At 65.3% G+C, this 57671-nt stretch carries 36 protein-coding genes (1 of these 36 cut by a window edge); 16 read left to right on the forward strand and 20 right to left on the reverse strand.

Translation table 11 applies throughout. The features are described from left to right. The 3 genes from IPJ87_17960 to IPJ87_17970 form a co-directional block, all read left to right on the forward strand. Positions 1-1946: the 3' portion of a hypothetical protein gene (locus tag IPJ87_17960; GenBank protein ID MBK7943731.1), read on the forward strand. 214 nt of this gene lie to the left of the window's left edge; the window shows 1946 of its 2160 coding nt (coding positions 215-2160); its start codon lies off the left edge, out of view; it ends in the stop codon at positions 1944-1946. A gap of 66 nt (positions 1947-2012) precedes the next feature. Then, a complete protein-coding gene (locus IPJ87_17965) occupies positions 2013-2453 on the forward strand; it encodes a KTSC domain-containing protein (protein MBK7943732.1) in 441 nt (146 codons plus the stop codon). Positions 2454-2506: 53 nt separating this feature from the next. Then, complete coding sequence (locus IPJ87_17970; GenBank protein ID MBK7943733.1) at positions 2507-2707, forward strand: hypothetical protein; 201 nt, start codon at positions 2507-2509, stop codon at positions 2705-2707. Between the two features lie 3 nt (positions 2708-2710). Here the strand turns inward: IPJ87_17970 and IPJ87_17975 are convergent, their stop codons facing one another. From IPJ87_17975 to IPJ87_18025, 11 genes are all read right to left on the reverse strand, one after another. After that, positions 2711-4609, reverse strand: coding sequence for an OmpA family protein (locus tag IPJ87_17975; GenBank protein MBK7943734.1), 1899 nt, complete (start codon positions 4607-4609; stop codon positions 2711-2713). A 2-nt stretch (positions 4610-4611) separates the two neighbouring features. After that, entirely contained in the window at positions 4612-5535 is a 924-nt protein-coding gene (locus IPJ87_17980; protein ID MBK7943735.1) for a type IX secretion system membrane protein PorP/SprF, read from the reverse strand. Positions 5536-5570: 35 nt separating this feature from the next. Next, entirely contained in the window at positions 5571-17903 is a 12333-nt protein-coding gene (locus IPJ87_17985) for a choice-of-anchor L domain-containing protein (protein MBK7943736.1), read from the reverse strand. Positions 17904-17908: 5 nt separating this feature from the next. Further along, positions 17909-18271, reverse strand: a complete 363-nt coding sequence (locus IPJ87_17990) for a hypothetical protein (GenBank protein ID MBK7943737.1) — start codon at positions 18269-18271, stop codon at positions 17909-17911. 139 nt (positions 18272-18410) lie between these two features. Continuing rightward, positions 18411-19160, reverse strand: coding sequence for a 23S rRNA (guanosine(2251)-2'-O)-methyltransferase RlmB (gene rlmB, locus IPJ87_17995; protein ID MBK7943738.1), 750 nt, complete (start codon positions 19158-19160; stop codon positions 18411-18413). Continuing rightward, positions 19160-20443, reverse strand: coding sequence for a GWxTD domain-containing protein (locus tag IPJ87_18000; GenBank protein MBK7943739.1), 1284 nt, complete (start codon positions 20441-20443; stop codon positions 19160-19162). The genes rlmB and IPJ87_18000 overlap by 1 nt, the downstream gene beginning before the upstream one ends. Beyond that, positions 20440-21840 carry a DNA recombination protein RmuC gene (rmuC, locus tag IPJ87_18005; protein MBK7943740.1) on the reverse strand — a complete coding sequence of 467 codons (1401 nt, stop codon included), beginning with the start codon at positions 21838-21840 and terminating at the stop codon, positions 20440-20442. Before rmuC ends, IPJ87_18000 begins: the two co-directional genes overlap by 4 nt. Positions 21841-21868: 28 nt before the next feature. Beyond that, on the reverse strand, positions 21869-22393 hold the full coding sequence (locus IPJ87_18010) for a L,D-transpeptidase (GenBank protein ID MBK7943741.1): 525 nt from the start codon (positions 22391-22393) through the stop codon (positions 21869-21871). A 109-nt stretch (positions 22394-22502) separates the two neighbouring features. After that, positions 22503-24242, reverse strand: coding sequence for a hypothetical protein (locus IPJ87_18015; GenBank protein ID MBK7943742.1), 1740 nt, complete (start codon positions 24240-24242; stop codon positions 22503-22505). After that, positions 24239-24925: a uracil-DNA glycosylase gene (ung, locus tag IPJ87_18020; GenBank protein ID MBK7943743.1), complete on the reverse strand. Its 687-nt coding sequence runs from the start codon at positions 24923-24925 to the stop codon at positions 24239-24241. The genes IPJ87_18015 and ung overlap by 4 nt, the downstream gene beginning before the upstream one ends. A 320-nt stretch (positions 24926-25245) precedes the next feature. Then, positions 25246-25653, reverse strand: a complete 408-nt coding sequence (locus IPJ87_18025) for an OsmC family protein (GenBank protein MBK7943744.1) — start codon at positions 25651-25653, stop codon at positions 25246-25248. 49 nt (positions 25654-25702) lie between these two features. Here IPJ87_18025 and IPJ87_18030 point away from each other — a divergent pair, with 49 nt between their 5' ends. The 4 genes from IPJ87_18030 (at position 25703) to gap (ending at position 31394) form a co-directional block, all read left to right on the forward strand. Further along, on the forward strand, positions 25703-26449 hold the full coding sequence (locus IPJ87_18030) for a hypothetical protein (GenBank protein ID MBK7943745.1): 747 nt from the start codon (positions 25703-25705) through the stop codon (positions 26447-26449). Beyond that, positions 26446-27318 carry a lipoyl synthase gene (lipA, locus tag IPJ87_18035; GenBank protein MBK7943746.1) on the forward strand — a complete coding sequence of 291 codons (873 nt, stop codon included), beginning with the start codon at positions 26446-26448 and terminating at the stop codon, positions 27316-27318. The genes IPJ87_18030 and lipA overlap by 4 nt, the downstream gene beginning before the upstream one ends. A gap of 118 nt (positions 27319-27436) precedes the next feature. After that, the gene (locus IPJ87_18040; GenBank protein ID MBK7943747.1) at positions 27437-30301 is read left to right on the forward strand and encodes a T9SS type A sorting domain-containing protein; all 2865 of its coding nucleotides are present in this window, start codon (positions 27437-27439) and stop codon (positions 30299-30301) included. A gap of 85 nt (positions 30302-30386) precedes the next feature. Next, a complete protein-coding gene (gene gap / locus IPJ87_18045) occupies positions 30387-31394 on the forward strand; it encodes a type I glyceraldehyde-3-phosphate dehydrogenase (protein ID MBK7943748.1) in 1008 nt (335 codons plus the stop codon). Positions 31395-31457: 63 nt separating this feature from the next. On the opposite strand, the gene IPJ87_18050 is transcribed toward gap, so the two are convergent. From IPJ87_18050 to lpxK, 7 genes are all read right to left on the reverse strand, one after another. After that, positions 31458-32258, reverse strand: a complete 801-nt coding sequence (locus tag IPJ87_18050) for a UDP-2,3-diacylglucosamine diphosphatase (GenBank protein MBK7943749.1) — start codon at positions 32256-32258, stop codon at positions 31458-31460. 85 nt (positions 32259-32343) lie between these two features. Then, a complete protein-coding gene (locus tag IPJ87_18055; protein ID MBK7943750.1) occupies positions 32344-35325 on the reverse strand; it encodes a M1 family metallopeptidase in 2982 nt (993 codons plus the stop codon). A 23-nt stretch (positions 35326-35348) separates the two neighbouring features. Beyond that, complete coding sequence (locus tag IPJ87_18060) at positions 35349-36497, reverse strand: TlpA family protein disulfide reductase (GenBank protein ID MBK7943751.1); 1149 nt, start codon at positions 36495-36497, stop codon at positions 35349-35351. A gap of 13 nt (positions 36498-36510) precedes the next feature. Beyond that, on the reverse strand, positions 36511-38001 hold the full coding sequence (gatB, locus tag IPJ87_18065; protein ID MBK7943752.1) for an Asp-tRNA(Asn)/Glu-tRNA(Gln) amidotransferase subunit GatB: 1491 nt from the start codon (positions 37999-38001) through the stop codon (positions 36511-36513). Positions 38002-38041: 40 nt separating this feature from the next. Continuing rightward, a complete protein-coding gene (locus tag IPJ87_18070; protein MBK7943753.1) occupies positions 38042-39451 on the reverse strand; it encodes a choice-of-anchor B family protein in 1410 nt (469 codons plus the stop codon). Further along, on the reverse strand, positions 39445-40257 hold the full coding sequence (locus tag IPJ87_18075; GenBank protein MBK7943754.1) for a purine-nucleoside phosphorylase: 813 nt from the start codon (positions 40255-40257) through the stop codon (positions 39445-39447). The genes IPJ87_18070 and IPJ87_18075 overlap by 7 nt, the downstream gene beginning before the upstream one ends. After that, a complete protein-coding gene (gene lpxK / locus IPJ87_18080; GenBank protein MBK7943755.1) occupies positions 40229-41311 on the reverse strand; it encodes a tetraacyldisaccharide 4'-kinase in 1083 nt (360 codons plus the stop codon). Before lpxK ends, IPJ87_18075 begins: the two co-directional genes overlap by 29 nt. Before the next feature lie 89 nt (positions 41312-41400). On the opposite strand from lpxK, the gene IPJ87_18085 reads away from it, so the two are divergent. From IPJ87_18085 to IPJ87_18115, 7 genes are read left to right on the forward strand one after another with little or no spacing between them, the layout of a single operon-like run. After that, positions 41401-45993 carry a hypothetical protein gene (locus IPJ87_18085; GenBank protein ID MBK7943756.1) on the forward strand — a complete coding sequence of 1531 codons (4593 nt, stop codon included), beginning with the start codon at positions 41401-41403 and terminating at the stop codon, positions 45991-45993. Then, positions 45993-47522, forward strand: a complete 1530-nt coding sequence (locus tag IPJ87_18090; protein MBK7943757.1) for a T9SS type A sorting domain-containing protein — start codon at positions 45993-45995, stop codon at positions 47520-47522. Before IPJ87_18085 ends, IPJ87_18090 begins: the two co-directional genes overlap by 1 nt. Then, positions 47519-49018, forward strand: coding sequence for a hypothetical protein (locus IPJ87_18095; protein ID MBK7943758.1), 1500 nt, complete (start codon positions 47519-47521; stop codon positions 49016-49018). The genes IPJ87_18090 and IPJ87_18095 overlap by 4 nt, the downstream gene beginning before the upstream one ends. A gap of 3 nt (positions 49019-49021) precedes the next feature. Next, complete coding sequence (locus IPJ87_18100; protein ID MBK7943759.1) at positions 49022-50548, forward strand: T9SS type A sorting domain-containing protein; 1527 nt, start codon at positions 49022-49024, stop codon at positions 50546-50548. Between the two features lie 30 nt (positions 50549-50578). After that, positions 50579-50830: a hypothetical protein gene (locus IPJ87_18105; GenBank protein MBK7943760.1), complete on the forward strand. Its 252-nt coding sequence runs from the start codon at positions 50579-50581 to the stop codon at positions 50828-50830. Positions 50831-50884: 54 nt separating this feature from the next. Then, complete coding sequence (locus IPJ87_18110) at positions 50885-51979, forward strand: Nif3-like dinuclear metal center hexameric protein (GenBank protein MBK7943761.1); 1095 nt, start codon at positions 50885-50887, stop codon at positions 51977-51979. A 2-nt stretch (positions 51980-51981) separates the two neighbouring features. Beyond that, a complete protein-coding gene (locus IPJ87_18115; protein MBK7943762.1) occupies positions 51982-52821 on the forward strand; it encodes a hypothetical protein in 840 nt (279 codons plus the stop codon). A gap of 58 nt (positions 52822-52879) precedes the next feature. On the opposite strand, the gene IPJ87_18120 is transcribed toward IPJ87_18115, so the two are convergent. Together IPJ87_18120 and IPJ87_18125 are read right to left on the reverse strand one after the other, a co-directional pair. Continuing rightward, entirely contained in the window at positions 52880-54379 is a 1500-nt protein-coding gene (locus tag IPJ87_18120) for a hypothetical protein (GenBank protein MBK7943763.1), read from the reverse strand. Positions 54380-54382: 3 nt separating this feature from the next. Continuing rightward, positions 54383-55336, reverse strand: coding sequence for a hypothetical protein (locus IPJ87_18125; protein ID MBK7943764.1), 954 nt, complete (start codon positions 55334-55336; stop codon positions 54383-54385). Positions 55337-55425: 89 nt separating this feature from the next. On the opposite strand from IPJ87_18125, the gene IPJ87_18130 reads away from it, so the two are divergent. Both IPJ87_18130 and IPJ87_18135 read left to right on the forward strand, forming a co-directional pair. Continuing rightward, the gene (locus IPJ87_18130) at positions 55426-56895 is read left to right on the forward strand and encodes a proline--tRNA ligase (protein MBK7943765.1); all 1470 of its coding nucleotides are present in this window, start codon (positions 55426-55428) and stop codon (positions 56893-56895) included. Beyond that, positions 56895-57620 carry a hypothetical protein gene (locus IPJ87_18135; GenBank protein ID MBK7943766.1) on the forward strand — a complete coding sequence of 242 codons (726 nt, stop codon included), beginning with the start codon at positions 56895-56897 and terminating at the stop codon, positions 57618-57620. Before IPJ87_18130 ends, IPJ87_18135 begins: the two co-directional genes overlap by 1 nt. The last annotated feature ends 51 nt before the right edge of the window (positions 57621-57671 follow it).

The raw sequence follows: 57671 nt of genomic DNA on the forward strand, positions 1-57671 counted from the left end.
TGCATTCACCGCTGGATGAAGTGATCCACGCGAGCCGCGGGCTGGTGGACAGCGGATGGGCCAAGGTGATCGGAACGGAACGGGAGAGCCTGCGCTCAGCGGACGGCGTTCACTGGGTGCGGCTCCACCTCATCGCGCGTCCGGAACTGAAGGCTGCGCCGCTCCTGCTGCGGGTGGTCAGCGGGGTCCCGTTCGAGGTGTTCATGAACGGCGTGCGCACCGGCGGGATCGACGACGCGCCCCATTGGGTCGACAACGCGTTATTGCCCCGCTCCGATTCGCTGCCAGTGGTCGAGGTCCCCGTGCATTTCGCTGCCGATGGCCAGGTGGAGGTGATCGCACTGCGGCTGGTGGGAAAGCCAGGAGCTGGCCTTCTGCAGTTGGGTCTGCGCGCCACGTTGCATGCGGCCGATCGGGCATATGCCGTGCAACGGACCACCTTCCACTACGGCATCTACATCGGCATCAACGCGATCATTCTCGTCCTGTCCGTGCTGATCTGGTCGGATGACAAACGGGATAGCGGCTGGGGTCTGCTGGCGCTGTTGTCGCTCGTATCGGTGCTGGCCACGGTGGCCGAGGTCGGCGGGGAGCAGCGTCTGCTGGGCTTGCAGGACGGCACGGCGGCCGCGTTCGATGCGCTGGCGACGGTGCTCATGCCCTGGCCGTTGTTCCTGCTCATCATGGTGCTCCGCCATTTGCGCGGCGACCTCACCGCACGGCGAGCGCGCCGGTTCACCTGGACGGTGGTGGCGATGACCTTGACCTTGCTGGCCTTCGTGGCCAGCACCCGGGCCGGCCTGGCCAGCACTCAGGACGGCCTCACTTTCACCGATACCAGTATTCCGCTGGTGGTCGGTGCGCTGTTGGGCGGCCTGGTCCTGTCGATCGGCATGGGTTGGTTCACGATCGAGGTGGTGCGATCGGGCATCCGGCTGCTACGGTCCGGCGGAACCGAGCGCTGGGTGGGCGCCGGAGCGGTGGCCTCCCTGCTGCTCACGCTCCTGCTGCTGGTGGTCAGCGAGTTCACCGGCATGGCGGTGAGCGGTTGGCTGTCCACGCTGGCCGGCTATTGTGCGTATGTGGCCGTTCCCGTGAGCGTGGCGGTGTACCTCGGCATCCGCTCGGCGCATCACAACCGCCTGGTGGCCCGCCAGCGCGACGAACTGGACGCGGAGGTGAAGGAGCGCACGGCCGAACTGCGCACGGAGAAGGAGCGCTCGGACGAGCTGCTGCTCAACATCCTGCCCGCCGAGGTGGCCGAGGAGCTGAAGGCCAAGGGCGCCGCCGATGCGAAGCACTTCGATCGGGCCACCGTGCTCTTCACCGACTTCCGCGGTTTCACGCAGTTGAGCGAGCAGGTGGGTCCGGCCGAACTGGTGCAGGAGCTCAACGCCTGCTTCATGGCCTTCGACGCCATCATGGGCAAGTACCGCATCGAGAAGATCAAGACCATCGGCGATGCGTACATGGCCGCCGGCGGACTGCCCGACCCCACGCACGGTGGGCCTGCGGACGTGGTGCATGCGGCGTTGGAGATGCAGGACTTCATGCAGCGGCATAAGGCCGAACGCATCGCCGCCGGCAAGCCCTATTTCGAGATGCGCGTGGGCATCCACAGTGGCCCGGTGGTCGCGGGGATCGTGGGCGTGAAGAAGTTCCAGTACGACATCTGGGGGGACACGGTGAACACCGCGAGCCGCATGGAATCCTCCGGCGAGGTGGGGAAGGTGAACATCAGTGAGGCCACGTACGGACTGGTGAGAGACGCAAGGAAGGTGAATGGCGAATGGTCGATACCGAATGGTGGACCTGCCCATTCGCCAACTCCCATTCACCATTCACCGGCATTCACGTTCACCCCCCGCGGCAAGGTCCAGGCGAAGGGCAAGGGGGAGATGGCGATGTGGTTCGTGGAGCGGAGCGAAGGAAGGATCCATCATTAGGTGCGGCCGCGACGCGGCGGTCAACTCACTGGAAATCCCGATCTTCGCGGCCCGAATTCCGGAGCCATGAAGGAGATCGCCGAAAGCCGCGCCCTGCTGGGGGCCACCGCGGACCTGTCGCTGAAGGAGCTGAACGGTCTGTACAAGGGGCTGATGAAGCAGCACCACCCCGACCGCTTCACCGACGAGGCGGAGCGCTCGGCGGCCGAGGCGATGAGCCAGCGCATCATCGCGGCCTACAAGCTGCTGGAGGGCCTGCATCCGGAGACGCGGGCCGCGCGGGCCGAGGAGTTCGAGCGCACCCTCGCCAGCGGCATCGCGGGCTGGCAGTACAAGGGCCGGGTGCTGAGCCTCACCTTCGGGGATGGCAGCGAGCACGTGTTCGTGGGCGTGCCTGCGAACACGTACAACAAGTTCGTGGGGACCGATGCCACGCCGCGTTTCGTCCGGCGCCACCTGATCGGGGCGTTCCCGCAGCGGCGGGTGAGCAGCGCCGTGGCGGTCTAGTGCGTTTCGACCACCGGGGTGGTCCCTGTCCGTTCGCGGGCTATCTTGGTGGCATGGAGAAGCCCGGTCATCGTTCGATGCGCCGTCGTCGCCAGGACCGGATGACGATGGAGCGGGTGATGCTGGTGCGTGAGCGAAGGTCGCGGGCGCGTCGGGTCGCGTGCCAGTGGCGTGATGGCGCCGGCGAGCTCCACATCGCCGAGCTATCGGCGGCGCAGAGCTGGACCTTCCTCCACGGCCCGGCAGGGCGCTGAGCCCTATCGGCCCATGGAGGCCTGATCGGCCTTCACCACCTTGAACTCGGTGCGGCGGTTGGCCTGGTGCTCCTCTTCGTTGCACTTCACGCCGTCCCGGCAGTCATTCACCAGCCGCTCCTCTCCATAGCCCATGGCCTGGATGCGGGCGGGGTCGGCACCACGGCGGATCAGGTAGTTCACGGCGCTGTTGGCGCGTGCATCGCTCAGCACCAGGTTGTACGGGATGCTTCCACGGGCATCGGTGTGCGCGCTGAGCTCGAAGCTCAGGTGCGGATTGTCGTTGATCAGCTGGACCACACGGTCGAGCTCCTTGGCGGCATCCAGCCGGATGTCCCACTTGTCGTAGTCGTAGTAGATGTTGTTCAGCACGAAGCTCTGGCCCACCTGCGCGCCTTGTAGCTGGATGCCATGGTGCAGCGTATCGGAACGCAGCAGGCCCTTGGTGCTCAGGTCGATCGTGCGCGTGAGGTGGTCGACATGCTCGGCCTTGATGCGGTAGTCGGTGTTCGCCTTCAAGGGGAAGGAGAAGGCCCCATTGGGACCGGTGATGGCCGTGACGTCCTCGTTCAACGTGAGGTCCGTGAGGGTGACATGCACGTTCGGCAGGAAGAGCCCGGAATCGCCGACGACCTCACCTTCCACGAAGAAGGTGGGTTCATAGGCCCAGAACACGTACACCTGATCGCTGCCTTCGCGGTTGCTGCTGAGGTAGCCGCCCTGCTCGGTGCTGTCCAGCACCAGCCCGAAGTCATCGAACGGCGTGTTCAGGGGGGCGTTGAGGTTGCGCGGTGTGCTCCACCCATCATTCTCTGGATGGGTCTCGAACACATCAAGTCCGCCCATGTTGCGGTGCGCGGTGGAGGAGAAGTAGAGCGAACGACCGTTCACCACGGGGAAGAGCTCGTTGCCCGGCGTGTTCACCGTGGGCCCCAGGTTCACCGGCGCGGTCCAGCCGGCACCCCGGTCCTCGCTCATCCAGATGTCGGCACCGCCCAGTCCGCCGGGCTTGTCGCTCACGAAGTACATGGTGCGGCCATCGGCGCTCAAGGCGGGATGCCCGGTGCTCCAGGCGGGGCTGTTGTAGGGGAAGTCGATCAGGTCGCTCCACTGCCCTGCGCTGTCGAGCGTGGCGCGGAAGAGCATCAGGTGACTGGTGTTGCCGTCATCCTTCATCAGCTTGCGCTTCAGGTAGTCGCTGCGTGTGAAGTAGAGCGTGCGCCCGTCGGGGGAGACCACGGCCGGGCCTTCGTGGTAGGGACCGTTCACCGCGCCGGGCAGGGGCATGGCCTCGGTCCAGGTCACCACCGTGCGTTTGTTCACCGTGTACAGGTCCATGTAGGAGAGGCCGTCCCAGGGGTCGGTCTTGGAGGCCGGTGCGGGACGTTCGCCCACCACCAGGAGGCCTTTGCCGTGCGGCCTCGGGCTGAAGGCCGTGGTCAGGCCTTGAAGCGTGAGCCGGTTCACGATGTACCGTCCGCTGTCGGCATAGAAGAGGGCCACGTCGCGCGTGGAGGCAAAGAGGTCCTGGGCATGTCGGTCCTCGGGCGTCTCCTCCAGCACGCGCAGGAAGAGCGCGCCTGCGGCGTCCGGCGCTCCGGAGGAGAGCAGCATCTGTCCGTAGCGCAGCGCGGTGTCGCCGCTGAGGCGGTGCGTGGCGTCCGCCAGGGCGTAGAACTCGCGGGCCCGGTGCGGGTCGTTCCGGTGGTACAGGGCCTCGGCCAGCCGCAGCTGGGTGCGGCGATCGGGCGAGCTGCGCAAGGCGCGGTCGTAGTGGTCGGAGGCCTTGCGGTACTGCATCAGGTCGAAGGCCTTGTCACCCTTGTGCAGGTGCAGGCTCGCGCAGGAGGTCAGCAGGGCCGCGCCGGCCAGGAGGAGGGTGTGGCGCACGGTGGGGCTCATGGTCAGAAGTAACGGGGTGACTTGATGCGGATGGGGTCCTTGCCGAGGTCGATGCCGAGCATCACCTCATGCGATCCACCGCTGAACCGGCGCAGGCGCGAGGTGGTCATGTCGTAGGCATAGCCCACGCGGAACACGGGCGTGATCTGGTATTCGACCATGGCGATCGCGCCGTCGCCGGTGCGGTAGCCGGCCCCCACCCACAGCCGATCGCGGAACAGCACGTTGCAGTTGATGTCGGCCTGGGGTGGCGCCGCGGGCTCCACCTTCAGGAGGATGGAAGGCTTGATGTCGATGCTCTCGCTCACCGGGAACACGCGGCCGGCATGCAGGTAGAAGTGACGCGTGAAGTAGTCGTCCACCACGGTGGCGTTCGCCTGGCTCACTTGATCGTCAGCGCTGTAGAGGTTGGGCACGGAGAGGCCGACGTACGTGCGCGGATCGTGCCAGTAGAGGCCGAAGCCGAACTTGCCCACCAGCGCGTTCTTCAGGTTCTGCGCGTAAACCGCGTCGTCCTCGTCCCAATAGGTGAGCTCGCTGAGGCGTGCGGAGTACACCGACAGTCCTGCCCGAAGCCCGAAGGCCAGGCGGCTCGCTCCGCCGGTGCGGATGCTGTAGGCATAGTGGCCGGAGATGTCGAGGTCGCGGCTGATGCCGATCTGGTCATGCACCACGGAGAGCCCGAGGCCCATGCGGTTGTTCCAGAGCGGACCGTCCACGGCGGCCATGCTGGTGCGCGGCGCGCCGGGCATGTTCGTCCATTGCTCGCGATGGAGCAGGCTGCCGCTCACAAAGGGATGGCTGCCGGCATAGGCCGGGTTGAGGAAGAGCCCGTTGAACATGTACTGGCTCACCATCACCTCCTGCTGGGCGCGGAGCGGGGCTCCGGCGAGCAGGATGAGCAGCAGGGGCAGGATGCGGTGCATGGCGGTGGGTGTTGTCGTTCGTTCCATGGAGCGGTTCATCGGCGGAGGTCCACGTAGTTCTGCATCGGTGCGCCGTCCGGGGTCAGCGTCAGCACCACGAAGTAGGTGCCGTTGGGCAGGGGTTCTCCCTGCTGGTTCTCGCCGCTCCAGTCATTGGTGTAGCGCACGCGGTCGTATACCACGTTGCCCCAGCGGTTGTAGATGATGATGCGGTTGTCGGGATAGGCATCGAGACCCTGCACCACGTAGCTGTCGTTGCTGCCATCCCCGTTCGGGGTGTAGCCCGTCGGCATCACCACGTCCATGGGCTGGTCGAGGGTGAAAGACAGGGTGATGGAGCAGCCGTTCGCATCGGTGATCGTCACCGTGTACGTGCCAGCGGCCAGACCGTTCACCGATGCTCCATCCGCGCCGGTGTTCCATGCGAAGCTGTAGGGTGCGGTGCCACCGTCCGGGGTCACGGTGATGCTGCCGTCGTTGCTGCCATGGCCGCTGAGGTTGTAGCCGTTGGAGTAGGTCACCACCAGGCTGTCCACGGTCAGTGTGGCGCCATCGTTCACGGTGAACGCACTGTTCCAGGTGCATCCGGCGGCATCGCTCACCGTCACGGTGTAGGTGCCAGCGGCAAGCCCGTTGAGGTCTTCGGAAACGGCGCCCGTGTTCCACTGGAAGGTGTAGGGCATGGTCCCGTTCGTGATGGTGAGGTCAATGGCCCCTGTGGCTCCCGCCAGGCAGCTGGCATCGTTCACCATCGCTTCCGCAGAGAGCGCAGGTCCACCCTCCACCTGCACGGACAGTGCGGCGGTGCAGCCGTTGAGGTCGGTGATGGTCACCGCGTAGGTGCCTGCGCTGACATTGCTGAGGTCCTCGCTCATCGCGCCATGCGCCCAATCGAAGGTGTAGGGCGCACCGCCGCCCAGGACGGTGAGGTCCACGGCACCATTGGCCTGGCCGCATCCGGCGGCCGTGGCGGTGTAGGTGGCGTCGATGGCGGTGGCGGCGATGAGGTCCGTACAGCCCTGGGCCTGGCATCCGTTCGCATCGGTCACTGTGAGGCAGTAGGTGCCCGCACCGAGCGCGGCGATGCTGTCAGCGGTGCTGCTGAAGCTGCCGGGACCCGTCCAGAGGTACGTGTAGCCGCCTGCACCACCGCTGGCCAGCGCCGTGAGCAGGCCGTCGTTGACGCCGGCACAGCTCGTGTTGCTGCCGCTGGGGTAGCTGAAGGCGATGGGCATCGGCACCACCGGGGTCGGTGCGGTAAGGGTCACGTCCTGCACGCTGACACAGCCGTTCATGTCGGTCACCGTGAGGGTATAGAGGCCGGCCGCGAGGCCGCTCAGCGTGTCCGAGGTGCTGGTGAATCCGTTCGGGCCGGACCAGGTGAGCTGTTCGCCGCCGTTGCCGCCCAGCACGGCGACGCCCACCGTCGCATCGCTCGATCCGTCACAGCTCGTGTTGAAGCCGTTGTAGGTGGCGATGTCCAGCACGGCGGTCAGCGCACTGTCAGGTTCGGTGAGGGTGATGGTGAGCAGGGTGGCGCACTGGTTGGCATCGGTGATCACCACTTCATAGTCGCCGGCGATCACCCCGTTCAGGTCCTCCGTGGCGTAGCTGGTGCTGTCGGGCCCGCGCCAGTCGAAGCTGTACGGCCCGTTGCCTCCATTGACCGTGAGGTCGATGCTGCCGTCGCTACCGCCCAGGCAGCTGATGTTCGTTCCGCTCGGGAAGGCTTGTGCCGTGAGGTTTCCTGCGATCGGCAGGGCGGGTTCGGTCAAAGTGAAGCTCGTATCGCGCTGGCATCCGTTGCCATCGGTGACAGTGAGCGTGTAGGTGCCTGCCACGAGCGCGGTGAGGGTGTCGGCGCCGTTCGCGGTGAAACCGTTCGGACCGCTCCACAGGAGATCCAACGTGCCGGCCCCACCGGTGGCGAACACCGCGATCACGCCGGTGCTGTCACCGGCGCAGGCGATGTTGGTGCCTCCGGTCTGGCTCACATAGGTGCTGAGGTCGATCGGTGCGCTCGCCGACATGGTCGTGGTCCAGCTTCCGCTGCAGGAACCGGCGTCGAGCACCGTCACTGCGTAGGTGCCGCCCGCGAGGCTCGAGAGATCCTCGCTGGTGGACGTGAAGCCGTTGGGACCGCTCCAGGCGAAGGTGTAGGGCAGCACACCGCCGGAGACCTCCAGGTCGATGCTGCCGTCGCTGCCGCCATCGCACACGGTGCCGCTGTTGGTCAGCGAGGCCTGCAAGGGCAGAGGTGCGGTGAGCAGCGCCTGCTGCACGCTCATGCAACCGTTGTCATCCACGATGGTCAGCGTGTAGGTGCCCGCGGCCAGGCCGCTGAGGTCCTCGGTGACGGCGGCGAAACCACCGGGTCCGTTCCAGTCGAACTGGTACGGGGCCAGGCCACCGCTCACGGTGAGGTCGATGGTGCCGTCCTCGGCGCCGCAGCTCACCTGGAAGCCGTTGCCGGCATCGCTCAGCACCAGGTCGCCGTCAAAGGCCGGCGGGGCGCTCAGCGCAATGCTCTGCGTGGCGGAGCATCCGGTGGCGTCGCTGACGACCACCGTGTAGGTGCCGGCGCCAAGGCCGCTGATGGTCGCCGTGGTGGCGGAGAAGCCGTTCGGACCCGTCCAGGCATACTGCAGCGCACCGCTTCCGCCGATGGCGCTCGCGGTGATGCTTCCGGCCTCGCTGCCGAAGCACGGCAGGGTGAAGCCCCCGCCGAACACAGCGGCCTGCAGGTCCACGGTGATGGGGGCCGGTGCGGTAAGCGTCGCATCGATCGTGGTGGTGCAGCCGTTCATGTCGGTGATGGTGGCCGCGTAGGTGCCCGCAGCAAGGCCGCTCGGGTCCTCATCGTTGCTCATGTAACCGTTCGGGCCGCTCCAGACCACGGAGTAGGGCGCGGTACCGCCCTGCGGGGCGAGGTCGATCCATCCGTCGGTGGCGCCATCGCAGCTCACACCGGTGCCGCCGCCGAGCACGCTCGTGGTCAGGGCCCCACCCACAGGCGCTGGTGCGGTGAGCGTGATGCTCTGTTGCGTGGTGCAGCCCACGAGATCGGTCACGTTGATCGTGTAGGTGCCGGCCAGCAGGCCCGTGGGGTCCTGCACGTTGGCGGTGAAGCCATTGGGGCCGCTCCAGCTGACACCATAGGGGGCGAGACCGCCAACGATGGTGGCGTCCACCGATCCCGTGGTCGCGCCGTCGCAGCTGGTGTTGGCACCACCCGGCCACACGCTGGCCAGCAGCCCCACGTTCAGGGGCGCCGGTGCCACGAGCGAGTACTGCTCAAGGTGGCTGCACCCGTTGGCGTCCGTGATGATCACGAAGTAGTTGCCCGCGGGCACACCGGTGATGTCCTGATCGATGCTGGTGTAGCCGTTCGGGCCTGTCCAGCTGTACTGGTAGCCGGGGGTTCCACCCGTCACGTCGATGTCCAGGGCTCCGTTGGAAGCACCGGCGCAGCTCACCTGATACCCGCCGGGATATCCGCTCATCAGCGAGCTCACCATGAACATGCCGGGTTCCTGCACGTTCACCGGGTGCACCAGCGCGCAGCCGTTCGCATCGGTGATGGTGGCCACGTACACGCCGGCAGGCACATTGGCGATGTCCTCGCTCGTTGCGCTGAAGCCGTTGGGACCGCTCCAGTTGAAGGCCATCGGTGCGGTACCTCCGGCGGTGGAGAGGTCGATGGCACCGTCGGCGTTGCCCTGGCACAGGGCATCCTGTACCAGTTGGGTGGCCGTGATGGCCGCGGGAGCGTCGAGCAGGAAGCTTGTGCTGGCGGTGCAGCCGTTGGCGTCCATGACGTTCACCACATAGCTGCCGGCAGCAAGGCTCGAGGGGTCCTCCGTGGTGCTGACGTACGCGTTGGGGCCGGTCCATTGGACGGTGCTGCCGCCCGCGCCGCCGCTGATGTGCAGGTCGATGCTGCCATCGGAACCACCTGCGCAGGAGATGGCCGTGCCACCCACCGTGGTGCTGAGGTCCCCGGTGAGCACCAGGGCGTCCGGCTCGGTGAGCGTCGTGCTCGCGTTCACCACACACCCATTGGCATCCGTGATCGTCGCGGTGTAGGTGCCTGCGATCAGATTGAACTGGTCGGCACCCGTGGCCGTGATACCGTTGGGTCCGGTCCAGGTGACGCTGAACGGAGCGTTGCCGCCTACGAGGCTGAGGTCGATCGAGCCGGTCGCGGCACCATGGCAGGAGATGGCATCACCGCTGGCGGTCTGGCTGAGCGTGATGGAGGAGGCGATCGGGTCGGGCTCTTCGAGCACGATCGTCGCCGCCGCGGTGCAGCCGTTCGCATCCGTGACCAGGAGGTCGTAGGTGCCGGCGGCCAGGCCGGAGAGGTCCTCGCTGGTGGCGATGAAGCCGTTCGGTCCGGTCCACACGAAGGTGTGGGGTGGCGTGCCACCGAAGACCGTGGCGTCGATGACACCGTCCGACCCGCCGGCACAGCTGATCTCGGTGCCATTGTGTTCGGGCGCGATGGCCAGCACGTTCAAGGGGGTGGGCGCGGTCAGCGTCCAGTTCTCGGCCGTGGCGCATCCGTTCGCATCGGTCACCGTCATCGTGTAGGTGCCTGCGGCAAGGCCCGTCAGGTCCTCGTCCGTGCTGGTGAAGCCGTTGGGGCCGGTCCACGCGTAGGTATATGGTGGGGTGGCGCCGGAGACGTTGACCGCGATGCTGCCGTCGGTGGCTCCCACGCAGCTCACACCGGAACCGTTGATGTCGCTCAGCACGGCCGCGATGGTGAAGAGCCCGGGCTGCACGACACTGAAGGTGCGCTGGATGCTGCATCCGTTCTCATCCGTCACGGTCACCGTGTACACACCGGCGGTCAGCCCGCTCACGTCATCCGTGTTCGCCGAGTAGCCGTTCGGTCCGGTCCAGGTCATCTGGTACGGCGCCGTGCCACCGGTGACCGACAGGTCGATGGCGCCGTCCGCAGCACCCTGGCAGGCGGCCGGTACGATCGTCGCCGCGGCTTCCAGCATGGAGGGTTCGGTGAGCAGGAAGCCGGTGGTCGTGGTGCAGCCGTTGCCATCGCTCACCATGAGGGTGTACCACCCGGCGCTCAGTCCCGTCACATCCTCCAGACCGGTCTGGTTGCCCCACTGGTCGGACCAGAAGTAGTTGTAGGGCCAGGTTCCACCGGTCACCGTCACATCGATCCATCCGTCCTCACCACCATGGCAGGAGACGTTGGTGCCCGAGTGGTCGCTCAGCCCGCCGGTGATGGCGAGCGGTGCGACAGGCTGGGTGATGGTCACCGGGATCTGCTTCGGGATCGCGCAGCCATTGTTGTCCACCACGTTGGCGGTCCAGGTGCCTGCGCTCAGACCGGTGGCCAGCGCTCCTGTCTGCGCAGGGATCGTGTTCCACGTGATGCTGAAGCTCCCGCTTCCGCCGGTCACCTCGATCTCGGCGAAGCCGTCGCTTCCGCCATGGCAGCTCACCATGCCGAGGTTCTCCACGTACGGCTCGATGGTCGCGGAAGGTTGTGCGATGGTCACGACGGTGCTCGCGCTACAGCCGTTGGCATCCTGCACCGTGGCGGTGTAGCTGCCGGCGAAGAGGTTCGAGGCGGTGGCCCCCGTCTGCACAGGGGTGCTGTTCCATGTGATGCTGTACGGTGCGGTCCCGCCTGTGGCGTTCACGGTGGCGGAGCCGGTATTGGCGCCATGGCAGAGCACGTCCGTGATCACGGAAGCGGACAGTGCGAGCGGTGCGGCGGGCCCGCCGATGGACACGGACGAGGATGTCGTGCAGCCGTTGGCATCCGTTGCGGTCACGGGCCAGCTGCCTTGCGCAAGACCATTGGCCGTGGCGCCGAACTGGATCGGAGCGGTGCTCCAGGCGTAGGTGTAGGGCGCAGTGCCACCCAAGGCGCTCACTGTGGCTTGCCCGTTCGCACTGCCGAAGCAGCTCTGGTCGGTGGTGGACACCGTGCTGAGGCTCAGTGCTGCGGCGGGCGCGGTCACCACGGCCTGCGCGGTGGCGGTGCATCCGTTGCCGTCCGTGGCGGTCACCACATAGGTGCCCGGGCCCACGTTGTTCAGCTGCGCACCGGTCTGAGCGGGTACGCTGTTCCAACTATAGCTCACGGTCCCTGTGCCGCCCGCGGAGGTGGCCATGGCCCCACCATCGGTCAGCCCAAAGCAGCTCACGCCGTCGGTGCTGACGATCGAAGCGGTCAGCGATGCGGCCGGGGCGCCGATGGAGGCGCTGACAAGCGTGCTGCAACCGTTGGCGTCGACCACCGTGCACAGGTAGTTGCCCGCGGCGAGCCCGGTGGCCTGCGGCGTGTTCTGCGCCGGTGTCGTGTTCCAGGAGTACGTGTAGGGCGCTGTGCCCAGCGAAGCGGCCACTTCCGCTGAGCCGGTGGCCTGGCCGAAGCAGCCCACGTCCGTGGTCGCGATCAGCGCGGCCGTCAGCGCACCCGGAGGTGCGGCGATCGACGCGCTCACCGATGTGGTGCATCCGTTGGCATCGGTGATCGTGCAGGTCCATGTGCCGGCACCGAGGCCGCTCGCGGTGGCGCTGGTCTGCACGGGCGATGTGTCCCAGCTGTACGTGTAGGGTGCCGTTCCGCCGCTGGCGGCTGCGCTGGCGCTGCCGGTGTTGCCCGCGCACGCCACGTCGGTGGTCCCTGTCACTGCGGCCGTCAGCGGCGAGGCGGGTTGGCCCACCAGGACGTTGGCGGTCGTGCTGCACCCGTTCGCATCGGTCACCATGCACGTCCAGGTCCCTGTGGTGAGGGCCAGGGCCGTCTGCGTGTTCTGGACCGGTGTCGTGTTCCAGCTGTAGGTGTAGGGCCCGGTGCCGCCGGTGATGTTCACCGTGGCGCTACCGGTGTTGCCGCCGTGACAGGACACAGCGTTCACCTGGGAGGCGATGGCGTTCAAGGCAGCGGCCGGTTCGGCGATCGCGGCGGCCACGCTGAAGGTGCAGCCGTGGTCATCGGTCACCGTGCACGTCCACGTGCCGGCGGCGAGGCCGGTCGCCGTGGCGGTCGTCTGGGCCGGGGTCGTGTTCCAGGAATACGTGTACGGCGCCGTACCACCGATGGCGCTCACGGTGGCACTGCCCGTGCTGCCGCCTGTGCAGCCCACATCGGAGGAGCCGGCGATCGTGGCGCCCAGGGCGACGGTGGGTTCATCGATCGTGGCGTCGACCTGGGTCGTGCATCCGTTCGCATCGGTCACGGTCACGGTCCAGGTCCCGGTGGCGAGCCCACTGGCGGCCGGGGTGAGCTGCGCAGGTGTGGTGTTCCACATGAACTGATGCGGTGCAACACCGCCGGAGACCGTGGCGGTGGCGGCGCCGGTCACGCCACCGTGGCACAGCACGTCCACCGTGGTGGGCACGGTGGCCACCAGCGCGGAAGGGCTGGTGATCGTGATGGAGGCGTTCGTGGAACAGCCGTTCACATCCGTCACGGTCAGCGTGTGGGACCCCGCGGAAAGCCCGCTGATGTCCTCGTTGTTCGACGAGAAGCCGTTCGGACCGGCCCAGACACGGGCCAAGGGCGCCACACCCCCGGTGATGGTGGCGTCGATGGTGCCATCCGCCGCAGCGAAGCACGATACCCCGAAGCCGTGGCCCTGGTCGCCCGCGGTCAACTGGACCTGCAGCGGTTGAGGGGTGTTCAAGGTGATCGTCTCGGAGCTGGAGCATCCATTGTCGTCCGTCACGACGAACGTGTAGGTTCCCGCAGCAAGCCCGCTGATGTCCTCGGCCCCGCTGGTGAAGCCGTTGGGTCCGCTCCAGGAGAACGTGTACGGCGGCGTGGCGCCGCTCACGGTCATCGCGATGCTGCCGTCGCTCGCCCCGGGGCAGCTCACATGCGCGCCACCCGCGTAGGTGGGCACGGTGGCGCTGATGCTGAAGAGCCCGGGTTGGTTCACGTTCCAGCTGCTGGTGTGCGAGCATCCGTTGGCGTCGGTCACAGTGACCTGGTACACGCCGGCGGCGAGGTTGCTGATGTCGGCCGTGGAGGCGGTGAAACCACCGGGCCCGGTCCAGGCATGTCCATAGGGCGCCGTGCCGCCGGTGGTGGTGAGGTCCACGGCGCCGTTGCTGGCACCCTGGCACGCCGCGGCCGTGATGGAGGCCGTGGTGCCGATGGCCGCTGAAGGCTGACCCACGATCGCTTGCACGCTGGTGGTGCAGCCTTGTGCGTCCGTCACCGTGCAGGTCCAGGTACCGGCCGCAAGGTTCGTGGCGGTGCCACCGGACTGCGCCGGGTTCGTGTTCCAGCTGTAGCTGTAAGGTGCCGTTCCGCCGTTGGCGGAGGTCGTCGCGCTACCGGTCGCCTCGCCGAAGCAGGCGGCCGGCGTGGTGGCCGTGATGGAGGCCGAGAGGGCTGCCGCGGGTTGCGTGATCGTCACGGTGTGCTGCGTGGAGCATCCGTTCGCGTCGGTCACCGTGCAGGTCCAGGTGCCTGCGGGCAGGTTGTTGGCCGTGGCCCCGTTCTGCACGGGTGTCGTGTTCCATTGGAAGGTGTAGGGAGCAGTGCCACCGGAGGCGTTCACCGTCGCGCTGCCGTTCGAACCACCGAAGCAGTTCACCGACAGGTTGGCGCTGGTGCTCGTGCTCAGCGGTGCGGCAGGCTGGCCGATGGTGGCGGTCGTGGTGACGGTGCATCCGTGCGCATCGGTCACGGTGCAGGTCCATGTGCCGGCCGCGAGGTTGGTCGCCGACGCCGTGTTCTGCACCGGGGCCGTGCTCCACTGATAGGAGTAGGGAGCGGTTCCTCCGCTGGCGGCGGCCGTGGCGCTGCCGCTGGCACCACCGTGGCAGCCCACCGCCGTTTGCGCGGTGATGGATGCGTTCAGCTGGGCCGGTTCGGACACGGTCCAGCTGGCGGTGAACGTGCAGCCGTTGGCGTCGCTCAGCAGAAGGGTGTACACCCCGGCGGCCAGACCGCTCAGGTCCTCCGCATTGCTGGAGAACCCGTTGGGACCGCTCCAGGCGGTGCTGTACACACCGGTCCCCCCCGTGACATCGACCGCGATCTCACCCGATGCATCACCGCGGCAGGCAAGGTCGCTCACGACCGCCGTGGCGTTCAAGGCAGCGGGTTGGCCCAGCGTCCAGCTCGCCGTGGCGGTGCAGCCGTGCGCGTCGGTGACGATCACGGTGTAGGTGCCCGCGGTCAGTCCGCCGCTGAGGTCGGCACTGGTGCTGCTGAAGCCGCCCGGACCGGTCCAGGCGTACGTGTAAGGCGGAACTCCACCCGCCACCGTAAGGTCGATGCTTCCGGTGCTGCCACCGAAGCAGGTGGGGACGTTGGTGCTGGCGGTCAAGGACAGGGCCGCGTTGGGGCCGCCGATCGTCGCGTTCACCGAGGCGGTGAGGGGGCATCCGTTCTGGTCGGTGATCGTGGCCGTGTAGGTGCCGGCCACCAGGCCCGTGGCCATGAGCCCGGTCTGCGGCGGTGCGGTGTTCCAGTTCACCAGGTAGGCACCGCTGCCTCCGGTGATGGTGAGCACGGCGGTACCGGCTTCATCACCAAAGCAGTCCTCCGGCGTTGTGCTGAGCAGGTTCGCCTGGATCGGCGCGGCCGGTTGGGCGATGGTGGCTTGCACGCTGCGGGTGCATCCGTTCGCGTCGGTCACGGTGCAGGTCCATGTGCCGGCCGGCAGGTTCGTGGCGGTCGCCCCGGTCTGCACCGGGCTCGTGTTCCACGCGTACGCGTATGGGCCGGTGCCGCCGGAAGCGGACACCGCAGCGCCGCCGGTGCTCTGTCCATGGCACAGCACGGGCGTGTTGGAAGCGATCGAAGCGGTCAGCGCGGCGTTCGGTTGTCCGATCATCACGTTCACCGTCGCGGTGCACAGGTTCACATCGGTCACTGTGCAGGTCCAGGTGCCGGCCGTCAGGTTCGTGGCGGTCGCACCGTTCTGTGCGGGGCTGGTGTTCCAGCTATAGGTGTAAGGGCCGGTGCCCCCGGTCGCGCCCACCGTGGCGCTGCCGCTGGAGCTGCCATGGCACAGCACATCGGTCTGCGCCTGCACCGCGGCGCTCAGCGGCGCGGCCGGTTGGTCGATGATGACGCTGTGCTGTGCCGCGCAACCATTCCCATCGGTCACCGTTGCCGTCCAGGTGCCTGCGGGCAGGTTGCTCGCTGTGGCGCCGCTTTGTGCGGGCACGGTGTTCCAGGTGATGCCATGCGGGGCGGTACCGCCGCTCACCGCCACCGTGGCGCTGCCCGTGCTGTTGCCGAAACAGCGCACGTGCGTCACGAGGTTCGTGGAGATGCTGATCGGGGCCGTGGGACCACCGATGCTGGCCGTGGCCGATCCGATGCAGCCATAGCCATCGCTCACCGTCACCGTCCAGGTGCCGGGGGTGAGGGCCGTGGCCGTGGCCGCAGCTTGTGCCGGTGCCGTGTTCCACGAGTAGCTGTGCGGCGGGATGCCACCGACCGCGGAGGCCGTGGCGCTGCCCGCTCCATCGCCGAAGCAGCTCACCGGGGTGGTCTGGTCGATCGAGACCACCACGGGGGTCGCTTCCACGAGGGTCACGGCGGAGGAGGCCGTGCAGCCGTTCGCGTCGGTCACGCTGAGGGAGTACGCGCCGGCGGCCAGTCCGCTGATGTCGGCCGAGCTGCTGGCAAAGCCGTTCGGCCCGGCCCACGTCAGCGTGTACGGGCCGGAGCCTCCGGTGATCGTCGCATCGATGGAACCATCACTGCCGCCGTGGCAGCTGATGTTCTGTCCGAAGGCGAGCACGGCGGGTTCAAGGTCCACGACCAGGACACCGGGATCGATCACGTTGAAGCTCTGTGTCCGGGTGCACGCGGCGTCCATCACGGTCACCGTGTAGGTGCCCGCGGCCAGGCCGGTGAGGTCCTGTGTGCTGGCGGTGAACCCGTTGGGGCCGGTCCAGTCGTAGGTGTAGGGCGCCACACCACCGGTCGTGCTCAGGTTGATGGCACCGTTCGACTGGCCGTTGCAGAGCGGGGCGGTGATGACGGCGCTGGGCGCCAGGTTGCTCACGCGCACCTGGCGGCTCACACTACGCGTGCAGCTGCCGTCCGTGATGGTCACCACGTAGGTGGTGGTGCTCGCCGGCGAGGCCACGGGATCCGGGCAGGTCGTGCAGCTCAGGCCGGCGGCGGGGCTCCAGTTGTAGGTGGCGCCTCCGGTGACCTGCAGCGGCCAGGAACCGCCCGCGCAGATGGTGCCTCCCGGGGAGACCGTAGCGAACAACGTGTCGATCAGCGGGAAGGTCAGCGAGTCCAGGTTCTGCGCCGGGCAGAAGGGATTGCCCAGGATGAAAAGCAGTTCCTCGGTATTCTCGTTCAGGCCATCCATCAATGGGTTCACGGACCGGTCCACGAACGTCTGGTTCGCCGGGATCACAATGGTCTTCTGCAAGGCCGGATTCACCGGCGTGATCGCCGAGTAGTCCGTTCCGTTCGTGGCACTGCCCTGGATGAAGTACTTGATGATTAGCGGCGTCGGCTGAGCGAATGGCCGTTCGAAGCGCACCCAGCCTGGGTTGCAGCCTTCCACCAGTTCAGGCGTGCCGTTGGCCGTGAAGGCCTGCATGGTCACGTTGTTGCTTTCGATCTTCTCAATGAACACCCCGGAATCGAACTGGCGGTCCGAGGCATCGGCGATGATCAGCTTCAGATGGTAGCTCTGGCAAGGGGTCACCGCACTGCGCGCCACGAGGTCCCGCGTGAAGCCGTCGTACTGGATGGTGGGTCCTCCGGCGTTATCGAAGTAGTACGTGGAGTTGCTGCCGTTGTTGACGGTGTTGATCGTCACGGGCTGGTTGCTGCCCGGGATCAACGCGATGTTCTTCTCGTTGCCGGCGTTGGGGTCGCCCACGATGCCGGGACCGCTGATGTAGAAGCCGAACACGTCGTTGAACTGTGAGCCCACCCACTCGTTGTACTCCTCACTGGCGAACACGAAGTTGAAGGAGAGGCTGTCGCCGGTGGGGATGATGTCGAACTCGAACTTGCACGCATCCATCGTGGTGCGACCGGTGACCGCGTTGAGGATGGGATCGCCCGGGGTGCCTTGCGCGAACCAGTTGCCGCCGCCCCCGTTGTTGTTGGGCCCGATGGCATCGGTGATGCGACCGGTGGTGAGGATCACACCCTCCTCCGCGGAAAGGGCGGAGCCGGTGTAGCTGAATTCCCCGTAGCCCAGACCATGGCAGGTGATCACCGGGTTGCTGATGGTGACGCCCGGGCCGGTGATGCTGGCCGCGAGCTGCTGCAGGTCGGCCTGCGGGGCCACCACCAATTGAGCCTGTGCGGCAGATGGGAGGACGCACAAGGCCGCGATGAGGGTCATCGCGGCGAGGGAGCGGAAGCGGTAGGGGCGCATCGGGCTCATTGGTTCCGGGCGTTGGTGCAGCGGGCCTCGACCTGCTGCTGGGTCAGGGTCTCCTCATGGGCGCGGGCGCTGGTGACGGTCCGCCCGATGCTGGCGGCGGCAGCGCTGCGCGGATCGATGCCGCTCAGCGGGTCCGCTGGGGCGATCACGAGCAGCCCGGCCGGCACGCAGGCGTAAGCCAGCTTGAGGCCGGTGCCGCTCCGCAGGTCCTCGGTGAGCGCGTCCCGTTCCTGGGCGGTGAGGCCGTCCACACGCAGCGTCAGGGTCGACGCCGGGTTGGTCTGTGCGTGGAGGCCGACGGCGCTGATCAGCAGAAAGGTGCTGACGATCAGGCCTTTGAAAAAGGCGTTCCGTTCCATGGTCCGTTCGTTCTCGCGTCCCCGCGGGATGAGTGGTCCCGGGGTTCGCGGCCCTTTTTACCGGACCATGGGCCGAAAGGTTATCGACCGATCGATGCGGATGGTCGACGAGCGGGAGGAAGAGACCGGTGGAGCCGGTTCAGGACGGGGTGCCGCGACGGGCCATGAGGGCGGCGTAGAGGGCGATGCCGGACGCCACGCTGACGTTCAACGAGCCTACACGGCCGGCCATGGGAATACGCACAAGGGCATCGGCCATGCGGAGCACACGATCGCTGACCCCGGTGTCCTCGGCGCCCAGCACGAGCACGAGCGGACCGGCGAGCTCCGTCCCCTGGATGTCCGCGGCCGCCTTTTCCGTGCAGGCCACGATCCGAAGACCATGGGCCTGGACCACATGAAGGCCGTCCACCAGCATCCGGGTGCGGCATACGGGCAACCGCATCAAGGCCCCGGCCGAGCTTTTCACCGCATCGGGCCCCAGGCGCGCGGAGCCGCTGGCAGGCACAAGAAGCCCGTGGGCGCCCAGGCATTCCGCGCTCCGGGCCACGGCGCCCACGTTGCGCACATCGGTCACGCCATCAAGAGCGACAATGAGGGGCTGCTCGCCGCGCTCATAGGCCATGCTGATGACCTCGTCGAGGTCCTGCCGGCCCACGGGGCTGACGAAGGCCACCACGCCCTGATGTTCGCCGCGCACCAAGCGGTCCAACTTCTCGGCCGGCACCATCTGCACCGGGACCCCCTGCTCTTGGGCGGCCTGCCGCACGGTGCGTGGGCCTTCGCCCGTGGCATCCCGTTTCAGGAGCACCCGTTCCACCGTGGCGCCTGACCGCAGGGCCTCCAGCACCGGGTGCACACCATAGAGGATGCCGTCCTTGCCTGCCATCAGTTCTGCAGGATGCGGCCGTTGCGCCAGCTTTCCACATTGCGGTACCAGGCCCCCTTCAGCAGAGGGTCGCGCTCCAACACCAGGTCGTTCTCCGAGAAGGGCGAGCTGCGGCGCACGAAGGTGAAGGTGGTGCTCATCAGGTTGCTCTCCTCGCCGTAGATCCAGGTCTCCCCCCGCGCGCTGCGGTAGATGGTGGTCGGGGTGCCGAAGATGATGTGGACCAGGCCGCGATCGGTGCGCCAGCCTTCCACATGGGCGGTGAAGAACCGGTTGGCGCTTTCCACACGCTGGTAGTAGGCGCGGATGGCGGCCCGGGCGCGTTCGCGGTCGCCGGCGGCATCCTGCCAGAACCGCTCCACCGCTTGCCGGATATTGCCGGCCTGGCTGATGCGGTCGAACTCCTGCATGGAGGTGATGTAGCGCAGGGGCGGCACCATGCCGGCCGCATCGGCCACGTAGGGATGGCCCGGACCGAGCACGAACAGGCTGTAGCCCTCGCTTCGGGTGCTGTCCGGCCGCAGGTGATAGCAGCCGGGGCGGCCCAGGTCGAGGAGGACGTCGCCGTTCGTGTCGACGAGGGCGGAAAAGCCCGTGTCCGGATCGAGGTCCAGATCGGACGCGCCCTGTTCGGTGAAGACAGGCGATGGGAGGCGATGGTCCTGATGGTAGTGCGCGACGAGCAGGGTGCGACCGGCATATCGGGGGCAATGGACGCGAACGGCCGTGGGCCCGCCGAAGTGGTCGTCGAAGTAGGGCAGGTCGCGACCACGCTCCATGGGCAGGAAGTCCTGGCGCACGCTGCCGTTGGCGCGGTCCACATCGATCAGCACGGTGCTGCGCGTGTTGCGGTTCAGGTCGTGGGCGGTGATGCGCAGCACGAAACTGCTTCGCTCGTTGCGCCGCAGGTCCATCCGGCCGATCAGTTCCTGGTCGCCGCCCTGTCCGTCGGCGGCATCCCGCACCACGGTGCTGGCACTGTCCAGCAGGGTGCGGGCGTTCCAATCGGAGAGCGCCTCGTACGTGACCCGAACGGCGGCGCGGTATGGGGGGCCGTCGCCGTCACCCTTGTAGAGCAGGTCGCGCGTGCGCAGGCTGAAGAAGATGACCGACGCCTCGTCCGGCAGGTGGTGGACCCGGGCCTTGAACTCCAGGCTCGACGATTCCTGACCATAGAGGTAGGCGAGGTTGTCCGCCGTGCCCGTTCGGGCGGGAGGCCGGCTGCCGCAGGCCGCGAGCAGTCCTGCGGTGACCACCGCGATCGGGGTCCATCGGATGCTCATGGCTCAAGCAGGTTCAGAGCGCCCTCGGCCCTTGAAAGCAGTGCCGTGTTCTGCACCTTGTTCGTCTTCGCGCCGAGCTGCTTCAGCAGTTCCACCTGGCGCACCAGGTTCCCGGAACCCTCGCTCAGCTTGCCCATCGCCTCATCATAGCTGCCCTTGGCCAGCTTCAGTTGGTTGCCCACCTTGATGAGGTCCTCGGTGAAGCCCACGAACTTCTCGTAGAGCTTCCCGGCGCGGTCCGCGATCTCCAGGTGGTTGCGGGCGATGCGCTCATGCTTCCAGATGCCGTGGATCGTGCGCAGGGTGGCCATCAGCGTGCTGTGCGTCACCATCACCACCTGGCGGTCATAGGCCTCCTGGAAGATCTCCGGCCGCTCGCGCAAGGCCAGGAGGAAGGCTGGTTCGATGGGGACGAACATCAGCACGAAATCGACGCTGCGCACGCCGTAGAGCTTGCTGTAGTCCTTCTCGGCCAGGCCCTTGGCATGGGCGCGCAGGCTGTCCACATGCTGCTTGAGCAGCCGCTCGCGCTCGGCCCCCTCAGTGGCGGCGGCGAAGCGTTCGTAATGGAGCAGGCTCACCTTGCTGTCGATCACCAGGTGCTTGTCATCCGGCAGCATCACCACCGCATCGGGCCGCAGACGGCTGCCGTCCGCCAGGGTGGTGCTCTCCTGCATGGAATACTCCTGGCCCTTCACCAGGCCCGAGCTGCTCAGAAGTTTCTCCAGGATCATCTCCCCCCAAGCACCCTGGGCCTGGGTATCTCCTTTCAGCGCGCGCGTCAGGTCGTTCGCTTCCTGGCTGAGGCGTTGGTTCTGTTCCACCAGGCGCATCACCTCGCTCTTGAGCGCGAACCGCTGACGGCCCTCCTCGTCGTACGCCTTCTGCACCTTGTCCTCGAACTCTTTGATGCGCTCCTGGAGGGGCTTGAGCAGGGTGCCCAACCGCTCCTGCTGTTGGTCGTTCAAGGCCTTCCCGCGATCGGCCAGCAGTTTGTTGGCGATGTTCTCGAACTCCGTCGTCATGCGGGCATGCAGCTGGTCCAGCTCGGCCTTCTGCTCTTGGAGCTTGGCCTGCAGCCCGGTGCTGCGCTGCTGTTCCCGGGCGAGCTCGGCGCTGACGCGCAGCAGTTCCGCGCTGGTGGACGCGTGCTCCGCCACCTTGGCATCGAGCGAGGCCTTGTGTTCGGTGCGCAGTTGTGCGTTCTGCTCGGTCCGTTGCTTCAGGGCCTCGTCCGATCCGGCCAGCCGCTGTTCCAGCTGCCCGCGTTGCTGCTCGGCCTGCAGGGCGTGCCGCGCGGCCAGCGCCTGGAGCTGGCCGCGCCACCAGGCCCAGGCAGCGGCCGCCCCGGCCAGCGCACCGAGCAGGATCCCGGTAAGGAGGGCACCCCATGCCATGCGCACGAAGGTACAGCCCCGACCCGCCTCAGTTGTCCAGGATCACCACGAGCGCGCCGATGGGCACTTGGTCGAACAGGGCCACGATATCGACGTTCCGCATGCGCACACAGCCCATCGAGGTCGGCCGCCCGAGCGACGATTCATCCCCGGTGCCGTGCAGGTAGATGTACCGCTCATGGCTGTCCACCGTGCCGCCGCGGTTGGCGCCCTCCTCGAGGCCTTCGAGCCAGAGGATGCGTGAGGTGATGACGTCGCGGGCGCTGTCCGCACGGGCCAGGTCGGCCACCTCCCCGGTGGGCAGACGGTCCTTCAGCACGGCGCCAAGGGGCAGTCCGTCCCCGATCTTCTCGGCCACGCGGTGCAGGCCCGGGGGGGTGCAATAACTGTCCACGGTGCAGCCAAGCCCGGCCTTGGCCGTGGCGATGAGGTAGCTGCCCTGCATCCGCCCGTCCACCACATGGAACAGGCGCTGCCGTTGAGCGGAGACGTAGAGGATGTGGCCATCGAGCGCAGTGCCTGGATACCGGGCGGCCATGTACTCCAAGAGCATGTCGGCCAGCCCTTGTTTGGGTGGATCCGTGGCGCGGAGCGATGGGGGCGCCGCCAACACGAGCAGAAGCGCAAGCACCGACCTTGCCGGAACCCACCGCTCACGAGGGTCAGAACAGGCTGGTGAAGCCGAAGTGCACCTTGCCATCGCGCAGGTCGAAAGGGTTGTTGAACTGGCTGCCCAGGGCGTAGGTGAGGCTGAAGATACCGGCCTTGGTCTCGAAGTTGGTGCCGATGCCGAAACCGATGGGGTCGTCCGCGAGCACCTCCTCCCGGCTCCGGTCCTCCCACCAGGCCTGGTCCACGAACACGAAAGCGTTGCTGTTCTCCTCCAGCAGAAGGCGGTACTCCAGGGTGCCGATCGCGAAGCTGCTCGCATAGATAGAGGCCTCATCCACCCCGCGCAGGTTGCGGATGCCACCGAGGCGGTAGAGTTCGTTCAGGTACAACCGGTCGTTGATCATCGCACCGCCCTGAGCGGCCACCCGCACAGTGCCCCTGCGGCCCAGCGCCCAGTGAACCACCACCTGCCCGTCCACCTGGACCTGCAAGGACTTCGTGGTCACCGTGAGCGTGTTGTCGTTCGGGTCGGGCGTGCGGCTTTCCTTATTGCCGGCCGAGCCCTCCAGGGAGACGGCGTGCCCCCGTTGCGGGTTCAGGCGGTAGTCGAAGCGCTGGCGTTCGATGCCTAGGCCATAGGTCAGCAACCTCACGTTGCCCAGGCCGGGAAGGAACGAGGTGGTGCGCCCCAGGGTCCGCGACGACTTGCTGTTGACGAACACGCTCACCACATCGCCCTGGCGAAGGGCGAGCTGGACCGCGCCACGTCCGTTCACTTCCAGGAAGGAGGTGTCCCGGCGGAAGAGCTTCAGCGACAGGTCGATACCGAAAGGGGTCTGGAACAAGAAGGGCACCGCGGTGCGGACCTTCAGGTCCTGGGTGCGGTCCTTCAGGCTCCGCCAGTTGAGGTCGATGGACTCGCCGCGACGGAGCGCGTTCCGGAGGCGGAGGTCCACATCGCCGGTGAAGGCCACGCGCCCGGTGGCAGCGTCCGGCAGCACCCCGAGGATGCCGTTGATGGAGCTGGCGCGTCGCGGGTCCAGGAAGAGGTAGAGCTTGGTGCGTTCCGGGGCGAACAGCACGTAGGGCTTCTGTCGTTGGGTCACGAAGGGCAGTTCCCGGATGCGCCGGTCGAGGGCCACGATGAGCGATTCGTCGTACGCATCCCCGGGCCGGATGCCGATGTGCTGATGCAGGTAGCGCGGCGAGATGCGTGCGGTGCCCTTCACCACCACGCTGTCGATCCGCACCAGCGGCCCGAGGTCCACACGAACGGTGGCCATCAGGCCATCGCCCGTGGTACGCAGGCTGTCCAGCCGCACCGTGGCGAACGGGTGGCCATGGTCCTCCGCGTCGCGGAGCAGGTCGTCCAGCACCTTCATCGTGCGGCGCGGCGCGATGGGCTTGCCGGCGTGGGCGCGCTCCTTGAACCGCGTGCGGCCGGCCATGTCGTGCGGAATGCCCGACCCGGAGAGGGCGGCCCACCGGTGGTCCGGACCGCGGTGCACGGTGCAGCGGAGGGTGTCGTCCACCAGCACGCAGGTGTCGAGCGAGGCCTCCAACGCGCCTTGGGCCCGAAGGGCCTCCGCCCAGGCCATGGCCCTGGCCTCGGCTTCGGTCGGCGAGTCGAACCGTTCGGCGCGGAGGGCGGCTTTCGGCATGGGTCCATCCGCATCGATCACCAGCACGGTGCGCTGGGCCACCGCGCACAGGACGGCGAGCTGGCCGGTGGCCAGCAGGAGCGGACGAACGCCCGGGCGCCAGGCAGGTGGGGTGGGATCCGCCATCATGTGCGCCAGTCGATGGGGGCCAGGCCTTGGGCCTGGAGGATCTCGTTGGTGGCCGAGAAGTGGCCGCAACCGATGAACCCCCGATGGGCGGATAAGGGGCTGGGGTGCGGGGCCTTCAGGATGTAGTGCCGGTCCGGTGGGATGAGCGTTTCCTTCTGCTGGGCGTGCCGGCCCCACAACAGGAACACAAGCCCGCTCCGTTCGGTGGCCAGTGCTCGGATGGCCGTGTCGGTGAAGGTTTCCCAACCGCGACGTTGATGCGATGCGGCCTGCTCGGCGCGGACGGTGAGGGTGGCGTTCAGCAGCAGCACCCCTTGATCGGCCCAATGGCCCAGGTCACCGTGGGCGGGCCGGTCGATCCCGAGATCGCGTTCCAGTTCGGAGAAAATGTTCACGAGTGAAGGAGGAGGTGGCACACCGGGTGGCACGCTGAAGCACAGGCCATGGGCCTGGCCCGGCCCATGATAGGGGTCCTGCCCCAGGATGACCACGCGGACCGCGTCGAAGGGTGTTCGCGCGAAGGCGTGGAAGATGTCGCGCCCGGCCGGGTACACCCTGTGCCCCGCGCGTTCGGCCACCAGAAAGTCCTTCAAGGCCTGGAAGTAAGGCTTCTCCAGTTCCGGGCCGAGCACGCGCGTCCAGCCGGATCCGAGCTCAGCGGTTCGAGGGGCTGCTGTAGCCATGGTCATCGGGTCCGCCAAGTTCGCCAACGGATCGTTGAAACTTTTTCCAGGCCCCTCCCGTTCCACGCGATAACTTTGGGCGACCTGGAACGTTCTACCTGCGTCCAAGGAACGTAGTAAACGAACGCACAACGATGAAAAAGGTGCTTTTGGTACTGGCTGTTGTGGTGGTGGGCGCAATGCTTTTCAGCTCCTGCGGTTCAAGCCACAGCTGTCCGGCCTACTCCAAGACGCATCAGGTGAAGGCTGAACGGCCTGCCTGATCCTTTCTGCACACGCCTCGAGCCCGGCCCTTTGGTCCGGGCTTTCGTGTTCATCCCTCAATAGTAAGAGAACCGAAGGACCTGAACGAGGTCCTCCCGCAGGCTGAGCGCCACCGGGCAGGTTCGCGCCACCTCCTCCAGCTCCGACCTCATGGCCGGGTCAAGTCCGGTGCCGTCCAAGCGGATGTCCACCTCGATCTTCGAGACCCGGCGCGGTCCAGTGACCATGTGCTTGGTCACGTTCGCGGACAGGCCGTTCAGCGGATACCCCTTGTCGCGTGCCCGGATGCCCATCACCGTCATCAGGCAGCAGGCCAGCGCGGTGCTCAACAGGTCGGTGGGCGAAAAGGCCTCGCCGCGCCCGTGATTGTCCGGTGGGGCATCGGTGATGATGGTGGCCCCGCTGCGAGTGTGGGCGGCCTCGGTGCGAAGCTCACCGAGATATCGGACGGTTGAAGTGCTCATGGACCAAGGTCGGCAAGGTAGCGTTGTCTTCGTAGCTTTGACAGCTTCCATGTGGCGCGCGATCCTTCTGCCGTTCCTGCTGCTGCCGGTCCTGCTGGCGGCACAGCAGACGGTGTACGATGAGACGCGGATCTTGTACAAGAAGGAGCTGCATGGTGGCCTGATGGCCCACGGCGATGGCTGGGGGGCCAATTTCTTTCATGGCAAACACCGCACGGCGCGTTCGCGCCGCATGATCGGCATCGAGATCGTGGGTATGAAGCACCCCAAGGAGATCAAGAGCTTCAACCCGTACTACGAGGACGCACGCGGCTACTTCTATGGTAAGCTGAACAGCGTGCTGCTCTTCCGTCCGACGTGGGGCCGCAAGGAGCTGATCACCGACAAGCTGCGCAAGAGCGGGGTGGAGGTGAACTACGTGTGGGGTATCGGGCCTTCCATCGCCATGCTGAAGCCGGTGTACCTGCAGATCGGCAAGCCGAGTCTGCCGTACGAGACCATCGCCGTGGAGCGCTACGATCCGGAGGTGCACTATCCGGACGACATCTTCGGGCGGGCCTCCTGGTTCAAGGGCATCGAGGAGTCGAAGTTCAGGGTGGGTGGCTTCGCCCGCTTCGGCCTGAACTTCGAGCACTCGGGATCGGCCGCTGGCATCAAGGCCCTGGAGGTGGGCGGCACCATCGATGCGTTCCCGGAACGGTTGCCGATCATGGCCGACCTGGACGGGGTGCAGAACAAGCAGGTCTTCCTGGAGCTGTACATCAGCGTCCAGTTCGGGAAGAAGTACGTGCGATGAACATGGAGGAGGAACAGACGGCCGTCCGCCCAGCCCGAAGGCCTGAGTGGCTCCGTGTGAAACTGCCGACGGGCGAGAGCTACCGCAAGGTCAGGACCATCGTCAGCGAGCACAAGCTGCACACCATCTGCCAGAGCGGCAACTGCCCCAACATGGGCGAGTGCTGGGGAGAGGGTACGGCCACCTTCATGATCCTGGGCAACGTGTGCACGCGGAGCTGCGGTTTCTGCGCCGTGGCCACCGGCCGTCCTGAACCGGTGGATCCCTTCGAGCCTGCGCGCGTGGCCCGCAGCGTGGAATTGATGGGTGTGAAGCACTGTGTGATCACCAGCGTTGACCGGGACGACCTTGAGGATGGCGGGGCGGATACCTGGGCGCGCACCATCCGGGCCGTCCGACGTCGGTCCCCGGGCACGACCATGGAGACCCTGATCCCTGACTTCAAAGGGCGCTGGCAGGACCTGGCCGTGGTGCTCGATGCCGCGCCGGACGTGCTCTCGCACAATCTGGAGACCGTGCGGCGTCTCACGAAACAGGTGCGCGTCCAAGCGCGCTACGACCGCAGCCTGGAGGTTCTGATGCGGGCCAAGCGGGCGGGTCTTCGGACAAAGAGCGGCATCATGCTCGGCCTGGGTGAGACCGACCAGGAGGTGCTGGAGACGATGGACGATCTGCGTGCCGTGGGCACCGATGTGATGACCATCGGGCAGTACCTACAGCCCACGAAGGCGCATCTGGACGTGCAGGAGTTCGTTCACCCCGATCGGTTCGCCCAGTTCAGGGAATCGGGGCTTGCCAAGGGCTTCCGTTTCGTGGAGAGCGGACCACTGGTGCGGTCCAGCTATCACGCGGAGCGCCACGTGGGGTAGCCCGGACCGGTATACGATCGACGGAATTGTGACCTGGACAGGGATGGGGAGGGAACCCCGCCGACTATCTTTGTGTTCCTTCGTCAACGAACCTTAACCGGCCATCCCGACCACTCCCATGACCCGAGCAGTACGCAACGGCCTTCTGGCCACCACCACCGCCGCCATCGCCGTCGGCGCCATCTGGATCGGCGAACAGGGCCTCCGCTATGCTCCGCGCACGGAAGGAGGTCCGGCCGCCAGTGCGCCTGGCATGCTGGACTACATGGCCAAGATCCGGGGGAACCTGACCACCGGCCGCATCGAACCTGCTGATCGCATCGCCATGGAGGCTGCGGTCAATGCCTATGGCGGCCCCAAGAGCGTCGGTCTGGAGTGGGTGGAGATGGGTCCGGATAACGTGGGCGGCCGCATCCGTTCCGTGCTCGTCGATCCGTCCAACCCCCAGGTCATCTGGTGTGGTGGCGTCTCCGGCGGGCTTTACAAGTCGACCAATGGGGCCAACACGTGGGAGAAGTTGGGCGCGTTCAACGAGAACCTCTGCATCAGTTCGATCGCCATCCTTGGCAACGGTCATTTGTACGTGGGTACTGGAGCAACGCCAGAGGGCACGTCCGGATCCGGCGGCAGTGGCTTCATCGGCGATGGCCTGTTCATGAGCACGGACGGTGGGGCGAGCTTCACCCAGGTCTTCGGCACCACGTCCAATTGGAACGCGAGCGATGACTGGGCCACTGTGGACAAGATCGTGGCACATCCCACCGAACCCACCAAGCTGTGGGTGGCGTACGGGAATGGCTTGGCGTTATATGATGAGAGCGACAACAGCCTGGTCTCGGCACCTCAACCCCCTGAGTCTTTGTGCCGGGCCTTGGAGGTGAGCGCGGATGGTTCGGTCATCATCTGCCAGATCGGAAGCGCTTGCTGGCTCAGCCGTGATGGCGGTGGGTCCTTCGAGCAGATGACCTTGGGCAACAACGGATTCCCCAACAGCCAGATCGGCCGCATGGAATTCGCCATCTCCCCGGACGACAACAACTACCTCTATTGCATGATCGCCACCGGGGGTGGTCAGATGAACGGGGTCTGGGCCACCACGGACAAAGGCTTCAATTGGCTCCGCATCTGGCCCCCGGGCTTTGGCACCACCGGTGTACCCGAGCTGGACATCTTCGGCGACAACAGCCAGGGTGGGTACGACAATGTGCTTGCGGTGGTGCCCGGCGAGCCGGACAGGATCTGGCTGGGCGGTGTTTCGCTGTGGACCACCAGCCTCAATGCGCAGCCGGTGCAGCTGGCCTTGGCCTTCGACTTCCCCGGGTGTTTCAACTGCGTGCACGCGGACGTGCATGACATCACCTTCGCACCGGACGGGCAGACCGCGTATGTGGCCTGCGACGGTGGCATCTACGTGAGCCCCGACAAGGGCGGGGTGTTCTACGCGGCCAACCGCTTCCTGAACATCACCCAGTTCTACTCGCTGGCTTACTCGCCCCAGGGGAAAGTGATGGGAGGTTGCCAGGACAATGGGACCCAGTACATCCGCCTCAGCGGCGGCACCACCGCCGAGGAAGCGATCGAGGTGAACGGTGGCGACGGCTTCGATGTGGAGATCTCCCAGATCGACCCCAACATCATGTTCTCCACGGTGTACTTCGGCTCGGTGTCCCGTTCAGCGGATGAGGGCACCAACTTCGGTGATTTCTACGATGCCCGGGTGCTCGCACTGGGCACCCCTGGCGAGCTGGGCGGCAACGGCCTTGGCGACTTCTACACGAACATCCGGCTTCACGAGAACTGGAACGATGTGAACAGCCAGGACAGCGTGAGCTGGTTGAACACCACGGGCGATACCCTGTTCTTCGGCGAGGTCATCACCTACAAGGGCCGGATGCCCCAGATCGACCAATACCACACCATCACGCAGAGCATGGTGCTCCCGAACGAGGAGCTTCGGTTGCAGGACCGTGTGCAGACCCTCTTCGCCGTCGGGTTCTCCGGGGCGCAGGGCGTTTGGGTGACCCGTGATGCCTGCCAGTTCATCGAGAATCCGCAGTGGTGGAAGGTGGCCAACAACGCCGGTGGAAATGTGAACGTGCTGGAGTGGTCCGCCGACGGCGACCGCCTGTTCTGGGGCACGCTCGATGGAGAGGTGTTCATGGTGGAAGGCTTCAACAATGCCTACTCGCTCGACCAGGCCGACGCGGAGCTCGGGACCGACCTGCAGCTTTCCGCGCCTGTGACGTTGATGACCAGCGGTGCTCCAGTGACCGGGCTCAGCGCCGACCCGAACGACCCCGATCGACTGCTGGTCACCCAAGGCGGCTACGGCGGCTCGCAGAAGGTGCGTTTGATCACCGGGATCGGTGGCACACCTGCGGTGACGAACAAGTGGAACATGCCTGCGGAGCTGGTGGGAATGCCCGTGTATGACGGGTTGATCCACTACGAGAACCCCGACATCTTCGTCGTCGGTACGGAGTTCGGTGTGATGGCCACGGATGATGGGGGCACGACCTGGACCTTTGAGAACACCGGGCTCGACAAGGTGCCGACGTTCCAGGTGCGCCAGCAGCGCTGGACTTGGAACACGAACCCGTATGGTCCGGACTACCTCACCAATCAGGGCGTGATCTATGCCGGAACCCATGGGCGCGGCGCCTTCCGCAGCGAGACTTTCCTCTCGGTGGCGGACCGTCCGGGTGTGGCCGGGGGCAGCGCGGTCATCGGCGACCTCAGCTTCTTCCCCAACCCCGCCCAGGTGCAGACCACGGTGGTGTTCGACCTGGCCGAGCGGCGCGAGGTGGTCATCACGGTCTTCGACCTCAACGGTCGTGCGGTCCGCACTCAGCGCGCCGCCAGCTTCGGCCAAGGCCGCAACCGGATCGAGATCGGGGTGACCGACCTCGCCACCGGCACCTACGTGGTCGAGCTTCGCTCGGGTTCCGTGAAACGCACCGGACGCCTGGTGGTCTCCCGCTGATCCTGACCCGGACCGTGATGGAAGGCCCCGGACGAACCAGTCCGGGGCCTTTCTTTTGTGATCCGTCCCGACCTTCCACATGACCATGAAGCCAGTCCGCGTCGCCATTAATGGGTTCGGCCGCATCGGCCGCGTAACCGCACGGCTGTTGTTGCAGCGGAACGATTTGGAGCTCGTCGCCGTGAACGACCTCACGGACACACGCACCCTGGCCCATCTGTACAAGTACGACTCGGTGCATGGCGTCAGTGCCGATCCGGTAGGCCATGACGAGGACCACCTGCACCTGGGAGGAAGGGCCATCAGGGCCTTCGCGGCCAAGGACCCTTCCGGACTGCCCTGGCGCGAACTGGCGGTGGATGTGGTGATCGAGAGCACCGGGCACTTCCTGACACGGGAGCTGGCCTCGGCCCACCTGAAGGCCGGCGCAGAACGGGTCATCCTATCGGCCCCGGCCAAGGATGCGGACATACCGAGCGTGGTGTTGGGCGTGAACGACCATATCCTGATCGGCGGGGAACCCATCATCAGCAACGCCAGCTGCACCACCAACTGCGCGGCACCCATGATCATGGGCATCCACGAGCTGTGCCACATCGAGGATGGGTTCATCACCACGGTGCACAGCTACACAGGCGACCAGCGGCTTCACGATGCGCCGCACAAGGACCTGCGGCGGGCCCGCGCGGCGGCGGTGAGCATGATCCCCACCACCACCGGGGCGGCCAAGGCCATCACACGCATCTTCCCCGAGCTGGATGGCCGCCTGGGGGGCGGTGGCATCCGGGTGCCTGTGCCGGACGGGTCGATCACGGACATCACCTGCATCGTGCGCGACCTCAAGCAGGCCGACGAGATCAACGCCTACTTCAGGCAGATGGCCGGTGGCCGGCTCAAGGGGATCCTTCGCTACACCGAGGACCCGATCGTGAGCGTGGACATCGTGGGCGATCCGCACAGCTGCATCTTCGACGCGCAGCTCACCAGCGTGGTGGGCAACATGGTGAAGGTGATGGGCTGGTACGACAACGAATACGGATACAGCTCCCGGCTGGTGGACCTGGTGGTGAAACTGGGGGGCCGTGTAAAATAGGCCGGGCCGCTTGCGTGGGTGGTGCGATGCGCGGTCCCGTGGATCCGTGGCGGACCGTCCCTCCTAGACCGCCGGCCCGCCCGTGATCCGCATATCCGCGCTCAGCGGCCCGTCACCGGACCGCTTCTTCAGCGCCAGCTCCTGGCCGTCGAAGGTGGCGTAGGTGAAGTGGCTGATCCAGTCACCGAGGTTCACATAGCGCGTACCGTGGGCCACCTCCATGTCGATCGGCAGGTGGCGGTGGCCGAAGATCATGTGGTCGAAGTGCTCGGTCCGCAGCCGTTCGCGGCAGTACTGCACGAGCCATTCCTTGTCCTCACCGAGCCAGCGCCGATCGTTCTCGTAGCTCTTCAGCCGGCTCCGGCCGCTCCAGAAGTCACCCAGCCACAGGGCGAAGTTGGGGTGCAGCCGGGCGAAGAGCCATTGGCACACCTGGTTTCGGAACACGCCCTTCAGGAACTTGTAGCCGTGGTCACCCGGGCCGAGCCCGTCGCCGTGTCCGATGAGAAAGCGCTTTCCGCTCCAGGTGCGCACGATGGGCTCGCGATGCACGGTCACTCCTGTTTCACCGGGCACATAGTCGAAGATCCACATGTCGTGGTTGCCGAGGTGCAGGTGCATGGGGATGCCCCGGTCGGTCAGATCGGCCATTTTACCCAGCAGCCGCACGTGCCCCCGGGGCACGGCCTTCCGCCATTCGAACCAGAAATCGAACAGGTCGCCCAGGAGGTGGATCTCCGCGGCATCCTTCGCCGCTTCATCCAGGAAGGCGCAGATGCGCTTCTCCCGGGCCAGGCTGGAGGCCGCGTCGGGCACACCGAGGTGGAAGTCGCTCAGGAAGTGGATCCTTTGGCCGGGCTTCATCCGTGTGCGAAGATCGCCGCAGGGATGATCGGTTGGTGCAAGTGGATGCGCATGGTCGAGGGCTCTCGCGGCCCTTGGTGAGTGCTCATGGCCGGATGGCCCGGATGAGCTCGAAGGGGTTGAGCTTCTCCAGCGCCAGCACGAAACGGATGCGTTCCGCGAAGTCCACCCCGCGCAGCTCCAGCTCATCGGCGATCTCGCGCGTGAAGACCAGCGGCAGCCACACCTCGGCCACGTCGCGCACGATGCGGATGCCGATCCCGGCTTCGGCGTGCATGCGCCATTTCTCCGTTCGGCCCGATGAGGTCACCTGCGTGTAGGGTGCCGCACCGGCACTGGCGTACACGCTCAGGGGGAGGATGAAGGGCATGTCCGCCTCCATGTTCAGCGCGGCGATCCAGCTGTCCGAGGTGCCCTGTGCGGTGGGTACCCGGAAGGCCCCCTGGTCCTTGGCCATCTGCTGGGCGGTGTTGCGGCCCACGTCCTGCCGGTCCATGAAGAGGTGGTCGAAGGTCATGTCGCTGGAGCCCCAGTGCAGGCGCCAGCCCATCTGCCGTTGCATCAGCCGGTCGTCGGTGCGCAGGAACTGGCCGACGAAGAGCCGGAAGGCCACGCGGTGCTTCCGGGTATCGTACACGAAGGCCTGTCGCGCCTCCAGCGCCAGCCGGGTGAACGCGGCGTGGTGCTGCACGTCAAGGCGGAGCGATCGGGGCAGGAGGGGCGCGCGGCCTTGGAGCCGGTAGCTCAGCTCGTGGTAGATGTCCTCGTTGGTCCGGTCGATCCTGAGCGTGTCGCCCTGCATGCCGCTGAGGGTCTCGCGGAGCATCACGGCCCGGTAGCCCACACTGTGCGCCGCCTGTCGCCGGCCGGGATCGCTGCGCAGGTCCACGGTGAGCTGGGGCGACAACCGCAGGTACCAGCGTTCCAATGGCGCGTCCACGAAGAGCGAGGCGCTTTGGGCGGTGAGGCCCACATGGATGTTGCCCACAGGACCGTGCGTCAGCCGGTCGTGGTGCCAGAAGAGCCTGGCTCCACCCACGGGCCGTTCGCTGCGGAAGCCGTACAGCGGTGCAAGACCCCATTCCACGCGCTGCATGGGGAAGGTGGCGTTGTGCAGGGCGATGCCGGCCATGAACCCGTCGTGGGCGTTCCACGCCAGCGCGGGGCTCAGCCATGTGCTGCGTCGGTCCTCGCGCTCGAGGCCCACGAGGGGCGCCAGCCGCGGAGCGGTCCATCGGCGGAAGAGCCCGTGCGCGCGCACGCCATTGTTGCGGCGGTCGATATCCAGCGTGCGTTCCACGGCGTCGATGCGGACGCGGTCCACATCGGGCCAGGGCAGCCTTACCTGTCGTGTGCTGTCCGGCTCCACCCAGAGCGTCCTGTGTACCTGATCGCCGGGGTCGGTCACCGGGAAGGGCATGTGCGATCCGCCCCGGATGGCGTAGCGGAGCACCCCGTCCTTGAGGCGGCGCGCCCGCACGTCCGCTTTGCGCGTCGAACCCAGCAGTTCGTCAAAGGCCCAGCCTAGTTCCTTGCCGCTCACCTCTTCGAACACCGCGCGCAGGTCCGCTGGCCCGGGGTGCCTGAAGCTCCACGCATCGAAGTAGGCGTGCAGGCAGCGGTCCATGAGGGCGGTGCCGAGGAACGCCTCCAGCTGGTCCATCACCAACGCGGTCCGCATGTACACCATGGTGCCGTAGTTGGTCGACGAGAAGCGCGAGGAAGGCAGGGATGCGGCCTGGTCCTGGTCGCGCCGGGTGTTCAGGCGCATCGCGAGCTCGTTCCGGGCGCGATGCGGATCGGTGTGATGTCGCATGAGCCGTGCTTCACCGGGGATGCCGAACGCACTTTCGGGACGGGGGTAACGGGCTCGCATGTAGCGCAGCTCCAGGTAGCTGTTCATGCCTTCATCGAGCCAGGGGTGCTCGCGTTCGTTGCTGGCTAGGATGCCTTGGAACCAGTTGTGCCCCACCTCATGGGCGATCACGTTATCCAGGCTTTCGGCGCTGCTCATGTTGCCGATGATGGTGATCATCGGGTATTCCATGCCGCCGCCCGCGCTGATGGTGCCGTCCACCGCGGTGCACGCCGCATACGGATAGTCTCCCACGGCCCGGCTGTAGTGCAGCAGCGCCTCCTGGATGTCGGTCACGGCGTTCTCCCAGAGCGCCGCGTTGCGGGGTGTGGAGAGCGCCCAGGTGGTGACGGTGCGGCCGCTGGTCGGAAGCAGGACCTCGCCTTTGCGCACCACGAACCGCTTGTCCGCGAACCACGCGAAGTCATGTACGCTGTCCTGAACGAATCGCAGTGTCTTCCACGTGTGGGCTGAGGGCGGGAAGGGCACGGCACCCTTCGGGCTCCTGCGCTCCGGGGCCGGACGTGCGGCCAGGGAATCCAACCACCGGTTCTCGTCCGCGTCCTGGAGCAGGCCTGTGGCGCCGACGATGTAGTTCGAGGGCAGGGTGATGGAGACCTCGTATCGGCCGAAGTCGGCGAAGAACTCGCCTTGGGTGAGGTAGGGCATGGCATGCCAGCCCTCCTGGTCGAACACCGCCGGTTTGGGATACCACTGGGTGATGTGATAGGCCTGGCCGGTGTGGCCCAGGCGCGAGAACCGCCCGTCGGGGACCTTCACCCGGAACGGGGTGTCCACGGTGATGGAGCGGCCGCCGGCCAGGGGCGTGGGCAGCTTGATCCAGCCGATGTCCGCATGCTGCGGATGATGGCCCCAGGCCAGCGCCCGGCCCTCCGAGCGGAAATCGAGGCTGTCGATGCCGCCACGGTCCTCGGCGCGCGCGAAATGGAGGTCGAGCTCGCCGGCCGCGTCCAGTTGTTGGCACAGTGCCGTGTGCCGGTCGGCGTATGCGTTCGGCCAGAGGTGCACCCACAGCGTGTCGAGGGCGACGGGGCTGTTGTTGTGGTAGGCGAAGCGTGCCAGTCCGTGCAGGACATGTTCCTGGTCGTCCAAGCGGACCGTGATCGCATGGTCGACGCGTTGCTGGAACGGGACCTGGCCGTAAGCGCAGAAGAACAGCGCGAACGCTGGGAGGAGAGATGCGTTGCGCATGGCGGATGCGCGGGTGGCCCTGTTCAACTGCCGAAGAGCTCCGCGAGGCGGCGTTCGAGCATCGCGCCGCGCAGGTTCTTGTCGATCACCTTGCCCTCACGGTCCACCAGCACGGTGAAGGGGATGCTGCTCACGCCGTATTCCTGCGCTGCGGCGTTGTTCCAGAAGCCGAGGTCGCTCACGTGCTTCCACGGCAGCCCGTCCTGCTGGATCGCGGCCACCCAGGCCTCCTTGGTGCGGTCGAGGCTCACACCGAGGATCTCGAAACCCTTGCCGTGGAAGCGGTCGTAGACCTTCTTCACGTTGGGGTTCTCCATGCGGCAGGGTTTGCACCAGCTCGCCCAGAAGTCGATGAGGACCACCTTGCCGCGCAGGTCGCTCAGCTTAACGGTCCGCCCGTCCGGAGTTTGTTGCGCGATCTCCGGCGCCATGCCGCCCACGGGGATCAGGTTGCTCAGCCGCTGCATCTCGGCCTCCTGCTGCTTCATCGCCTGGGCCTGCTTCTCCATGCGGTCCACTTGATCACGGAATGCGGTGAAGAAGCCGGAGCGTCCCATGCTTCCGCGTAGCTGGTCGCGGACCAGTTTGTAGGTGTCGATATCCTGCTGGATGTTCAGCTTGCTCACCGCGCTCAGCTGCAGGGGCGAGCCGGGGTGCCCATTGATGGCGTCCTTGCATAGGGTGTAGTAGGCCTCGTTCACCTCGTTCAGGGCGCTCACGGTGGTGCTGTCGCCGGCGCCCTGGGCCATAAGCTTGCGGAGGGAATCGATGCGCTGTTCATGCACGGTGGCCTCTCGATAGAAGGCATGCAGGTCCTGGGTGTGCTTCGAGCCGTCCAACACCGACGGGCGGGCGAGCTCACCGGCCTTGGCCTCCACCCTCAGCGTCTCGGCGCTGTCCAGGGCCACGATCAGCGCGTCGCGATCATCGAGCGCGATGCGGTAGAAGTCCAGCGGAAGCGCCGGCACGCGCAGGCTGCCCTTGCCATCGGCGGACAGCACCACGGAGTCCACGCGCACCGGTCGGTTGTTCTCGAAGCGATCGAAGAACACGGTGCGGCCGCCTCCGCCTTCGATGGCGAGGTCGACGGAGCGGCCGCCTCCGCCGCCGGAACAGGCGGCCAGGGCAAGGGCGAGGAGCGGAAGGAGGGGATGACGGAACATGCGGTTCATCACGTTGGGTGGGTCAGGTGGTCGGTTCCCGGTCGAGCAGTGCGCGCACCACGGTGTTCGCCAGGCGGGGATCGGCCTTGCCTTTCGTGGCCTTCATCACCTCGCCCATGAACAGGCCGAGCAGGCCCTTGTTGCCTTTGCGGTAGGCCTCCACTTTATCCGGGTAGCGGTCCATGGCCTCGCGCATGGCGGCCTCCATGGCGTTGTCGTCGCGCTGTTGCAGCAGGTCGTTCGCTTCCGCCAGCCGGCGCGGGTCTTCGTCCGGCCGTTCGAGCATCAGGGGGAAGAGGCGCTGGGAGGCCGTGCTGTGGCTCACGTGGCCGCCGTCGATCAGGGCGATGAGCTCGGCGATGCGGGCGGGCGGCAGGGGGAACTCCTCCATGCTGCGGCCTTGGGCGTTGCACCAGGCGCGCACATCGCCCATCATCCAGTTGGCCGCGGCCTTGGTGTTGGGGCAGGTGGCCAGCACACCCTCGAAGTAGAGCGCGGTGGCCTTGTCGTCCGTGAGCACACCGGCATCGTAGACGCTGAGCCCGAGCGCTCCGGTGTAGCGGGCCCGCAGCTCGCGGGGTAGCGGAGGCATGGACCCGCGCACCCGGTCGCGGTGTTCCTGGGTCACCCGCAGCGGGGCCAGGTCGGGCTCGGGGAAGTAGCGGTAGTCGTGGGCGAGCTCCTTGCTGCGCAATCCGGCGGTGATGCCCTTGGCCGCGTCGAAGGTGCGCGTCTCCATGTGGATGGTGCCGTCGGCGTCCAGCACCTCGCTCTGCCGCTGGGCCTCGTGCTCGATGGCCTTCATCACATGGCGGAAGCTGTTGAGGTTCTTCACTTCGCAGCGCGTGCCGAAACGGTCGCTGCCCTTGGGCCGCACGCTGATGTTGGCGTCGCACCGCAGGCTGCCCTCCTCCATGTTGCCGTCGCAGATGTCCAGGTAGCGCACCAACCGGCGGATCTCCACCAGGTAGTCGTAGGCCTCCTGCGCGCTGCGGATGTCGGGTTCGCTCACGATCTCCACCAGAGGCACCCCCGCGCGGTTCAGGTCCACCAGGGTGTTGAACGGGTCCACGTCGTGGATGCTCTTGCCGGCGTCCTCCTCCATGTGGATCCGGGTGATGCCGATGCGTTTCTCGCCGCCTTCCACCGGGATCATCACATGGCCCAGGGTGCAGATCGGCGTGGTGTCCTGGGTGATCTGGTAGCCCTTGGGCAGGTCGGGGTAGAAGTAGTTCTTGCGGGCGAAGTGCATGCGCTCCGCGATGGTGCATCCGGTGGCGAGCCCCATGCGGATGGCATGGTCCACCACGGCGCGGTTGAGCACCGGCAGGGTGCCCGGATGCCCCAGGGTCACCACGCTCACGTTGGTATTGGGATGGTCGCCGTAGGCATTGGCATCGCTGCTGTACGCCTTGCTCGCCGTGAGCAGCTGGGCGTGCACCTCCAGGCCCACCACGAGCTCGTAGCGTTCGCTCCAGTGCGGGGCACCGGTGAAAGCGTCCTTGCGGTCCATCAGCTGCCGGCGATCAGTGCATGCTTCCCGTGCCAAGCGCTCATTCGTGTGCGATCATCAAGGTGGTCGTGTGGCGCTCCGTCCCGTTCCCCAAGTCCACCACATACGATCCGGGGGCGAAGTTCCGCGTGTTGACCCACACTTCGTGCGCGGAGGTGCGCTCGGCATGCACCTCTACCGCCCGACCGGTCGCATCGGTACAGGTGACGGTCCAGGGACCGGGCAGGGCTGCGGGCACGCGCAGCACCACCGACTCCGTGGATGGGTTCGGAAAGGCGATCAATCCGGATCCGGGCGCAGCACGTTCGCCGGCCATGCCGACAGCCTGGGAGATATCCAGTACGAACAGCCCATGCTGCATCTCGCTGATCAACACCTGACCGCTCGGCAGGTAGGGATACACGCCCCAGGCCCCTTTGTAGCTGAAACTGTAGGGCTCCGGGTGCATGTCATACCAACCCAGTAATTGGGTGTTCTGTGGATCGGACACGTTCCAAAGCCAGTAGCCATCCTCATACCAGGCCACGTGCAGTAGGTCGCCTTGGAAACACGGGTTGTGGGTGATGCTTCCTGGGCCTCGGTCCGGTCCGATGGTGTCGATGAACTGGATGTCCGTAGGGTCGCTCACGTCGAAGAGCTTCAGGTCCGTGCCATGCGTTTCATCCGCCATCACGTACAGCCATCCGTTGTCGTGCAACCAACCGCTGTGGTTGTAGCCGGGTTGCGGGTATTCCGTGGAGTTCAGCGATCCGAGCAGCTGCGGGTTGCCTACATCCGTGAAGTCGATGATGTGCATCCCGTCCACGTCGTTGGTGTAGCAGATGTTGTCCACGGTATACGCGTCATGCACGCCGCCCACACTGTTCCACCAAGGCACGGAGAACTCCGGTTTGAGCAACAGGGTCGGGGCGTCGGGGTCGGCCAGGGACCAGATGGCGAAGTCCGTATTGCCATAGTGCGTGTAGAGCCGCGCGTTGGCGGTGTCGATCCAGAGCGTGTGCGCCCTGGAAAAAAGGTCGTTGTCATTGTATAGGACCGGCGCGGCTCCTGGCAGGTCACGTAGGTCGATGATCTGGAGGGTACCCTGGCCTTCGTCGGTCACGGCGTACAACCGGTCGCGGTAGGTCTTGTACTCGCGGTGGATGATGGCGGGGCCATCATCGTTGCCGGGGATGAAGTGCAACAGGCCTTGGATATCGCCAGGCGTCACATCGATGATGTGCGTGCCCATCGTGCTGCCGATGATCGCGTACTCTCTTCCGTCGCGTGCGTAACCCCAAACGGCGTTGTACGCGTTGTCGTAGGCGGTGGTCCCGGGAATACCGGCATCGTACCACCGATAGACCTGGGTCACGTTCAGGCTGTCCTGGGCGCGCACGAGCGGCAGGAGCACCAGGAAGAGGCCGCTGGCTGTTAGCTGGCGGCCATGGGCCTTTAGCGCGTTCAGCATGATGCCACGAGTTCCCGCATGATCAAGGTGAGGCTTGGCTCGGCCTTCTCCGCCACACGCTGCACCATTTCGTGGGTGGTCTTCTCGATGCGGCCCTTCACGCCCATGTCGGTGATCACGCTCATGGCGAAGCAGGGCAGGCCCATATGGCGGGCGGCGATCACCTCCGGCACGGTGCTCATGCCCACCGCATCGCCCCCGATCACCCGCACGTAGTGGTACTCGGCCGGGGTCTCCAGCGTGGGGCCGGTGAGGCCCACGTAACAGCCCTCCCGCAGCGCGATGCCGTGCGCTTCGGCGATGGCCCTGGCCTGGGCGATCAGGCCGTGGTCGTACGGTTCGCTCATGTCCGGGAAGCGCGTGCCTAGCGCATCCAGGTTGGGCCCGATGAGGGGATTGGGGAACAGGCAGATGTGGTCGTTCAGCACCATCAGGTCGCCCACTTCGAAGTCGGGGTTCACCCCGCCGCAGGCGTTGCTGACGAAGAGCCGACGGACGCCGAGCAGTTTGAACACCCGCACCGGCAGCACCACCTCGGCCATGCTCCAGCCTTCGTAGAAGTGGAAGCGGCCCTGCATGGCCACCACGGGTCGGCCGCCAAGGGTGCCGAAGAGCAGGCGGCCGGGATGGCCCTGCACCGTGCTCACCGGGAACTCGGGGATCTCGCCGTACGGGATGCTGTGCGCCACCTGGATCTCGCGCCCCAGGCCGCTGAGGCCGGTGCCCAGGATGATCCCGGTCTCCGGCACGAAGCCGCCGGTGGCCTTCTTCAGATGGTCAGCGATGCGCTGGATGCGGTCCAACATGGCGGCGGAGCAGCTCGGCGAAGCGTTCGGGTTCGTTCAGGATCACGGTCCGCATGCCGATCGTGGCCACGGGAAGTTCTTGAAGGGGTCCGCCGGGGATCAGCGGCCTCAGCCGGGCGGCGTCCTTTTCCGTGGTGATCAGCAGGTTCGGAGCGGGCGCGAAGGTATCGAATCGACGTGCCAGCAGGGCCAGGTCGCCGGGGGTGAACGCGTGGTGGTCGGGGAACCCCTTGTGCTCCACCGGCCCGAACAAGGTCCGCACATGCTCCACGAAGGGCTCCGGGTGGGCGATGCCGGTGACCACCAACGCCCCGGTCCGCTGCCCGGGGGCGCGGTCCAAAGGCTGCCCGTCCAACGACCGCGGCGGCTCGTAGGTGATGCCTGCGAAGAACAGCTCCTGGTCCGACCGCAGGTGGAGGCGCTCGCGCCAACGGGCCTGTTCCTCCGCCGAAGGCGGTTCCGCGCATTTGGTCACCACCACGAGCTGTGCGGCCCGCGCCCTGCACCGCAGGTCGCGCAGGGTCCCTGCCGGCACCAGCGCATCGTCGCAATAGGGTCGATGGGCGGTGGTGAGCAGGATGTTGAGCCCCGCGTTCAGGCGGCGGTGCTGTAGGGCGTCGTCCAGCACCACGCCCTTGACGGCGGGTACCGCCTGTTCGATGTGCGCGATGGCCGCCACCCGGTCCGCGCCCACGAACACCCGGACGTCGGGGAACTTCCGCTTCACCTGGAGGGGCTCGTCGCCGCTGCGTTCCGCGGTGTCGCCGACCGCCACCTCGTGGATGTCCGTCCCCGACCGGCCATAGCCCCGGCTCAGGGTGGCCAGCGGCCGCCGATCGTGCAGCGTGCGCAGCACCAGTTCCAGCATGGGCGTCTTGCCCGTCCCCCCCAGGGCGAGGTTGCCGATGGCGATGGTGGGCACGGCGGGGCGTGTGCTCCGCAGCAGGCCGGAATCATAGAGCGCATGGCGCAGCCGGAGCACGGCGGCGGTGGGCCAGGAGAGGGGGGCGAGGATGGATCGCATGCCGTTCCCGGTGCGGTGGGCGGTTCGCATGCAAAGCAACGCACCACGATGTGAGATCGGCCAGATCGGGTGCGCCACTTTCCCATACCTTCGATACGCATCCCCTCACCCCCTTCCCCATGCGCACGCTTCGTCACCCATGGGTTCTGGTCGTTCTGCTCGTTGCCGCACCGGCGGTCCTGGTGGCCCAGCCGCCGATGGTGACCAAGTACTTGTACGAGTTCGACACGCTTGGCTCCGGCCACCCCAACGACCTGATCAATGACCAGCCAGCGCTGCTGAAGGCTGCCGCCTTCTTCCAGGCTCGTGGTGGCTACGGCACCCTGATCCTGGAGGGGGGCGAGTACATCGTGGGAGTGCAGGAGCTGCACTGGGCCACCGACCCCCTGCCAGGGCCGGACTGGACCGCTCACGAATACCCTAGCGGGCTGCCCCCTTCTGCCCCCAAATGCTCACCCTTGGTGGCCGTGCAGACCGGCTTCACCCTCGAAGGATGTGCGCAGTTCACCATCCAAGGGGGCATCAACACCACCATCCGCTACCGGGACTGCCTGTACTACGGCACCTTCCTGCGCACCGCCGGCACCGACGAGGTGTTCAGCGCGGCCGGTGTGGATAGTTGCCAGTCCTGCGATCACCCGGGGCAGTTGCCCGATCTGCTGCACGCTTACGTGGGCAACATGTTCCGCTTCAGCCATTGCGACTCCATCACCGTGCGCGACCTGGACCTGAACGGCAACATTGACAAGGCCCTCCTGGGCGGCCGCAGTTGGTTCGATGGGATCCAGACGGACTACGACGGTCTCCTGATCCACGAGTCCAGCAACTGTCTCGTCGATCATGTGCGGGCACATCACTTCGGCCGGGACGGGCTCACGATCTATGCCACATACGCGGACACGCTGGTACCCTTTGCCACGGTGTACCCCGGCCTGCAGGTGGGCATCGACCCGGCCGACAGCAGCGCCACCCCGGGTAACCGCACTGTGCTCTTCAACAACCGTGTGCTGACCAGCCGGTTCGAATGGAACGGCCGGCAGGGCCTCTCCTGGACCGGCCTTTCCGGGCTTCAGGTCTCGGATTGCGACTTCAACTACAACGGCGCCGGGCGCATGACCAGCCAGCCTGGTTCGGGCCTGGACATCGAGGGCGTGGGCGGACCCATGCGTGTGAGGCACGGAACCTTCGACAACTGCCGCTTCCTGCACAATCGCTCGCATGGGATCGTTTCCGCCGGAGCCCGATGCCTGGGACAGCAGGACTTCAAATTCACGAAATGCGTGGTGAAAGCCGGCCTGGAGGGCATGGCCATCTGGCCCGAGACCCGGCAGATGTCATTCGACAGTTGCGAGGTGTACGGCAACGTGGGCCGGTTCTATGAGCAGCCGGAGAACCTGCCCTACGACCCGGCCTACGACCTGGAGTTCCGTCATACCAACTTCCATGAAGAGGACGACCAGTGGGCCTACGTTTCATGGACGATCTACGGTATACATGATACCGCCACCTGCGCGGCGGGCCCGCACATGTTCCGGTTCACCAAGACCCCCGGCTCGCGGGTGATCTTCGATCACTGTGGTTTCTACACCAATTGCAGGGCCATCGTGCGCTTCTATGGCCGGGACACGTCCTCCACCGCACTCCCGTATTGCCCCCTGAACAGCACGGGACCCTGCATCGGTTGCGACAGTGCGGACGACCGCTACGTGAGGGTGATGAATTGCACCTTCGTCAACACGGGGCGGTCCGGTTGTGGCACGCTCACCGAGGTCTTTTCGGGCAAGCACACGCTGGTGGATAGCTTGACGTCCTTCACCATTCCCGGCATCGTGCGCGGCGGCCTTCCCAGCGACCAGTATAATGTCGTGTTCGACAACTGTGCACCGTATTGTGCGGGGTACACCATCGATACCATCCCCGTGACGGTGTTCCCGGAGTGCAAACCATACTTCTTCCTTCACGACACCGTGCCTCATTGGGACCTCTGCGATCCCGCCAACAACGTGCTCATGCCGCCGTGCAGCAGCGATGCCAACTGCTATTCACTCACCGTCCTTGCTGACAGTGCCTTCGCGAGCGTGGTGGGCGATGTCTTCATCGGTACGGTGAACATCCAGGGGCGGTTCTTCGTGGATGCGGATGTGCTCTTTCAGAACGCCGAAGTGCGTCTGCATCCCGGCGCGGAGATCATCGTGCAGAACGGCTGGACGCTCGACATCGAGAACAGCTCCTTCGCCGCCTGCAATGGGGTGATGTGGAGAAGCATCACGGCGGAGGACGGGGCTACTTTGCGCATCCGGGGGTCTTTCATGGACGATGCGGAAAGCGCCGTGGCCGCCCTGGACGGCTCCACCATCTGGGTGGATGGCACCCAGTTCCACAACAACCGCGTGGGCATCGGCATCCCCGATGTGGGCCTGCCTTACAACAACGTGGCCTGCTGGGTGAGCAACAGCACGTTCTACAGCGCGGGCGCCATGCCGCTGCCCTGCCCCGGCCAGACCACCTCCGTGGGCGACCGGGGCTTCGCGGCCTTTGCCGTGCACCGCACCACCCTGGACCTCGCCGGTGGCCACAACACCCTCCACACCCTGAGCAATGGCATCGTGGCCCACCAGAGCGATGTGCAGGTGAGCGACTGCCGCATGCAGGACATCCAGCCCGATAGCGCCTACACCCTCACGGGCAACGGCGCTGGCATCTTCGCCCGCGGCGACCAAGGCTACCACTTCCTGCGGCAGCAGGGCTACGGCATGGCCGGCACCCCCAGTTTCACCAGCTGCCGCTGGGGCGTGTACACCGAGTACATGAACGTGCTGAGCACAGACAACCGGATGCTGGACATGGGTACCGCCCACCATGTGGAGCGCAGCGGCTACCGCTATGTGGACATCCTCACCAACCTCGTGGCCGCCCACCGGAACGGCATGGAACTGCGGGCCAATGACGGCGCGGCGCACATCCTGCTGCAAGGCAACGACATCACCTTCGGCGACCACCCTTGCGCCAATTGCAAGGGCTACACGGGCATCCTCGTCACCGAGGGCAACCAGCAGGCGCATGATGCGCGCATCCTGAACAACAGCATCCACTTCTTGAACGCGCCCACCTCGCGCTTCGGCATCGCCCTCACCGCCGCCGATGCCTGGCAGGTGGCCGACAACACGGTGCTGCTGGTGAGCAATGCCCACAACCGCACGGGCATCCAGCTGGAGGGCTGCCGGGCCACGGAGGTGAGTTGCAACCAGATCAGCAGCAGCGACACCGGCTACCCCATCGCCGCACAAAGCGCCATCCGCAACATGATGGGGAGCCAGCCGCTGATCAGCTGCAACGAGATGGACCGCACGGCCAATGGCATCCTGTTCAACGGCGTGGCCTACAACACCGACGTGCGCGGCAACTTCTTCCACAACCACAAGTGGCCGTTGCACCTGGATGCCACGGCGATCATCGATGCGCAGGTGCGGAAGGGGAACTTATGGGATACGGCGGCCGTGACGCCTGTATGGGGGGCGTGGTATGAGGTGAGTGATGCGCAGTCTGTGGTTTCGCTTTTTCTGTATGATCCCACTACCGTTGGCAGTGGTACAACGCAGCCGCCCTCATGGTCACCACCAAGCTGGTTCAACGTCACGTCGGGCGCGAACTACGATTGCGCTGATCATCATGGAACGCATTATTGCAGCCAGTTCGATGGCGACCGTTGTGCGGATTGCGTGAAGGAATTGGACGAGAAGATCGCCAGTGACAGTTTGGAGAACGATGCGTACACGGAAGAGACGCAGTGGATACTGAAAGCGGACCTGTACAAGAAGCTGGATGACTCACCTGCCTTGCTGGACAGCCTACAGAGCTTGGAGGACTTCTATGATGAGCTGCAAGGCAGCACGACAGCCGCTTTCAAGGCCATCGACGACGTCCGGCTGGCGCTCTACGACCTGGACAGCAGCGTGGTCGCGCAGTTGCAGGCGAATCGTGCCCAGGTCGAGGGCTACATGGCCTTGGTGAAGGATGGTCTGGAACAACTGGGTGACAGTACGTTTACGCTGGCACAGCGACAGGCTATCCTGACCAGCGTCAGTGGTTACCGCCAGAACATCGCTGACCTATCCACATGGAACGCAACAGCTTTGCAAGGCGCCAGCACCTCCAAGGTGCTTACTGCCACCGGCGTGCAGGCCGCGAATGCGAACATCACGACCAGCGAACTGATCGAGGCGAACGAGCGAGCTGTGAACGACATTTACCTGGCTACCATAGCCAAGGATGTGGATGGCTTCACCTTGGCGCAGGCCACTGACCTTTTTAACATCGCAAGCCAATGTCCCATGCTTGGAGGTAACGCGGTCTTCAAGGCGCGATCCCTGTATTGGCTCGTCGATGACAAATACGACTTCGATGAACAGTTGTTGTGTCTGCCGCACGGTATCATCGTGAAGAACCTGACCGACCGGACCTCGAACGCTGTTGCCGTGATCCCCAATCCTGCTGTGGACGAAGCCACCTTGGTTTTGGACCGCGTGCTTGACGAACCTGGAGCCTTTGTGGTCTTCGATGGCTTGGGTGGTGAGGTGATGCGCCATGGCGTGCCCATTGAGGTGCCACGTATCGCGTTCAGCACGCGCTCGCTGGCGCCCGCTATCTACCACTACCAGGTGCAAGGGCCTTCCGGCATCATCGGTTCAGGCAAGCTCACCATCATTCGCTAATGCTTAACCGCAACATCAAGCACCGCACGAAGTTCGCGAAGCTCGGTCTTGCCGCGCTTGTACAGTGTTTCCTTGGCAGTTGGCAAGCGGGTTTTGGCCAGGGATGGAACGATTTGTGGTTGGGTGGATTCGACAGTGATGGCCCACCTCCATTCGGCGGAGTGGATCTTGAGTTCATTACAGGTAGCTTGGTGATATCCACGGTATCGCGCGATATCGGCTTCCGCAGGACCTCCGCCAATATCACGGATGCGAACGGCGACCTGCTCTTTAGCACTAATGGTGCATTCGTAGCCAATGCGTTTGGGGACACCATGCTCAACGGGACAGGACTGAGCCCTGGTTGGTACGCGGATCAGTACACAGAGGGATTCGCGATACCACAGGGCGTGCTGGTTCTTCCAAAACCTGAAGCACCGGATATCTACTATCTCTTCCACAATTCCGTTGATGTTTGGGCAGGGCCACATGCTCAATCGCTTTACCTGACGACCATCGACATGAGCCTTGACGGTGGGTTGGGAGGAGTGACAAGCAAGAACCAAGTGATCTTTTCCGACGACCTGAACGTGGGCCGGCTCACCGCCGTGCGCCATGCCAATGGCCGCGATTGGTGGGTCTTCTGCCACAAGCTGGATACCAACATCTACTACAGGCTTTTGGTCACCCCCTCCGGAATCACGATCGATGGCACACAGGCGATCGGGGCTATCCGCGAGGCGGATGCCGGTCAGGTGTGCTTCTCACCCGACGGCAGCAAGTTCGCCTACTACTGGGGCGATGAGCCCGGCGATGACCTGGATATCCTGAGCTTCGATCGTTGCACCGGGCACTTCTTCGACGTGATCAACGTTCAGATCAGCGATTACGATGGTGGTGGAGGTGTGGCATTCTCCCCCAACGGCCGTTACGTCTACGTGTCCTCGGTATTCGATGTCTACCAGTTCGATACGGAGGCTGCTGATGTGGCCGCATCCATGGTACATATCGCTGAATGGGATAGTACGTATTCGCCATTCCCGCCTTTGGCAACGCTCTTCGACATCGCCCAACTCGCGCCCGATGGCAAGATCTACATCAGCACGGGCAACAGCACCGACAAACTGCATGTGATCCACTCACCCGATTCGGCTGGGCTGGCATGTAACATCGAGCAGCATGGGATCGCGTTACCGAGGTACTTCAGCAACTCATTGCCCAACCACCCCAACTACCATCTAGGCCCGATCGATGGCAGTGTGTGCGATAGCTTGGGGATCAATGCGGGCATGCTCGAGGAGGCACTGCGGCTTGGTGTGCAGGCGTATCCGAACCCCAGCGCAGGGAACTTCACCCTCAGCTATCCCGCGCAAAGCACAGTGGGCGAGTTAGAAGTGCGCGACCTGTCGGGTCGCCTTCTACTGCGTGAGCGCATTCCGCAGTGGAGCCAGTTACACAGTGTGGAGTTGCACGAGGCAGCGGGCATGTACCAATGCCGCATCGTCTGGGGGACACAGCGGGCCGCAGTCCGGGTTATACTAGAACCATGAGACGATCAACCGTCCTTTTGCTCTGCGTCCCGGTCATGCCAGTGGTGGCCACCAGCTACCCCATCGCCGCACAAAGCGCGATCCGCAACATGATGGGGAGCCAGCCGCTGATCAGCTGCAACGAGATGGACCGCACGGCCAATGGCATCCTGTTCAACGGCGTGGCCTACAACACCGATGTACGTGGCAACTTCTTCCACAACCACAAGTGGGCGTTGCATTTGGATGGTACTGCGGTGATCGGTCTGCAAGAACTAAAAGGGAACCTGTGGTACAACGCCGCTGGTGCTGGTGGGGTTTGCGCCTTGTATGAGGACACGATCAATGCCCCGAACTTCCCTTTCCGCTACAACCCGGCCATCATCAGTGGAGGCAATACACAACCTCCATCGGTATCTCCCAACGGCTGGTTCAGCGTTCTCTTTGGTGCGAACTACGATTGCGCCGACCACCACGGCATGGATTACTGCAGCCAGTTCGAGGGAGAACGGGACAACGAGCGCCTGACCGGACTGGATGTGCGGCTGGCGAACGATAGTTTAGAGAATGGCCCTTACACGGATGAATCGAAATGGATGCTCAAAAGCGGGTTGTACAAGAAACTCGACGAGAACCCGGAGTTGCAGGATAGTTTGCAAGTGATGGCCGATCTCTATGATGAGATGCAAGGCAGCACCACTTCGACCTTCAAGGGGATCGACGACAGCCAACAGGCCCTGTACGATTTGGACAGCAACGTGGTGGTGCAATTACGGGCCAACAGCGCGCAGATCGGCAGTCTGGCTATGCTCGTGCAGGGAGATTTGGAGCAGTTGGGTGAAAGCAACCTGACATTCGCACAACGGGAGGCTATTCTTGCGGGGTTGAACGGCTATCGAGAAGACATCCGGGACTTGTCCGCGTGGAGCACGGCGATACTACAAGCAGTATCCAGTTCCAAGGAGCAAAGCGCTCATACCGTTCAGGTCACGAACACCGGTATTGCGATAGCTGAGCTGATCGAGGAGAACCAAAAGACCGTGAACGAGATCTATCTCGCCACGATAGGCAAGGATGTGGACATCTTCTCCACCACACAAGCCGGTGCGCTCTTTGACATCGCGAACCAGTGTCCGATGATCGGCGGCAATGCGGTCTTCAAGGCCCGCTCCCTCTACTGGCTCATCGACGACAACTACGATTTTGATGATCCGCTTCTGTGCCTGTCCTACGGCATCATCGTGAAGAGCTTGACCGAACGACAAGCGAATACGATCAGTGTAATACCCAATCCAGCGAGAGACGAGGCTAGCTTGGTAATGCCTCAGGAGTTGAAGGATCCCGGGACGCTGATCATTTACGATGCGCTCGGAGCCGAAGTGCTGCGCAGCAGCATACCTGCTGAGACGATGCGCTTTGCCTTTAGCACAGCGGCACTTTCCCCTGCGCTATATCACTACATGGTGCTTACAGTTGAGGGCGTGATCGGCTATGGGAAGTTGACCATCCTTCGCTGATCAATGCGGATCGCCAGAGCAATCACTTCAATACGTTCAGCCTGGCTGTGCGTGCTTTCTGTCTTCATCCAGCATGCTTACGCGCAACAAGGTTTGAACAATTTGTGGCTGGGTGGATTCGATAGCGACGGCCCCCCACCTTTTGGTGGAGTCGATCTGGATTTTGAAAGCGGGAGCATCGTCATTTCGACCATGTCACGAGCCATTGGCTACCGCAGGACCTCGGCGAACATCACTGATGCCAGTGGAAATCTACTCTTCAGTACCAATGGGGCATACCTCGCGAATGCTACAGGCGATACCCTATTGAACGGCACTGGGCTCAATCCGAGCAGCTACACGTCCATGTTCCCAGAGGGTTTATACCTCTCGCAGGCCTGCCTGATCCTGCCAAAGCCAGAGGCGTCGGATATCTATTATCTCTTCCATGGCACCCTTGACAACATACCTGGACCCAATGCGCTCTATCTCTATCTGACCACCATCGATATGAGCTTGGACGGTGGGTTGGGAGGGGTCACGACCAAGAACCAGGTATTGGTCTCCGATGCGTTGAACACAGGAAGGATCACGGCCGTTCGCCATGCCAATGGGCGCGATTGGTGGGTATTCTGTCATAAAGTGAACACGAACAGCTTCTACAGGTTGCTGGTTACGCCGAACGGCGTGGTGGTTGATGGTACACAATCGATCGGTATCATTCGGCCACCAGACAATGGCCAGGCTTGTTTCTCCCCGGATGGCAGCAAGTTCGCCTACTACTGGGGGCAGTTCAACCAAGATCTGGAGATCTTCGACTTCGATCGTTGCACAGGTCTGTTCTCGAACTCGGTGCATATCCTCATCAACGATGAGAACAGCATGGGTGGCGTTGCCTTCTCGCCCAACAGCCGCTTCCTCTATGTTCCATCCTTGGAAGACGTGTATCAGTACGACACAGAGGCTACCGACATCGCCGCTTCCATGGTCCATATCGCCGAGTGGGACAGTACGTATTCTCCCTTTCCGCCTCTAGCTGCGCTGTTCGACATTGCCCAACAGGGACCGGATGGCAAGATCTACATCGGTACTGGCAATAGCACGGATGTGCTGCATGTGATCCACGAGCCCGACCAGCCGGGCTTGGCCTGCGACATCGAGCAGCATGGCATCGCACTTCCACGGTATTTCGAGAACTCCCTGCCCAACCACCCCAACTACCACCTGGGCCCGATCGATGGCAGTGTGTGCGATAGCTTGGGGATCAATGCGGGCCTCACCCCCGGCCCCTCTCCCGCGGAGAGGGGGGGAATACAGGTCTACCCCAACCCGAACAACGGAGCGTTCACCATGAGCTATGCCGCGCAACCGGTGGCGGGTGCATTGGAGGTGCGCGACCTGAGCGGTCGCTTGGTGCTGAAGGAGCGCCTGCCGCAGTGGAGCCAGGTGCATCGGGTGGACCTCGCAGGCGAAGCTTCGGGCATGTACCATTGCACGCTTCGCTGGGGCATGCGGTCAGCGTCCACCCGCATCATCGTTCAAGCGCCATGAGCATGCGCGGCGCTCATATTCATCCTGCTCGTGCTGCCCCTCGGCCTGCTGGCGCAGGAACCTGGATCGTCAGCACCACCCGATACACTGAATGCCACTACCCGTGCGGTGCTGCTGGCCAACCGCCCGGAGCATGTCGAGGAAGCGGAGTGGCTGCGGGTGATGGAGCGGCCGGTGAACCGGACCTTGTATCCGCTGCGCATCACGCAGGTCATGCTGGATACTTTGGATGGGCGGTTGCTGGACAGGAGGTTCCAGTATATCCTGGTGAACGAACGATAGGGTCTTTCATGTGCACTGCTTCCTTTGCGATCCCCTTACCATAGGCCGTTCGCGATGAAGATCAAGCAACTCACCACCGCACTGGAGGCCTGGGCCCCGCGTGGCCTGCAGGAGGACTACGACAACAGCGGACTGCACGTCGGGGACCCGGAGGCGGAGGTGACCGGCGCGCTGGTCTGCCTGGACTGCACGGAGCAGGTGGTGGAGGAGGCGGCGGCCAAGGGCTGCGGGCTGATCATCAGCCATCATCCGGTGATCTTCCGCGGGCTGAAGAGCTTGGTGCCGCGAGGGCCGGTGGAGCGCACGGTGCTGGCCGCCATCCGGCGGGACATCGCGCTGTACGCCATCCACACCAACCTGGACAACGTGATCGACGGGGTGAACGGGGAGATCGCCGATGCGCTCGGGCTGATGGGGCGGCGCGTGCTTCAGCCGCGGCCGGCCCAGCTGGCCAAGCTGGCGGTCTTCGTGCCGCATGCGCACGCCGAAGCCGTCCGTGACGCCCTGTTCCGGGCCGGGGCCGGCCGCATCGGGGCCTACGACGAGTGCAGCTTCAACCTCGAGGGGCAGGGCACCTTCAGGCCGGGGGAGGGCAGCCAGGCCTTCGTGGGCCGGAAGGGGGAGCGGCACCAGGAGCCCGAGACCCGGGTGGAGGTGGTGCTGTCGCGCACCCTGGAGGCCGCCGTGGTGGCCGCCATGAAGTCCGCGCACCCCTACGAGGAGGTGGCCTATGACCTGGTGCCGCTGGCCAACGACCACCCCGGTGTCGGCAGCGGGCTGGTGGGGCACTGGGAACGGCCCGTGGGCGAGGGTGACTTCCTGGAGCGGATCAAGCAGGTCTTCGGGCAGCGCGTGGTGCGCCATGGCCCGCTCAGGGGGCGGCCCGTGCAGCGGGTGGCGCTCTGCGGGGGGGCGGGGGCCTTCCTCATCGGGCATGCGCTGGCCGCCGGTGCCGATGCGTTCATCACCGCCGACCTCAAGTACCACGACTATTTCCAGGCGGACGGGCGGGTGCTGCTGGCCGATGTGGGGCACTACGGCAGCGAGCAGTTCACCATGCGGCTGATCCAGCGCAGGTTAGGGGAAGTTTTCCCTACCTTTGCGGTCCGTTTGACGGAAACCGTCACCGATCCCATCCACTATTCCTGAACATGGCCAAGACCGACGTGAAGACCGCGGCGAAGAGCGAGGGCACGGCCGCCGTCAAGAACGGCGCCGCCCGGGCAACCCACGCCGCCGGCAAGGCGGAGATCACCGTCGCCGAGAAGCTGGTGGACCTGTACCGCATGCAGGTCATCGACGCCCAGGTGGACCGCATCCGCACGCAGCGGGGCGAACTGCCGCTGGAAGTGCAGGACCTGGAGGATGAGGTCGCCGGCCTGAACACCCGCCTGTCCAAGCTCGAGGAGGAGCTGAAGGAGCTGGAGAACAACGTGGCGGACCGCCAGAACATGATCAAGGACGCCAAGGCGTCGATCAAGAAGTACGAGGCGCAGCAGAGCAAGGTGCGCAATAACCGGGAGTACGACAGCCTCAGCAAGGAGATCGAGTTCCAGAACCTGGAGATCCAGCTGGCCGAGAAGCGCATCAAGGAGACCAAGGCGCAGATCGATGCCAAGAAGATGGTGGTGGAGGAGAGCGCGAACCTCGTGAAGGAGCGCCAGAAGGATTTGGACCACAAGAAGAAGGAGCTCGACGACATCATCGCCGAGACCGAGAAGGACGAAAAGGCCCTTCTGAAGAAGGCCTCCGAGGTGGCCGGCCATGTGGAGGAGCGCCTGCTGAGCGCTTACCGCCGCATCCGGGGCAATGCCCGCAACGGTCTGGCCGTGGTGGCGGTGGAGCGCGGCAGCTGCGGTGGCTGCTTCAACAGCATCCCGCCCCAGCGCCAGCTGGACATCAGCAGCCACAAGAAGATCATCGTGTGCGAGCACTGCGGCCGCATCCTCGTGGATGACTACGTGGTGGAGCGCGTGAAGGGCGAGCAGTAAGCTCCCTGGCAACGTTCAACGAAGGGCTGCCCCAAGGGGCGGCCCTTCGTCGTTCTGGTCAGGGCCTGAACGCCACGGTGAACAGGGCCCGATAGGCCGTCAACTCCTCGCGCACCGGGTCCACCAGCGCGGGGTCGTACATGCTGTAGCCGCCGGTGCTGCGATCGTACGCGAGGGCCAGGTCGAAGGAGAGCCGCGCGGCGCGGAACCCGCCACCCAACGAATAGCGCGTCCGGCCGTCGCCATGCCGCAGGTCGCCCGCGGCGAAGGGGTCGGTCCAGTACGCGAAGCCCCCCCGCAGGAAGGCCGGTCCCAAGCGCCATTCGGTGCCCACGCGGAACGCGTGCACCCCTTTCACCACCTGCTGGATCGTGCGGTTCTCGAAGGCGAAGTCGTAGCTGTCCGAAAGGGCGTTCGCCCGGCGCAGGCGGGTGGCGCGCTGATCGCTGTACTCATAGTCGGCGCTCACCGCGCCGCTGCGGCCCACGATGCCCGCCACGGAGAGCAGGGCGCGCCAGGGGCCCTGCACCCGGTATTGGAAGCTGCCGTCCGGGCTGTCGTAGGCATAGCTGTCGCCTGCTCGGAACCGGGTGGTCATGGTGGTGCTGTACACATCGGTCATCCAGAAGTAGGATGGGCTGTGCACCGAGGCTCCGATGCGGAGGTGGTCACCCACCCGCCCCAGTACCCCCAGCTTCAGGTCCACGCCGCTGCCGCGCATCACGAGGCGTTCCTCGTAGATGAACCGGTCCAACGAGTCCGTGGCGGCCAGCATGGTCTCGCTATGCGTCGTCAGTCGCTCGAAGCGCGACCCCAGGATCCCCACCGCTCCACCGATGAACAGGCGGTCATCAAGCCCGGCGGAGTAGTAGAAGGAGGTATTGCTGTTGGCGCCTGCCGTGCTGATGGCGTGGTCCTGGCGGGTGGGGCCCAGGCCCGAACCTCCGCCGTAGATCTGGTAGGCCGCCGGGTCGCCCGCGAGGGTGTCGATGGCGAAGGTCTGCCACGCCAGGTCCGCCGTGAACGGGTAGCCGCCGGCGAGCGCGTCGAACCGCGTGCCGTTGGCCTCGTTCACGAACTGCTGGAGGAGGGTGGAGGACACGTTCTCGCCGCGCGCCACGCGCTCCCAGTGGTGGCTGGCCGTGCGGTCGAACACCACGCCGAAGCTGCGGCTCTTCCAGCGGCTCTCGTCCTTGGTGGCGTGCAGGGCCATGGCCAGGTTGCTGAAGTGCACGCGCTGGTCGGTGTTGGAGGTGCTGGAGCCCAGAAGGCTTCCCCGGGCATCGTTCACCTCCAGGGCCGGGGTGGCCGAGAACTCGCTGGTGGTGAACAGCGCCATGCCCGCCGGGTTGGACCACAGGGCTCCGGGATCGGCGCCCAGCGCACCGAAGGCCCCGCCCAGGCCGAGGCTGCGGGCCGTGCCTTCAGGGCGCATGGACACGATGCGCAGCGCGTCATCCTCGTTCTGTGCCGGGAGGGTGATGGCCAGGAACGGGCCCAGCAAGGCAAGGAAGAACCGTTGCGGACCGGGTCCGCGTGCGATGATGCGGTGGATCATGGCTCAGCGGCGTCCACCGCCCGAGCGGGACGGTGCGGGTGAGGAGAAGCCACCTCCGCCGCGGGTTCCACGGTCCATCCCCCGCGAGGGCTGCTGGTCGATGGTCGGGCGCGACGGACGTTCGGTGGGCTCCACGCGTCCGGGCCGTTGCGCCGGGTCGGTGCGGGAGGGCCTGTCCATGGGACCGGGGCGGGCCTGGGGGCGTGTGCTGGTCCCTCCCGGTACGATCTGCACCGGGCGGTGCTCGATGCGGGCGCGCTGCTCAGGTTGTCCACGCAGGCCCACCGGGTTGTAGATCGGGGCCCGGTTGCCACCGCTGACCGGGCCGCCACCTCCCATGCTGCCGCGATGGGCCACCACACTGCGGTAGCTGCTGGTACCATCCCAGATGATCATCGGTTGGTAGCAACCCCAGCAATTGCCCCCGTATCCATAATAGGGGCCCCAGCCACTGTTCCAGCCGTACGGGGAACAGGACCAGCACGATCCCCAACCGCTGTTCCAACCCCAGCCATTGTTCCAACCCCAGGAGCCATAGCCGCTCTGCCAGCTGTTGTTCCAGTAGGGGTCGTTCCAACCGGGTGAGCCCCATCCGGTGCCCATGCCCCAGCCATTGCCCCAGGATCCCATGCCCACGCCCATGCCGAAGCCGAAGCGCCCGTAGTTGTAGTAATACGGGTCGTTGTAGGTCATGTCGTAGTAGTTGCGCGGATCGGTGTAGCGCTGGCTTTCGGCGGCGTTGTAATAGTCCGCTTCCGCGCTCTTCGGCTGCTCCGCGACGGCAGTGGGCGCGGGCTCCTCCACCGCTGCGGCCACCGCCACAGGTGCGTTCGCGGGCCGGTCATACACGCCATCGTGCGTGGCCGTGGTGTCCAGGGCGCCGCTACAGGCCTGCAGCAGAAGAGCGATCAGCAGGGCCGTTGGGGCTGTGCGGAGGGGCTGAAGGGGTCGGTCCATGGTGCAGGGATAACGCCTGACAGGGCGGCTTCGTTGTGTACTTTTGGCCGCTTCGTCTGCATCAAAAATAATACCACCCGGCGGCCCTCATGGCGGACATCCTGACAAAGCGTGCGGACGACCACGCACAATGGTACAACGACCTGGTGCTGAAGGCCGACATGGCCGAGCACAGCGATGTGCGCGGATGCATGGTGATCAAGCCGCACGGCTATGCCATCTGGGAGAAGATGCAGCGGGCCCTTGATGGCATGTTCAAGGAGACCGGGCACGTCAACGCCTACTTCCCTCTCTTCATCCCCAAGAGCTACCTGGCGAAGGAGGCCAGCCACGTGGAGGGCTTCGCCAAGGAGTGCGCCGTGGTCACCCACTATCGATTGAAGAGCGATCCCGTTCACGGGGTGGTGGTGGATCCCGAAGCGAAACTGGAGGAGGAGCTCATCGTGCGCCCCACCAGCGAGACCATCATCTGGAACACCTACCGCGGCTGGATCAAGAGCTACAGGGACCTGCCGCTGCTGATCAACCAATGGGCCAACGTGGTCCGCTGGGAGATGCGGACGCGCCTGTTCCTGCGCACGGCCGAGTTCCTCTGGCAGGAGGGCCACACCGCCCATGCCACCAGACAGGAGGCCATCGAGGAGACCGAGCGCATGCTGGAGGTGTACCGCCTCTTCGCCGAGGAGTGGCTGGCCATGCCCGTGATCAAGGGCATCAAGACGCCCGGTGAGCGCTTCGCCGGCGCGGAGGAGACCTATTGCATCGAGGCCATGATGCAGGATGGGAAGGCGCTGCAGGCGGGTACCTCGCACTTCCTCGGCCAGAACTTCGCCAAGGCCTTCGACGTGCTGTTCACCAACAAGGAGAACCGCCAGGAGCATGTGTGGGCCACCAGCTGGGGCGTGAGCACCCGGTTGATGGGCGCATTGATCATGACCCACAGCGATGACCATGGACTGGTGCTTCCTCCGAAGCTCGCGCCCAACCAAGTGGTCATCGTGCCGATCGCGAAGAACGCCGAGCAGTTGAGCGCGATCAGCACGTTCGTGGCCCCGATGATCGCGGAGATGCGCACCAAGGGCATTTCCGTGAAGTTGGACGACGATGACACCAAGAAGCCCGGTTGGAAGTTCGCTGAGCATGAGCTGAAGGGTGTTCCGGTGCGCATCGCCGTGGGCCCGCGTGACATGGAGAACGGGACCGTGGAGGTGGCCCGCAGGGACACCTTGGAAAAGCAGGTGATGCAGGCCACCGACATCGCCGAGAAGGTGGAGCATCTGCTGGAGGCCATCCAGGACAACCTCTACCAGAAGGCCCTCGCCATGCGCGAGCGGTACACCCGGGGGGTGAACACCTATGATGAGTTCAAGGTGGCGATCGAGGAGGGCGGCTTCATCCTCGCCCATTGGGACGGCACGGCCGAGACCGAGGAACGGGTGAAGGAGGAGACCAAGGCCACCATCCGCTGCATCCCTCTTGACGGTGACACCACCCCGGGCACCTGCATGGTCACCGGGCGCCCCAGCACACGCCGGGTCGTTTTTGCCCGCGCCTACTGATGAGCCCAAAGAAAGCCACCCCGCCCCCCGCGCCGTCCACCCCCGGCCCGCGCGAGATGATCCTGCGCATGCTGCACCACAAGAGCGGCATGAAACAGGATGTCTACCACCGCATCCTGGGCCTGTTCCGCGAGCTGAAGGAGGTGCTACAGGAGGTGGCCGATGACCTCGAGCACGAGATGCTGCAGCGAGATAAACGGGTGAGCGTTCAGTACCGGGACAAAGGGGAGATGACCTGCGAGCTCAAGGTGGCCGGCGATACGGTGATCTTCCACATGCACACCAACGTGTTCCGGCTGGACCAGGGGCACAGCCTGTGGAAGACCAGCTACCTCGAGGAGGATGAGCAACGGGGCTACTTCGGGGTCGTCAACGTGTACAACTTCCTGAGCGACTCCTTCAAGTATAACCGGGAGCGCGACCTGGGCTACCTCGTGAGCCGGCTCTTCCTCAACAAGGACGGCCACTTCTTCGTGCAGGGCAAACGCCAGCTGGGCTTCCTCTACAACGATCTGGCGGGCAACAGGATGGACCGGGAGGTGTTGAAACAGGTGATCTACTCCACGATCATCTATGTGCTGGACTTCGACCTGCTGACCCCGCCGTATGATCAGGTGAACCAGGTGACCGTCAGCGAGCTTAACGAGATCAACGCCGGGCTGCAGCTCACCACCGGTAAACGACTGGGCTTCCGCTTCCAGGCGGATGTGGACGACCTTAGCTGATCTTGCACAGATCGGGGCGTGTCTTATCTTTGCCCGCCCTTTCGGAAACCA

Source organism: Flavobacteriales bacterium, assembly GCA_016713875.1.
GTDB lineage: Bacteria > Bacteroidota > Bacteroidia > Flavobacteriales_F > PHOS-HE28 > PHOS-HE28.

What these genes read in the sequence shown, in the direction of transcription:
- IPJ87_18040 (MBK7943747.1), top strand. Translation starts at nt 27,437, where the DNA reads ATGACCCGAGCAGTACGCAACGGCCTTCTGGCCACCACCACCGCCGCC.
- IPJ87_18090 (MBK7943757.1), top strand. Translation starts at nt 45,993, where the DNA reads ATGCTTAACCGCAACATCAAGCACCGCACGAAGTTCGCGAAGCTCGGT.
- IPJ87_17990 (MBK7943737.1), bottom strand. Translation starts at nt 18,271, where the DNA reads ATGGAACGGAACGCCTTTTTCAAAGGCCTGATCGTCAGCACCTTTCTG.
- IPJ87_18030 (MBK7943745.1), top strand. Translation starts at nt 25,703, where the DNA reads ATGTGGCGCGCGATCCTTCTGCCGTTCCTGCTGCTGCCGGTCCTGCTG.
- ung (MBK7943743.1), bottom strand. Translation starts at nt 24,925, where the DNA reads ATGGCTACAGCAGCCCCTCGAACCGCTGAGCTCGGATCCGGCTGGACG.
- IPJ87_17985 (MBK7943736.1), bottom strand. Translation starts at nt 17,903, where the DNA reads ATGCGCCCCTACCGCTTCCGCTCCCTCGCCGCGATGACCCTCATCGCG.
- IPJ87_18115 (MBK7943762.1), top strand. Translation starts at nt 51,982, where the DNA reads ATGGCCAAGACCGACGTGAAGACCGCGGCGAAGAGCGAGGGCACGGCC.
- rmuC (MBK7943740.1), bottom strand. Translation starts at nt 21,840, where the DNA reads ATGGCATGGGGTGCCCTCCTTACCGGGATCCTGCTCGGTGCGCTGGCC.
- IPJ87_18100 (MBK7943759.1), top strand. Translation starts at nt 49,022, where the DNA reads ATGCGGATCGCCAGAGCAATCACTTCAATACGTTCAGCCTGGCTGTGC.
- IPJ87_18110 (MBK7943761.1), top strand. Translation starts at nt 50,885, where the DNA reads ATGAAGATCAAGCAACTCACCACCGCACTGGAGGCCTGGGCCCCGCGT.
- IPJ87_18070 (MBK7943753.1), bottom strand. Translation starts at nt 39,451, where the DNA reads ATGCTGAACGCGCTAAAGGCCCATGGCCGCCAGCTAACAGCCAGCGGC.
- gatB (MBK7943752.1), bottom strand. Translation starts at nt 38,001, where the DNA reads ATGGACCGCAAGGACGCTTTCACCGGTGCCCCGCACTGGAGCGAACGC.
- lipA (MBK7943746.1), top strand. Translation starts at nt 26,446, where the DNA reads ATGAACATGGAGGAGGAACAGACGGCCGTCCGCCCAGCCCGAAGGCCT.
- rlmB (MBK7943738.1), bottom strand. Translation starts at nt 19,160, where the DNA reads ATGGCAGGCAAGGACGGCATCCTCTATGGTGTGCACCCGGTGCTGGAG.
- IPJ87_18135 (MBK7943766.1), top strand. Translation starts at nt 56,895, where the DNA reads ATGAGCCCAAAGAAAGCCACCCCGCCCCCCGCGCCGTCCACCCCCGGC.
- IPJ87_18055 (MBK7943750.1), bottom strand. Translation starts at nt 35,325, where the DNA reads ATGCGCAACGCATCTCTCCTCCCAGCGTTCGCGCTGTTCTTCTGCGCT.
- IPJ87_18130 (MBK7943765.1), top strand. Translation starts at nt 55,426, where the DNA reads ATGGCGGACATCCTGACAAAGCGTGCGGACGACCACGCACAATGGTAC.
- IPJ87_18095 (MBK7943758.1), top strand. Translation starts at nt 47,519, where the DNA reads ATGAGACGATCAACCGTCCTTTTGCTCTGCGTCCCGGTCATGCCAGTG.
- IPJ87_18015 (MBK7943742.1), bottom strand. Translation starts at nt 24,242, where the DNA reads ATGATGGCGGATCCCACCCCACCTGCCTGGCGCCCGGGCGTTCGTCCG.
- IPJ87_18075 (MBK7943754.1), bottom strand. Translation starts at nt 40,257, where the DNA reads ATGTTGGACCGCATCCAGCGCATCGCTGACCATCTGAAGAAGGCCACC.
- IPJ87_18060 (MBK7943751.1), bottom strand. Translation starts at nt 36,497, where the DNA reads ATGAACCGCATGTTCCGTCATCCCCTCCTTCCGCTCCTCGCCCTTGCC.
- IPJ87_18025 (MBK7943744.1), bottom strand. Translation starts at nt 25,653, where the DNA reads ATGAGCACTTCAACCGTCCGATATCTCGGTGAGCTTCGCACCGAGGCC.
- IPJ87_17965 (MBK7943732.1), top strand. Translation starts at nt 2,013, where the DNA reads ATGAAGGAGATCGCCGAAAGCCGCGCCCTGCTGGGGGCCACCGCGGAC.
- IPJ87_18085 (MBK7943756.1), top strand. Translation starts at nt 41,401, where the DNA reads ATGCGCACGCTTCGTCACCCATGGGTTCTGGTCGTTCTGCTCGTTGCC.
- lpxK (MBK7943755.1), bottom strand. Translation starts at nt 41,311, where the DNA reads ATGCGAACCGCCCACCGCACCGGGAACGGCATGCGATCCATCCTCGCC.
- IPJ87_18125 (MBK7943764.1), bottom strand. Translation starts at nt 55,336, where the DNA reads ATGGACCGACCCCTTCAGCCCCTCCGCACAGCCCCAACGGCCCTGCTG.
- IPJ87_18000 (MBK7943739.1), bottom strand. Translation starts at nt 20,443, where the DNA reads ATGAGCATCCGATGGACCCCGATCGCGGTGGTCACCGCAGGACTGCTC.
- IPJ87_17975 (MBK7943734.1), bottom strand. Translation starts at nt 4,609, where the DNA reads ATGAGCCCCACCGTGCGCCACACCCTCCTCCTGGCCGGCGCGGCCCTG.
- IPJ87_17980 (MBK7943735.1), bottom strand. Translation starts at nt 5,535, where the DNA reads ATGCACCGCATCCTGCCCCTGCTGCTCATCCTGCTCGCCGGAGCCCCG.
- gap (MBK7943748.1), top strand. Translation starts at nt 30,387, where the DNA reads ATGAAGCCAGTCCGCGTCGCCATTAATGGGTTCGGCCGCATCGGCCGC.
- IPJ87_17970 (MBK7943733.1), top strand. Translation starts at nt 2,507, where the DNA reads ATGGAGAAGCCCGGTCATCGTTCGATGCGCCGTCGTCGCCAGGACCGG.
- IPJ87_18010 (MBK7943741.1), bottom strand. Translation starts at nt 22,393, where the DNA reads ATGCTCTTGGAGTACATGGCCGCCCGGTATCCAGGCACTGCGCTCGAT.
- IPJ87_18050 (MBK7943749.1), bottom strand. Translation starts at nt 32,258, where the DNA reads ATGAAGCCCGGCCAAAGGATCCACTTCCTGAGCGACTTCCACCTCGGT.
- IPJ87_18120 (MBK7943763.1), bottom strand. Translation starts at nt 54,379, where the DNA reads ATGATCCACCGCATCATCGCACGCGGACCCGGTCCGCAACGGTTCTTC.